Source organism: Neisseria sp. P0018.S001 (genome assembly GCF_051957355.1).
Classification (GTDB): domain Bacteria; phylum Pseudomonadota; class Gammaproteobacteria; order Burkholderiales; family Neisseriaceae; genus Neisseria; species Neisseria subflava_A.
In genome coordinates this window covers 1-57,671 of the sequence record NZ_JBQCWN010000013.1, presented here as the reverse complement: position 1 = coordinate 57,671, position 57,671 = coordinate 1, and the positions used below count along the sequence as shown (strand labels likewise).

General features: G+C 49.3%; 49 protein-coding genes and 2 pseudogenes (1 of these 51 running past the window's edge). 26 read left to right on the top strand and 25 right to left on the bottom strand.

Annotated elements, in window-relative coordinates:
- Positions 1-98, top strand: partial view of a glutamine-hydrolyzing GMP synthase gene (gene guaA / locus ACTHTJ_RS09150; RefSeq protein ID WP_003686344.1) — the 3' end only. 1,468 nt of this gene lie to the left of the window's left edge; only the last 98 of its 1,566 coding nucleotides appear in the window; its start codon lies off the left edge, out of view; it ends in the stop codon at positions 96-98.
- A gap of 71 nt (positions 99-169) precedes the next feature.
- Here the strand turns inward: guaA and gloB are convergent, their stop codons facing one another.
- The 8 genes from gloB to ACTHTJ_RS09110 form a co-directional block, all read right to left on the bottom strand.
- Positions 170-919, bottom strand: coding sequence for a hydroxyacylglutathione hydrolase (gene gloB, locus ACTHTJ_RS09145; RefSeq protein ID WP_070583951.1), 750 nt, complete (start codon positions 917-919; stop codon positions 170-172).
- A 23-nt stretch (positions 920-942) separates the two neighbouring features.
- On the bottom strand, positions 943-2,028 hold the full coding sequence (locus tag ACTHTJ_RS09140; protein ID WP_070583949.1) for a hypothetical protein: 1,086 nt from the start codon (positions 2,026-2,028) through the stop codon (positions 943-945).
- 184 nt (positions 2,029-2,212) lie between these two features.
- A complete protein-coding gene (locus ACTHTJ_RS09135) occupies positions 2,213-2,998 on the bottom strand; it encodes an HNH endonuclease (protein ID WP_083297181.1) in 786 nt (261 codons plus the stop codon).
- A 298-nt stretch (positions 2,999-3,296) separates the two neighbouring features.
- Positions 3,297-7,193 (bottom strand): phosphoribosylformylglycinamidine synthase, encoded by a 3,897-nt coding sequence (gene purL / locus ACTHTJ_RS09130; RefSeq protein WP_440360925.1) that lies wholly within the window; start codon positions 7,191-7,193, stop codon positions 3,297-3,299.
- A gap of 307 nt (positions 7,194-7,500) precedes the next feature.
- Positions 7,501-9,501 carry a DNA helicase Rep gene (rep, locus tag ACTHTJ_RS09125; RefSeq protein ID WP_070583946.1) on the bottom strand — a complete coding sequence of 667 codons (2,001 nt, stop codon included), beginning with the start codon at positions 9,499-9,501 and terminating at the stop codon, positions 7,501-7,503.
- A 90-nt stretch (positions 9,502-9,591) separates the two neighbouring features.
- Positions 9,592-10,527, bottom strand: a complete 936-nt coding sequence (locus ACTHTJ_RS09120; RefSeq protein WP_070583944.1) for a dihydroorotate oxidase — start codon at positions 10,525-10,527, stop codon at positions 9,592-9,594.
- Positions 10,528-10,754: 227 nt separating this feature from the next.
- Complete coding sequence (locus ACTHTJ_RS09115) at positions 10,755-11,936, bottom strand: aspartate aminotransferase family protein (RefSeq protein ID WP_070583942.1); 1,182 nt, start codon at positions 11,934-11,936, stop codon at positions 10,755-10,757.
- A 112-nt stretch (positions 11,937-12,048) separates the two neighbouring features.
- Complete coding sequence (locus ACTHTJ_RS09110) at positions 12,049-12,993, bottom strand: class I SAM-dependent methyltransferase (protein ID WP_070583941.1); 945 nt, start codon at positions 12,991-12,993, stop codon at positions 12,049-12,051.
- Between the two features lie 336 nt (positions 12,994-13,329).
- Between ACTHTJ_RS09110 and ACTHTJ_RS09105 the strand changes: the two genes are divergently transcribed.
- A complete protein-coding gene (locus ACTHTJ_RS09105) occupies positions 13,330-14,739 on the top strand; it encodes a DEAD/DEAH box helicase (protein ID WP_070583939.1) in 1,410 nt (469 codons plus the stop codon).
- 178 nt (positions 14,740-14,917) lie between these two features.
- Entirely contained in the window at positions 14,918-15,199 is a 282-nt protein-coding gene (locus ACTHTJ_RS09100; protein WP_070583937.1) for a hypothetical protein, read from the top strand.
- 58 nt (positions 15,200-15,257) lie between these two features.
- On the opposite strand, the gene leuB is transcribed toward ACTHTJ_RS09100, so the two are convergent.
- The 7 genes from leuB to leuC all read right to left on the bottom strand — a co-directional run bounded on the left by leuB (position 15,258) and on the right by leuC (position 20,767).
- On the bottom strand, positions 15,258-16,328 hold the full coding sequence (leuB, locus tag ACTHTJ_RS09095) for a 3-isopropylmalate dehydrogenase (RefSeq protein ID WP_070583936.1): 1,071 nt from the start codon (positions 16,326-16,328) through the stop codon (positions 15,258-15,260).
- Positions 16,329-16,394: 66 nt separating this feature from the next.
- A complete protein-coding gene (locus ACTHTJ_RS09090; protein WP_070583934.1) occupies positions 16,395-17,258 on the bottom strand; it encodes a DUF1444 family protein in 864 nt (287 codons plus the stop codon).
- Positions 17,259-17,296: 38 nt separating this feature from the next.
- Positions 17,297-17,758: a YhcH/YjgK/YiaL family protein gene (locus tag ACTHTJ_RS09085; RefSeq protein ID WP_049322093.1), complete on the bottom strand. Its 462-nt coding sequence runs from the start codon at positions 17,756-17,758 to the stop codon at positions 17,297-17,299.
- Positions 17,759-17,822: 64 nt separating this feature from the next.
- Complete coding sequence (gene leuD, locus ACTHTJ_RS09080; protein WP_003677355.1) at positions 17,823-18,464, bottom strand: 3-isopropylmalate dehydratase small subunit; 642 nt, start codon at positions 18,462-18,464, stop codon at positions 17,823-17,825.
- A gap of 45 nt (positions 18,465-18,509) precedes the next feature.
- Entirely contained in the window at positions 18,510-18,875 is a 366-nt protein-coding gene (locus ACTHTJ_RS09075; RefSeq protein WP_049331002.1) for a VOC family protein, read from the bottom strand.
- A 103-nt stretch (positions 18,876-18,978) separates the two neighbouring features.
- Positions 18,979-19,233, bottom strand: a complete 255-nt coding sequence (locus tag ACTHTJ_RS09070; protein ID WP_070608961.1) for a hypothetical protein — start codon at positions 19,231-19,233, stop codon at positions 18,979-18,981.
- Between the two features lie 124 nt (positions 19,234-19,357).
- Complete coding sequence (gene leuC / locus ACTHTJ_RS09065; protein WP_107848963.1) at positions 19,358-20,767, bottom strand: 3-isopropylmalate dehydratase large subunit; 1,410 nt, start codon at positions 20,765-20,767, stop codon at positions 19,358-19,360.
- 264 nt (positions 20,768-21,031) lie between these two features.
- Between leuC and gshA the strand changes: the two genes are divergently transcribed.
- The 7 genes from gshA to ACTHTJ_RS09030 all read left to right on the top strand — a co-directional run bounded on the left by gshA (position 21,032) and on the right by ACTHTJ_RS09030 (position 30,456).
- Positions 21,032-22,390, top strand: coding sequence for a glutamate--cysteine ligase (gshA, locus tag ACTHTJ_RS09060; protein WP_070583930.1), 1,359 nt, complete (start codon positions 21,032-21,034; stop codon positions 22,388-22,390).
- Between the two features lie 108 nt (positions 22,391-22,498).
- The gene (corA, locus tag ACTHTJ_RS09055) at positions 22,499-23,569 is read left to right on the top strand and encodes a magnesium/cobalt transporter CorA (protein WP_070583928.1); all 1,071 of its coding nucleotides are present in this window, start codon (positions 22,499-22,501) and stop codon (positions 23,567-23,569) included.
- 117 nt (positions 23,570-23,686) lie between these two features.
- On the top strand, positions 23,687-24,169 hold the full coding sequence (locus tag ACTHTJ_RS09050; RefSeq protein ID WP_128582619.1) for an acyl-CoA thioesterase: 483 nt from the start codon (positions 23,687-23,689) through the stop codon (positions 24,167-24,169).
- Between the two features lie 127 nt (positions 24,170-24,296).
- Positions 24,297-27,068 (top strand): DNA gyrase subunit A, encoded by a 2,772-nt coding sequence (gyrA, locus tag ACTHTJ_RS09045; RefSeq protein WP_049335215.1) that lies wholly within the window; start codon positions 24,297-24,299, stop codon positions 27,066-27,068.
- Positions 27,069-27,132: 64 nt separating this feature from the next.
- Complete coding sequence (uvrC, locus tag ACTHTJ_RS09040) at positions 27,133-28,974, top strand: excinuclease ABC subunit UvrC (RefSeq protein ID WP_070583924.1); 1,842 nt, start codon at positions 27,133-27,135, stop codon at positions 28,972-28,974.
- Positions 28,975-29,001: 27 nt separating this feature from the next.
- Positions 29,002-29,751 carry a type I 3-dehydroquinate dehydratase gene (aroD, locus tag ACTHTJ_RS09035; protein WP_070583922.1) on the top strand — a complete coding sequence of 250 codons (750 nt, stop codon included), beginning with the start codon at positions 29,002-29,004 and terminating at the stop codon, positions 29,749-29,751.
- A gap of 135 nt (positions 29,752-29,886) precedes the next feature.
- Positions 29,887-30,456 (top strand): acetate uptake transporter, encoded by a 570-nt coding sequence (locus ACTHTJ_RS09030; protein WP_004520357.1) that lies wholly within the window; start codon positions 29,887-29,889, stop codon positions 30,454-30,456.
- Between the two features lie 77 nt (positions 30,457-30,533).
- On the opposite strand, the gene yfaE is transcribed toward ACTHTJ_RS09030, so the two are convergent.
- The 3 genes from yfaE to nrdA all read right to left on the bottom strand — a co-directional run bounded on the left by yfaE (position 30,534) and on the right by nrdA (position 34,676).
- Complete coding sequence (gene yfaE, locus ACTHTJ_RS09025) at positions 30,534-30,833, bottom strand: class I ribonucleotide reductase maintenance protein YfaE (RefSeq protein WP_003686421.1); 300 nt, start codon at positions 30,831-30,833, stop codon at positions 30,534-30,536.
- Positions 30,834-30,938: 105 nt separating this feature from the next.
- The gene (gene nrdB, locus ACTHTJ_RS09020; RefSeq protein ID WP_039863698.1) at positions 30,939-32,072 is read right to left on the bottom strand and encodes a class Ia ribonucleoside-diphosphate reductase subunit beta; all 1,134 of its coding nucleotides are present in this window, start codon (positions 32,070-32,072) and stop codon (positions 30,939-30,941) included.
- A 324-nt stretch (positions 32,073-32,396) separates the two neighbouring features.
- Complete coding sequence (gene nrdA, locus ACTHTJ_RS09015; RefSeq protein WP_070583920.1) at positions 32,397-34,676, bottom strand: class 1a ribonucleoside-diphosphate reductase subunit alpha; 2,280 nt, start codon at positions 34,674-34,676, stop codon at positions 32,397-32,399.
- A gap of 404 nt (positions 34,677-35,080) precedes the next feature.
- Here nrdA and ACTHTJ_RS09010 point away from each other — a divergent pair, with 404 nt between their 5' ends.
- Positions 35,081-35,413 (top strand): stress response protein, encoded by a 333-nt coding sequence (locus ACTHTJ_RS09010; RefSeq protein WP_070583918.1) that lies wholly within the window; start codon positions 35,081-35,083, stop codon positions 35,411-35,413.
- Between the two features lie 51 nt (positions 35,414-35,464).
- Here ACTHTJ_RS09010 and ACTHTJ_RS09005 read toward each other — a convergent pair whose 3' ends face one another.
- Both ACTHTJ_RS09005 and ACTHTJ_RS09000 read right to left on the bottom strand, forming a co-directional pair.
- Positions 35,465-36,199, bottom strand: coding sequence for an epoxyqueuosine reductase QueH (locus tag ACTHTJ_RS09005; protein ID WP_070583916.1), 735 nt, complete (start codon positions 36,197-36,199; stop codon positions 35,465-35,467).
- A 112-nt stretch (positions 36,200-36,311) separates the two neighbouring features.
- The gene (locus ACTHTJ_RS09000; protein ID WP_070583915.1) at positions 36,312-37,748 is read right to left on the bottom strand and encodes a patatin-like phospholipase family protein; all 1,437 of its coding nucleotides are present in this window, start codon (positions 37,746-37,748) and stop codon (positions 36,312-36,314) included.
- Between the two features lie 140 nt (positions 37,749-37,888).
- Between ACTHTJ_RS09000 and recO the strand changes: the two genes are divergently transcribed.
- The 10 genes from recO to ACTHTJ_RS08950 all read left to right on the top strand — a co-directional run bounded on the left by recO (position 37,889) and on the right by ACTHTJ_RS08950 (position 49,867).
- Positions 37,889-38,632, top strand: coding sequence for a DNA repair protein RecO (gene recO / locus ACTHTJ_RS08995; RefSeq protein WP_107867332.1), 744 nt, complete (start codon positions 37,889-37,891; stop codon positions 38,630-38,632).
- Positions 38,633-38,700: 68 nt separating this feature from the next.
- A complete protein-coding gene (gene pdxJ, locus ACTHTJ_RS08990) occupies positions 38,701-39,429 on the top strand; it encodes a pyridoxine 5'-phosphate synthase (RefSeq protein WP_070583911.1) in 729 nt (242 codons plus the stop codon).
- A gap of 88 nt (positions 39,430-39,517) precedes the next feature.
- The gene (acpS, locus tag ACTHTJ_RS08985; protein WP_070583909.1) at positions 39,518-39,895 is read left to right on the top strand and encodes a holo-ACP synthase; all 378 of its coding nucleotides are present in this window, start codon (positions 39,518-39,520) and stop codon (positions 39,893-39,895) included.
- A gap of 142 nt (positions 39,896-40,037) precedes the next feature.
- Entirely contained in the window at positions 40,038-40,838 is an 801-nt protein-coding gene (locus tag ACTHTJ_RS08980; protein WP_283120567.1) for an NUDIX domain-containing protein, read from the top strand.
- Position 40,839: 1 nt separating this feature from the next.
- Positions 40,840-41,262 carry a hypothetical protein gene (locus ACTHTJ_RS08975; RefSeq protein WP_070583905.1) on the top strand — a complete coding sequence of 141 codons (423 nt, stop codon included), beginning with the start codon at positions 40,840-40,842 and terminating at the stop codon, positions 41,260-41,262.
- A 765-nt stretch (positions 41,263-42,027) separates the two neighbouring features.
- Complete coding sequence (prpB, locus tag ACTHTJ_RS08970; protein WP_070583903.1) at positions 42,028-42,903, top strand: methylisocitrate lyase; 876 nt, start codon at positions 42,028-42,030, stop codon at positions 42,901-42,903.
- 84 nt (positions 42,904-42,987) lie between these two features.
- The gene (gene prpC, locus ACTHTJ_RS08965; RefSeq protein ID WP_070583901.1) at positions 42,988-44,142 is read left to right on the top strand and encodes a bifunctional 2-methylcitrate synthase/citrate synthase; all 1,155 of its coding nucleotides are present in this window, start codon (positions 42,988-42,990) and stop codon (positions 44,140-44,142) included.
- 405 nt (positions 44,143-44,547) lie between these two features.
- Complete coding sequence (gene acnD, locus ACTHTJ_RS08960; protein WP_070583896.1) at positions 44,548-47,154, top strand: Fe/S-dependent 2-methylisocitrate dehydratase AcnD; 2,607 nt, start codon at positions 44,548-44,550, stop codon at positions 47,152-47,154.
- Between the two features lie 118 nt (positions 47,155-47,272).
- Complete coding sequence (gene prpF / locus ACTHTJ_RS08955) at positions 47,273-48,442, top strand: 2-methylaconitate cis-trans isomerase PrpF (RefSeq protein WP_070583894.1); 1,170 nt, start codon at positions 47,273-47,275, stop codon at positions 48,440-48,442.
- Positions 48,443-48,655: 213 nt separating this feature from the next.
- Complete coding sequence (locus ACTHTJ_RS08950; RefSeq protein WP_070583892.1) at positions 48,656-49,867, top strand: acetate kinase; 1,212 nt, start codon at positions 48,656-48,658, stop codon at positions 49,865-49,867.
- 57 nt (positions 49,868-49,924) lie between these two features.
- On the opposite strand, the gene purM is transcribed toward ACTHTJ_RS08950, so the two are convergent.
- Positions 49,925-50,959, bottom strand: coding sequence for a phosphoribosylformylglycinamidine cyclo-ligase (gene purM, locus ACTHTJ_RS08945; RefSeq protein ID WP_003686290.1), 1,035 nt, complete (start codon positions 50,957-50,959; stop codon positions 49,925-49,927).
- Between the two features lie 203 nt (positions 50,960-51,162).
- Between purM and ACTHTJ_RS08940 the strand changes: the two genes are divergently transcribed.
- Both ACTHTJ_RS08940 and ACTHTJ_RS08935 read left to right on the top strand, forming a co-directional pair.
- Positions 51,163-52,233 carry an AI-2E family transporter gene (locus ACTHTJ_RS08940; protein ID WP_070583890.1) on the top strand — a complete coding sequence of 357 codons (1,071 nt, stop codon included), beginning with the start codon at positions 51,163-51,165 and terminating at the stop codon, positions 52,231-52,233.
- 66 nt (positions 52,234-52,299) lie between these two features.
- Entirely contained in the window at positions 52,300-53,016 is a 717-nt protein-coding gene (locus ACTHTJ_RS08935) for an S-methyl-5'-thioinosine phosphorylase (protein WP_070583888.1), read from the top strand.
- Between the two features lie 46 nt (positions 53,017-53,062).
- Here the strand turns inward: ACTHTJ_RS08935 and ACTHTJ_RS08930 are convergent, their stop codons facing one another.
- The 3 genes from ACTHTJ_RS08930 to ACTHTJ_RS08920 form a co-directional block, all read right to left on the bottom strand.
- Positions 53,063-53,557, bottom strand: a complete 495-nt coding sequence (locus ACTHTJ_RS08930) for a hypothetical protein (protein WP_070461949.1) — start codon at positions 53,555-53,557, stop codon at positions 53,063-53,065.
- Positions 53,558-53,702: 145 nt separating this feature from the next.
- A complete protein-coding gene (locus ACTHTJ_RS08925) occupies positions 53,703-54,137 on the bottom strand; it encodes a hypothetical protein (RefSeq protein ID WP_070461930.1) in 435 nt (144 codons plus the stop codon).
- Positions 54,130-55,437, bottom strand: coding sequence for a homoserine dehydrogenase (locus tag ACTHTJ_RS08920; protein ID WP_070583886.1), 1,308 nt, complete (start codon positions 55,435-55,437; stop codon positions 54,130-54,132). The genes ACTHTJ_RS08925 and ACTHTJ_RS08920 overlap by 8 nt, the downstream gene beginning before the upstream one ends.
- A gap of 206 nt (positions 55,438-55,643) precedes the next feature.
- Between ACTHTJ_RS08920 and ACTHTJ_RS08915 the strand changes: the two genes are divergently transcribed.
- Together ACTHTJ_RS08915 and ACTHTJ_RS08910 are read left to right on the top strand one after the other, a co-directional pair.
- Entirely contained in the window at positions 55,644-56,018 is a 375-nt protein-coding gene (locus ACTHTJ_RS08915) for an Mth938-like domain-containing protein (RefSeq protein WP_070583885.1), read from the top strand.
- A 273-nt stretch (positions 56,019-56,291) separates the two neighbouring features.
- Positions 56,292-57,136 (top strand): annotated as a pseudogene (locus tag ACTHTJ_RS08910) (IS5 family transposase); the annotation flags it as partial.
- Positions 57,137-57,257: 121 nt separating this feature from the next.
- On the opposite strand, the gene ACTHTJ_RS08905 reads toward ACTHTJ_RS08910, so the two are convergent.
- Entirely contained in the window at positions 57,258-57,464 is a 207-nt protein-coding gene (locus ACTHTJ_RS08905) for a hypothetical protein (protein ID WP_234395980.1), read from the bottom strand.
- Between ACTHTJ_RS08905 and ACTHTJ_RS08900 the strand changes: the two are divergent.
- Positions 57,396-57,671: pseudogene (locus tag ACTHTJ_RS08900) on the top strand (hypothetical protein); the annotation flags it as partial. The gene ACTHTJ_RS08905 and the pseudogene ACTHTJ_RS08900 overlap by 69 nt on opposite strands.

Below are 57,671 nucleotides of genomic sequence, written 5' to 3'. Positions count from 1 at the left end.
GCCGTGTGTCCAACCGCATCATCAACGAAGTCAAAGGCATCAACCGCGTGGTTTACGATGTAAGCGGCAAACCGCCTGCCACGATTGAATGGGAATAATCCCTAAAAAATAAAGGCCGTCTGAACAGATATTGTTCAGACGGCCTTTATTTTTTAGGGACTAAGCCCAATTAAAATTGATTTTTCAATTCACGCAAAGCAGCGAAGACTTCGAGTTCGCTGTTTAATTTTCGTCCGCTCAATTCTTCGGCGCGTACCTGAACTTTGGGCAGGTGTATGCGGAAAAACGGGTTGACTTTGCGTTCGTGCGCCAGGCTGACAGGTAATGTCGGCGTGTGTTTGGCTGCGGTCAAGGCCGTCTGAATGTCGGCGTTGTCCGGCTCGATATGCAGGGCGAAGCGCAGATTGGAGGCTGTATATTCGTGCGCCGGATAAAACAGCGTTTCTTCGGGCAGCTGGTTGAATCGGTGGAAGCTGTCGTAAAGCTGCTCGATTGTGCCGGTAAATACGCGGCCGCAACCAGCGGAGAACAAGGTATCACCGCAGAAAACGTGCAGGCCGTCTGAGTTTTCCAGCAGATAGCTGATGTGGCGGTCGGTATGGCCGGGGGTTGCCCAAACGGTAACCAAGCCTTCGCCAAACGGGAACTGCGTACCTGCGGTGACGGTATGCGTTGCTACGTCGATGTCGCTTTCGCCATAGATTGGGGATTCCAAAAAGCCGTGGAACAGGCTTTTTGCGCCGCCGGTATGGTCGGGGTGCGGATGGGTAATCCATGTTTGCGCCAGCATCAGGCGGTTGTGGACGAGGAATTTCAAAACGGGCGTGGCATCGGACGGATCGACGCAGGCGGCATGGTTGCCTTCTTGAATCATCCAGATGTAGTTGTCGTTTAGGGCTTGGATTGGCGTGATTTTCATATGCTTTCTTCTGGTTGGGGGTTTCAGACGGCCTCTAAATAATCTTTGATATTCGGGCTTTGGCCGAACACAGCTTCATGGGCTTGATAGATGCACAGTCGGTTGAACAGCAATCTTTGGGTTTGGTCGCCGTCGATAATCCGCACTTGGCCTTGCAGTTTGGGCGCGTCGTGATGAAAGGTATTCTTAAACGCGTGCCAACGGTCGGTTTGCAGATGGACGACGGCAAACATATCGTGCGAGATATTAACGCCGACGCTGAATAGCTTGGCCGAGGCTTGCAGGCAGAAACTGCTGTCGCCAAACAGGCACAGCCCCGTGTTTTCCGGATAGCGGAACAATTCGATTTTCACGGCTTCGGGTTCGGCAAAGATGTTGCAAAACAGCCGTTCAAACAACGACGGCTGCGCCACGCCTTCGCTCAACATACCGTAAAGTCCGCCCAGCCAATCGACATAGCCGAGAAAAGTGAAACGGTAGTCCTGCATAATGGCTTCGATGCGCTTGGGGTCGCGTTTGCTGATCAAGCGGACAAATTCAAAACCGACTTCCGGCAGCCGCGCCCGCAGTGTTTGATGCAGTCGGTGGGCAAACAGGTTTTTATGGTTGTGCGGATTGCGCAGAATGCCGAGGAACTTCAGCCGCAATATCCGCCACAAGGCATCCGGTACTTTGACGGTATCGGCATTTGCCGTAGGTGTTTTCAGACGGCCTGCAGGCAGGGTGTGCAGGTGGTTGCAGGCCTCTTCGTAGCCGCTTTCATGACGGTTGAACCAGCTTTCCAGATTGTATTGGTTGGCGGAGTCTTCGACAAAGGTCAGCGTATAGAGGTTTTTCGCCGCCAAGTTGCCGATGATGTTGACGCTTATCGCTTCGCTGCGGTTTTGTTCTTTGCCACGGGCTTTTTCGCCAGTATGGAACATAGACAGCGGTAAGCGATAAACGTTTTGATTTTGCGGGCTGACCTGCGGATTATGCGAATGTTGCCGCTGCTCGGTTTGGGCGATGAAGTGGTGTTCCTTCGTCGGATTCGCGGTCAACAGGGCGTAAGGCTTTTCACCGCATTCGGAAAATTCGCAATCGCTGAGGATAAAGGCTTGTCGAGTCATAATGTCGGGAAAGGCCGTCTGAATATGTCGATTATAGTTTAAAAGTGGGAATTATACAGAATGACGGCGACGGGTTTGGTCTTTATACGCAAAAGGATGCAAAAAGGTCGTCTGAAAACAGATAGAGCGGGGTTCGCTAAATTATTTTCAGACAACCTTAAATAAACGGACTGTTTAACACTATCTATTCTTCTCTTTGGAAAACGTGGTTGCGGTGATACTCGAAATATTTTTGGCTTTCAGGTTCGATTTTTAATTTCATATCGGGAGAAATCCCAAGCCGCTTTTGATTTTCCAGATCGATTTTCGGACTGATTTTTATCGTACCGTCGGCATCAAACGTAATCAGTCCACTATCGAATAATGCGTCGATATTGGGGGCGAGCATCAGACCATTGAAGGGATCTAACCTCTCTTCATTATTGCACTTGCTCCAAGGTTTGATATGGCTGGCAATAAGTAAAGACCGAACATCTAGATCTGTCAGTGGGCAGCTCGAATACAGTTCGAGTAGTTTTTGCCGGAATCTGCCTTGCCCTTGACGGGCTTTTATTAAGGTTTCGATTTCGGTTCGTTTTTCTGGTTCAATTTCAGATGCTAATTGTTCTTTGAGTTTACCGAGATCTTGTTCCAAAGATTGGGTTGAGTTTATTTGAAAATTTGTTGGTTTGTATAATTCAAATATTCCTCCTTTTTTCCACCATAAAAAGTCTTGGTGCATTGATTCGTGATAATGCTTCCTTGAGTTTGAATTAACACTAAGTACATACAAAGAAGCACGTGTATCATCATTATAGTCAGGAGTAATCTGCCATTGGTTTTTTAGTTCTTCAATCTGTTCATCTACATCTTTTACCTTAAATTGTGTTTTGCCCATATCATGCAGATGTAAGACGATTCTTTTTATAATTTCTATTGTCCCATCAATATGTTCTCCATTGATCCGTGCGGAATATTTTGTTTTTGCCATTTAAGTCTTCCTACCAAAGTTAAGTTTTCTAATTTAATTATTTGGGGTAATGCATTGATTTTCCTATGACCGTCATTCCCGCGTAGGTGGGAATCCAGAAGCTTGAATTTACAGTAGTCTTTGAGTATTTCTGAAATGCAGGGGGCTGGATTTCCGCCTGCGCGGGAATGACGGCGGTTGGTTCGGTATTATGCGCAAAAGAACATATAAAGGTCGTCTGAAAATAGATATAGCAGAATCCGCTAAATCGTTTTCAGACGACCTTTCTCTTTAAAGCCTAATCAAATCAGCCTGTCGGTTAACCCAACGCCTTCCTCGCTCCGGCGAAGAGGCGGTACCAGCCGGACAGTTCCGTCCAGTCTTCCGGTTTCCAGCTCATTTGCACGGCACGGTATACGCGTTCCGGATGCGGCATCATGATGGTCACGCGGCCGTCGGTGTTGGTCACGCCGGCAATACCTTGCGGCGAGCCGTTAGGGTTGAGCGGATAAGTTTGGGTCACTTGGTTTTGACCGTCTACATATTGCAACGCAATACCCAAATCGGCAGAAATGTTGCCGCCGTGAAGCGCGAAGTCGGCGCGGCCTTCGCCGTGGCTGACCACGACAGGCAGGCTGGAACCTTGCATTTCGTTCAGAATCAGCGACGCGGATTTCGGAACATGAACCATGCTTAGGCGCGCTTCAAACTGTTCGCTCAAGTTGCGTCTGAACTTCGGCCATGCTTCTGCGCCCGGGATAATCTCGGCAAGGTTGCTGACCATTTGACAGCCGTTGCACACGCCCAATGTCAGCGTGTTCGGATCGGCAAAGAAGGCGGCAAATTGGTCGCGCAGAGCAGGGTGGAACAGAATCGATTTTGCCCAGCCTTCGCCCGCGCCGAGTACGTCGCCATAGCTGAAGCCGCCGCACGCCACCAGCATTTTGAAGTCGGCAAGGTGGACGCGGCCTGCCATCAGGTCGGACATATGCACGTCGTAAGCATCGAAACCGGGGCGGGTGAACGCGGCGGCCATTTCGATTTGTCCGTTTACGCCCTGTTCGCGCAGGATGGCGATTTTAGGTTTCGCGCCGCTGTTGATAAACGGCGCGGCGATGTCTTCGTTCACGTCGAATTTCACGTCGGCAAACAATGCGCTGCGTTCGTTGTCGTCAATCAGGGCGAACTCGCTGTCGGCGCAGGCAGGGTTGTCGCGCAGGCGTTGGATGGCGTGGCTGGTTTCCTGCCATGCGCGTTGCAGGTCGGCGCGGTTTTGTTCCAATACGATGCCTACCTGATTGCGGATAACGATTTTCTCGTCAGTACTGATGGCCGCAACGGTATGCAGTGCCAAATCAGCTTCTTTAAACAAGGCTTCTACTGCCGCGACATCTTGTTTGGCGATTTGGATCACTGCGCCCAGTTCTTCATTGAACAATACGCGGATACTGGCTTCGTTGACATCTGCTTGGTTGACAACCAGTGAAGTCAAATCCACATTCAAGCCGCAACGCCCCGCAAACGCCATCTCCGCCAGCGTCGCAAACAAGCCGCCGTCGCTGCGGTCGTGGTATGCCAAGAGTTTGTCTTCGGCGACAAGCTGCTGAATCACGCCGTAAAAGTCTTTCAGACGACCTGTATCGTCCAAGTCGGGCGCGTCGCCGCTCATATTGTTGTAGACCTGACCGAACGCGGAGCCACCCATACGCGCTTTGCCGAAGCCCAAATCGATAAACAGCAATACGCTGTCTTCGACGTTTTTCAATTCGGGCGTAACGGTTTTGCGTACGTCTTTCACAGGTGCGAACGCGGAGATAATCAGGCTCAACGGCGAAACGACAGATTTTTTCTCTTCGCCGTCCTGCCATACGGTTTTCATCGACAGGCTGTCTTTGCCCACGGGAATGCTCAAATCCAATGCTTGACAGGCTTTAGAAACCGCTTCGACAGTACGGTAGAGTTTTTCGTCTTCGCCTTCGTTGCCGCACGCAGCCATCCAGTTGGCGGAGAGTTTGATGTTGCCGATGTCACCAATGTTGACTGCCGCGATGTTGGTGATGGCTTCACCGACGCACATTCTGCCCGAGGCGGGCGCGTCAAACAGGGCGACGGTCGGTTTTTCGCCCATAGACATCGCTTCGCCGCGATAGGTATTGAAGCCCATCATGGTAACGGCGCAGTCGGCTACCGGGGTTTGATATTTGCCGACCATTTGGTCGCGGTGGGTCATGCCGCCGACGCTGCGGTCGCCGATGGTAATCAGGAAGTTTTTAGCAGCTACGGTAGGCAGACGCAGAACGCGGTAGGCGGCTTCGGTGATGTCGATATTGCCCGCGTTAAACGGTTTTTCAGACGGCGTAACTGTTTTGTCGGTGCGCGTGGTTTTGGGTGGTTTGCCAAGCAAAACGTTCAACGGCAAATCGACAGGGTTGTTGGAGAACAAGTCGTCGCGTACTTTCAAATGGCCGTCGTCGGTCGCCGTGCCGACTACGGCAAACGGGCAGCGTTCGCGTTCGCAGATGGCGCGGAAGGTGTCCAAATCTTTTTCCAAAATCGACAACACATAACGCTCTTGCGATTCGTTACACCAAATTTGCAACGGGTTGAGACCGTGTTCTTCCAGCGGCACTTCGCGCAGCTTGAATACCGCGCCGCGTCCGGCATCGTTGACGAGCTCGGGGAAGGCGTTGGACAGGCCGCCGGCGCCGACGTCGTGGATGGAGATAATCGGGTTTTGGTCGCCGAGCTGCCAGCAACGGTCGATGACTTCTTGCGCGCGGCGTTCGATTTCAGGGTTGCCGCGTTGTACGGAGTTGAAGTCCAAAGAGGCGTCGTTTGTTCCGGTGTTCATAGATGAAGCCGCGCCGCCGCCCAAGCCGATGAGCATACCCGGGCCGCCCAGTTGGATCAGTAACGCGCCTTCGGGGATTTCGTCTTTATGCGTCTGCTGCGCCTGAATGCTGCCCAAACCGCCGGCGATCATAATCGGTTTGTGATAGCCTCGGACCTGACCGTCAAATTTTTCTTCAAAGGTACGGAAGTAGCCCAAGAGATTTGGACGGCCGAATTCGTTGTTGAACGCTGCGCCGCCGATCGGGCCTTCAATCATGATGTCTAAAGGGGAAGCAATATGGCCGGGTTTGCCGTAGGCTTGTTCCCAAGGCTGCTCCAAGCCAGGGATATTCAGGTTGGAGACGGTAAAGCCGGTCAAGCCTGCTTTCGGACGTGAGCCTTTACCTGTCGCGCCTTCATCGCGGATTTCACCGCCAGCACCCGTTGCCGCACCGGCAAACGGAGCGATGGCGGTCGGGTGGTTGTGCGTTTCCACTTTCATGATGATATGGGTGTCTTCTTCGTGGAAACGGTAGCCTTGGTTTTCCGCCGCATTCGGATAGAAACGCTCGATTTTCGCGCCTTCGATCACGGACGAATTATCTTTATAGGCAACGACTGTGCCTTCGGGATGCGCATTGTGTGTATCGCGAATCATGCCGAAGAGCGATTTTGGCTGTTTTTCGCCGTTGAGGATGAAATCGGCGTTGAAGATTTTGTGGCGGCAGTGTTCGCTGTTTGCCTGAGCGAACATCATTAATTCAACATCGGACGGATTGCGGTTTAAAGCCTGATAGTTTTCAACCAGATAATCGATTTCGTCAGCTGAAAGCGCCAAGCCCATTTCGGTATTGGCTTTGACCAAAGCCTCTTTACCGCCGCCCAATACATCTACGCTGGAGAAGGTTTCTGATTGGATGTGGTGGAACAGTTGCACCGCTGCATCGATGTCGGTCAACACGCTTTCGGTCATGCGGTCGTGCAACAGGGCTGCCCATTGTTGTTTTTGCCCGTCGGTAAGCGCACCTTCCAACCATACGGCCATGCCGCGTTCGATACGTTCAATGCCTTCCAAACCGCAGTTTTCGGCGATATTGGTTGCTTTGGAAGCCCAAGGAGAAATGGTGCCCAAACGGGGCGTTACCAAAAATAAATGCAAGCCCTCGCGCGCTTTGGGCGTTTGTTCAACGCTTTGCGCTGCCAGTAAGGCTTGCAGTTTTTCGACTGTCGCGGCATCAAGTGCTTTTTCGCTACCGACAAAATACCAAAATTCGCTGCTTAATTTGACTTCGGGCAGGCCGAGGGCGGCTGCTTTTTGGAAGAGTTTTTCAACACGGAAATCGGAAAGGGCGGTTACACCGCGCAAGGGCAGAACAACAGACATGGATTCAGCTCACAAAATGCAGTTGGGGAATCCATTATTATACCTGAAAAATGCAATTTTGCTTGTGAATTTATACTTCAAGTGTTGACAATTTTTGCTTGTGAATTGAAGGGGAATAAGGCAATCGTGTCACCTGCTTTTTTATTTTTGCACCTGATTATTCGATTATTTTTGTTTTTTTTTGAAGAATCGGGAGGAATGGGGACGGATAGGCATAAAGGAATAAAGTAAAAATTATTTAATTGTTGTCTTTGATATTTTGCTGACAATAAGGCCGTCTGAAACCTTACTTTCAGACGGCCTTGCTTTATCCTTTTCTTTTGTTTCCCAACATGTCCAGCAATCCTGCCAGATTGCTTTTTCCTTCTTCCTTACTCACAATCGGCTCGCCGCCTTTGCGGCCTAGGATTTTGATGTCTTCCTGCGGCATTTCGTCTATGAAGCGGCTCGGCTCGGGGAACTGCCATGTGCCTTGCTTTTTGCGTTTGAGGCAGTGGGTCAGTATAAGCTGGCGTTTGGCACGGGTAATGCCGACGTACATCAGACGGCGTTCTTCTTCGACATTGTCTTCTTCTATGCTGTCGTTGTGCGGCAAGATGCCTTCTTCGCAACCGACAAGGAAAACGTAGGGGTATTCCAAACCTTTGGAAGCGTGCAGGGTTGAGAGTTTGACGGCATCGATTTCTTCTTCGCTTTTGCCCTCCAAAAGCGTCATCAGGGCGATGGTTTGGGCAAGCTCGATGATGTTTTTGCCGTCTTGCTCGCCTTTGCGTTCCAGCCAGCCGGTCAGGTCGGTAACGTTACGCCATTTGATTTCACCTGCTTTGCCTTCCTCATTGGCCAACAGGTGGTTTTCGTAGTCGATTTCTTTTAGCAGGTTATGAATAAGCTCGCCTGCTTCGCTGGTTTCGGCTTTGGTGCGGTAGTTTTCAATCATATCCATGAAGGCTTGCAGGTGTTGGCGGTTGGTATGGTTCAATAGGGCAAGCGCTTCTTCGGTTTGCGCGGCTTCATATAGGCTGCATTCGTGTTCGTGCGCGTAGGTGTTGAGCTTGCCCAATGTAACGTCGCCGATGCCGCGTTTAGGCGTGGTCACGGCGCGCAGGAAGGCGGGATCGTCGTTGGGGTTGGCAAGCAGGCGCAAATAGGACAAAACGTCTTTGATTTCGGCTTTGTCGAAAAAGCTTTGTCCTCCGGAGAGTTGGTAGGGAACACGCGCGCTGCGCAAGGATTCTTCAAAAATCCGCGCCTGATGGTTGCCGCGGTATAACACGGCGAAATCGGCGTATTGGGTTTTGTCGCCGCCGACCAGCTTCTGTTTGACGATTTGGCTGACGACCCAGTCGGCTTCGTGCTGCTCGCTTTGGCAGGCAACGACTTTGACGATTTCGCCTTCGCCGAACTGCGACCAAAGTTTTTTGGTAAAGAGTTTGGGGTTGTTTTCGATGACTTTGTTGGCGATTTTGAGAATCCGCGCGGTGGAGCGGTAGTTTTGCTCCAGCTTGATGACCTTCATCTGCGGATAGTCTTCCTGCATTTTACGCAGGTTTTCCATGTTTGCGCCGCGCCATGCGTAGATGGACTGGTCGTCGTCGCCGACGGCGGTAAACATGCCTTCCGCGCCGGTCAAGAGCTTCATCAGGGTAAATTGGCAGGTGTTGGTGTCCTGGCATTCGTCAACCAGCAGATAACGCAGCCGCCGCTGCCATTTGTTGCGCACTTCGCTGTTTTGCTGCAAGAGTACGGCTGGTAGGCGGATTAAGTCGTCGAAGTCCACTGCCTGATAGCTTTGCAGGGTTTCCTGATAACTCGCATAGACGTGCGCTGTTTGTTGTTCCCACACATTAGCGGCCGTCTGAACTACTTCTTCAGGCGTTTTTAAATCGTTTTTCCAAAGGGAAATTTGATGTTGCGCTTTGAATATGGCTTCTTTGCCCGTACCGCCCAAAAGCTCGCCGATTATTTTGGCGCTGTCGGTAGAGTCGAGGATGGAAAAGTTTTTTTTGTAACCGATTTGATCGGCTTCTTCGCGCAAAATCTTCATACCCAAAGAGTGGAAGGTGCAAATCGTCAGCCCGCGCGTTTGCGACTTAGGCAACATTTTGGAGACGCGCTCCTGCATTTCCGTAGCTGCTTTATTGGTAAAGGTAATCGCGGCGACGGTATGCGGCAGATAGCCGACATTGACAATCAAATGCTTGATTTTTTGCGTAATCACACCGGTTTTTCCGCTGCCTGCACCGGCAAGGACGAGCAGGGGGCCGCCTAGATATTTGACCGCGGCTTGCTGTTGGGGGTTGAGTTTCATTGAAGGGGAAGACGGGTAATGTGGGGAGCAATTATACAACAAGGCCGTCTGAAATTTTCAGACGGCCTTGGGCGTTTTTTAGAGTAAACCTTATGCAAAATATTTCAATTTGCCTTTGAAGTCTTCCAGCTTCTCATAGCCTTTTTGCACCATGATGGCTTTTAATTCAAGGGAAACCCGTTCAAAAATGTCTACGCCTTGCTGGTGTAGCGCCGTGCCGATCTGCACCATGCTTGCGCCGCACAAGATGTGTTCAAACGCATCACGGCCGCTGTAAACGCCGCCCGTTCCGATAACTTGGATAGACGGATCCAGTCTTTGATAGAACGCGTGGACATTGGCGAGCGCAGTCGGTTTGATGTATTGGCCGCCTATGCCGCCGAAGCCGTTTTTCGGGCGGATGACGACGGATTCGTCTTCGATATACATGCCGTTGCCGATGGAGTTGACGCAGTTGACGAATTTTAGGGGATAGCGGTTGAACACTTTCGCCGCTTGATCAAAATGGGCTATATCGAAATACGGCGGCAATTTGATGCCCAAGGGCTTGTCGAAGTAGGTAAACGTATTATCCAAAATCATCTCGGTTGTTTCAAAGTCGTAGGCAATTTGCGGTTTGCCGGCGACGTTTGGGCAGGATAGGTTGAGTTCGGTAATGCCGTTGAACCCGCTATTTTGCACCTTTTCCAACAGGATATGTGTTTCGCCGGGAGACAGACCGACCAGTGATAGGAAAAATGTCCGTTCCGGCTGAGACTCTTGAAGGGTAAGCAGGTAATCCAGATAGTAATCAATGCCTTGATTCGGTAAACCCATCGAATTGATGCTGCCGAGAGGGACATCGTGATAGCGCGGCTCGGGGTTGCCTTGACGAGGGGTAAGCGTTGCGGTCTTGGTAATGAAAGTGCCTGCCGAAGACTGTCTGACCGCTTCCAATTCCTCAACAGCCATACACGACACACCTGCTGCATTCATCAGGCAGTTGTCAAAAGAAAAACCGGCGATTTGGGTTTTCAATGATACCATCTCCTGCTCCTTTTCTTCGTAAAATCAAATTGTTTGCCAAGCGTAACACGAAGAAGCGGTACGATTTTTAACAAACATCAAATGACAAAGCATGTAGGCGAATGTTGTTTTTAATATTGAAAAAAGGCCGTCTGAAAAACTCAAAACAGTCTTTCAGACGGCCTTTACTATATGGCATCAATTAGGAATAAAAGCTGTCGGCTGATTTGGAGATTGGGTTTTAAAAATCAGGCCAACCATTCGGCCAAGGCCGCTTCAAAACGTTTCAAGCCTTCGGTCATGTCTTCATCGTTCAGCAGCAGGCTGGGGGCGAAGCGCACCACATTGGCGCCGGCAACCAGTACCATCAATCCGTGTTTCAAAGCGGCGGCGGTAATTTCCGATGCCTTGCCTTTGTATTCGTCTGCCAACACGCAGCCGAGCAGCAAGCCCATGCCGCGGACTTCTTTAAATACGCCGGTTTTTTTGCCCAATTTACGCAAGGCCGTCTGAAGTTTTTGGCCTTGTTGTTCAACGTGTACCAATGTTTCGGGCGCATTGATGATGTCAAATGCACGGCTGCCGACCGCGCACGCCATTGGATTGCCGCCAAAGGTCGAGCCATGTGTTCCGGGGCCGAAGGTTGGGGCGATTTTATCGGTTGTCAGAATTGCGCCAATCGGGAAGCCGCCGCCTAAGGCTTTGGCGGAGCTGAGGATATCGGGTGTTACGCCGTAATGCTCGTAGGCAAACAGTTTGCCCGTATGACCCATGCCGGTTTGTACTTCGTCCAAAATCAGCAAAGCGCCGTGTTTGTCGCATAAACGGCGTGCGGCTTGCAGATATTTTTGGGTGGCAGGCAGGATACCGCTTTCGCCTTGAATCGGCTCGATAATTACGGCGCAGGTTTTGTCGCCGACGGCCGCTTCCAATGCGTCAACATCATTGAAGGGAACGTGGGTAATGCCGGCCGGAAGCGGCGCGTAGTCTTTGCTGTATTTGGGCTGGCCGCCGACGGATACGGTAAACAGGGTGCGGCCGTGGAAGCTGTTGAGACAGGAGATGATTTCGGTTTTGTGTTCTCCAAAATGATCGCGGCCGTATTTGCGCGTCAGTTTCAGCGCGGCTTCATTGGCTTCCGCGCCGGAATTGCAGAAAAACACTTTGTCGGCAAAGGTATTTTCGACCAATTTTTTGGCCAATTCTTGCGCCGGTTGGGTGGTGTAGATATTAGAAATGTGCCAGAGTTTTTGCGATTGTTCGGCCAAGGCTGCGACCAAATCGGGATGACAATGGCCCAACGCGTTCACAGCAATACCGCCTGACAGGTCAATGTATTCTCGTCCTTCGGTATCCCAAACTCGGCTGCCGAGCGCGCGTTCCGGAATCATGGGGGCGAATGAGAAATTGGGTGTCAGGTAGTTTTGCATTTTCTTTTCCTTTTAATATTGTCAACAATTTTTTCAATTATGCGCCTATTGATTGAGAGATTCAATATGGCAATCAGGCCGTCTGAAAACTGGATTTCAGACGGCCTGAAGCTTATTTATGCTTGATTTCCCAGCATTGATGGATTTTTTTGTTGCGGAAATCGTCAGGAACGGACTGTTTGGAAATGTCTTTGATGGCGTATTTTTCCGCGACCGAATCGTCCAACACAAAACTGCGCAGGTTGTTGGAGAAATACAGAATGCCGTCTGAAGCGAGCAGGCTCATTGCGCCGTCAATCAGCTTTTTATGGTCGCGCTGGATGTCGAGGATGTCGAGCATCTTTTTGCTGTTGGAAAAGCTGGGCGGATCCATAATGATCAGGTCGAACTTTTTGCCTTCGTCTGCGGCGTTTTGCAGGTATTGGAACACATCGGCACGGACGATTTTGTGTTGTTCGGGGTCTATGCCGTTGAGCTCGAAATTGCGTTTTGCCCACTCGAGATAAGTGTTGGATAAATCGACGGTTTCGCTGGATACTGCACCGCCGGTTGCGGCATAGACGGTGAAGCTGCCTGTGTAGGAAAACAGGTTGAGGAAGCGTTTGCCCGCTGCGGTTTCGCCGACTTTTTTGCGCGTGTTGCGGTGGTCAAGGAAAAGGCCGGTATCGAGGTATTTGTCGAGATTGACCCAAAACTTGCGGCCATTTTCAGTGATGACGAAATCGTTGCCGGTTTTGCCGGTTTTCTCGTATTGCTGCAAACCTTTTTGACGTTCACGGCGTTTAAGGTGGATTTGTTCGGGTGCAAAACCGGTCACAAAACCAATAGCTTCCAATACATCGGCAAGCCATGCTTCGTATTCTTCGGGCTGCATCAGCCAGCCGGTATCGTATTCCTGAAGATGGATTTGGTCGCCGTAAACATCGACGGCAAAGGGAAATTGGGGAATATCGCGGTCGTAAATGCGCCAGGCTTCGATATTGTTGCGTTTGGCCCATTTCATAAGATGTTTGATGTTTTTGCCCAAGCGGTTGGCAAAGGGGGTAATATCGGTCATGGTTTCAGACGGCCTGAATAAGTATTGGGAAGGGGTTGGATTTTAACGCACTTGATGTCTTTTTGCTTGACTGTTATCCATAAAATCTATATTATCCGCCGTTCGCCTTTTGATACGAAGCCATCGTCATCCAACCTAAACCGCCGTTTCGGGCGTGTTTCTTTTATTGCTTGCATATTTGCAAAGCCTTTTCTGTGCAGGTTGTCGTCGATGTTAACCACAAGCAAGATGCTTGCGACAACCCTGTAACTTCACATTTCCCGTATCGTTACTTTCCTTTGCTTCAGGTCGTCTGAACTTGTTCAGGCGTGCGCGTTGTTGTCTCTTAGGATAGATATGTCTATTAAATTTGCCGATTTGAACCTTGATAAAAACATTTTGTCTGCCGTAAGCAGCGAGGGTTATGAAAGCCCGACCCCGATTCAGGCGCAAGCGATTCCGTTTGCTTTGGACGGCCGCGATATTATGGCTTCGGCACAAACCGGTTCAGGTAAAACCGCAGCCTTCCTGCTGCCGACTTTGCAAAAACTGACCAAGCGCAGCGAAAAACCGGGCAAAGGCCCACGCGCTTTGGTGTTGACTCCGACCCGCGAACTAGCGGCTCAGGTGGAAAAAAACGCGTTGGCGTATGCTAAAAATATGCGTTGGTTCCGTACTGTCAGCATTGTAGGCGGCGCATCTTTCGGCTACCAAACCCGTGCTTTGAGCAAACCGGTTGACCTGATTGTCGCCACTCCGGGTCGTCTGATGGATTTGATGCAGAGCGGTAAAGTTGATTTTGATCGTTTGGAAGTGCTGATTCTGGACGAAGCCGACCGTATGTTGGACATGGGCTTTATCGACGACATCGAAACCATCGTGGAAGCGACGCCGAGCGACCGTCAGACTTTGTTGTTCTCCGCCACTTGGGACGGCGCAGTGGGCAAACTGGCGCGCAAACTGACCAAAGACCCTGAAACCATCGAAGTTGAGCGCGTGGATGATCAAGGCAAAATCGAAGAGCAGCTGTTGTACTGCGACGATATGCGCCATAAAAACCGCCTGCTCGACCACATCTTGCGCGATGCCAATATCGACCAATGCGTGATTTTTACATCCACTAAAGCCATGACCGAAGTCATCGCGGATGAATTGTACGAAAAAGGTTTTGCCGCCAACTGCCTGCACGGTGATATGCCGCAAGGCTGGCGTAACCGCACGCTGATGGACTTGCGTAAAGGCCGCTGCAAAATTTTGGTTGCCACCGATGTTGCCGCACGCGGTATCGACGTACCAACCATTACCCACGTTATCAACTACGACTTGCCAAAACAGGCTGAAGACTACGTTCACCGCATCGGCCGTACCGGCCGCGCTGGCCGTACCGGTATTGCGATTACTTTTGCCGAAGTAAACGAATATGTCAAAGTACACAAAATTGAAAAATACATCGGCCGTAAATTACCTGAGCTGACCATCGAAGGCATGGAGCCGACACGCAAACGCAAATCTGCCAGTGGCAAACCGAAAGGCAAAGGCGGCTGGGGCGATCGCAAATCCGGCGGCTGGCGTGGCGATAAGAAACCGGCTAAAGAAGGCTTCGGCGGCAAATCACGCGGCGAAGGCCATAAAAAAGACGGTTTCAAAAAAGATGGCTTTAAGAAAGACGGTTTCAAGAAGTCTGACGGTTTCAAAAAGGGCGGCGAAGGCTTTAAAGGCAAGCGCAAGTCTAACGACAGCTTTGGCGGCAAACATAAAAGAGGTTAATTTTTTCAATCTTAAGGCCGTCTGAAATAAGACGAAAGGGCGTGTGAAAACACGCCCTTTTTTTATAAATAAAGAATTATAGATGATACGATTATGAAGAATATATGGCAAATTTTAAATACTGTGGCATAATTATATTACTTATTACTATTTACTATATTTTAAAAAGGATGAACAAATGAAGAAATTATTTTTGACTGCTTTTGTTTCTGTCTTATTAGCAGGATGTGCTGGTACTAATTTTAATTGGGATAATGCACGGCAAATTAAGCAGGGAATGAATGAAAAGGAAGCTATTGCATTAATGGGTACTCCAAGTGCAGTAAAGTCATCTCCTGAAGGACTAATTTATGTTTGGACACATGTTAATGGAATGACAGGATCTATTAAAACTCTGTCAATGGTTGTGAAAGATGGCGTTGTTGTTTCTGCACCAGTTGTACCTGATGGATATAAATAAAATAGATCAATAATAAAAAAGCGTGAGTTAAAACTCACGCTTTTTTTCAGACGGCCTCTTACAAAGTGGCCAATACGGCATCGCCCATTTCGGAGCAGGAAACCAGTTTGGTACCTTCTTCGTAAATGTCGCCGGTACGCAAGCCTTGTTGCAGTACTTTTTGTACGGCGTTTTCAACTTGTTGCGCGCGTGCTTCGTCGTTCAGGCTGTAACGCAGCAACATGGCGAGAGACAATACGGTCGCCAGCGGATTGGCTTTATTTTGACCGGCAATGTCAGGAGCAGAGCCGTGAGACGGTTCGTACAGGCCTTTGCCGTTTTCGTCCAAAGAAGCAGAAGGCAGCATACCGATGGAGCCGGTCAACATGGAGGCTTCGTCGGAGAGGATATCGCCGAAGATGTTGCCGGTGGCAATCACGTCAAATTGTTTGGGCGCGCGCACGAGCTGCATGGCGGCGTTGTCGACGTACATATGGGAGAGCTCGACATCAGGGTATTCTTTGCCGATTTCTTCAAAGATTTCGCGCCACAGTTCGGTGGTTTCCAAAACGTTGGCTTTGCCTACGGAGCAGACTTTTTTGCTGCGTTTTTGGGCGGACTGGAAGGCAACGTGGGCAATACGGCGGATTTCGCTTTCGCTGTATTTCATGGTGTTGTAGCCTTCGCGTTCGCCGTTTTCCAAAACACGGATGCCGCGCGGTTCGCCGAAGTAAATATCGCCGGTCAGTTCGCGTACGATAAGGATGTCGAGGCCGGCTACGATTTCCGGTTTCAGAGTGGAGGCATTGGCCAGCTCTTTATACAAAATGGCAGGGCGCAGGTTGGCAAACAGATTCAAGTCTTTACGGATGGCCAACAAGCCGCGCTCAGGGCGCAGCGGACGGTCGAGATTATCGTATTGTGGAGAACCGACTGCACCAAGCAGTACCGCATCGGCTTTACGGCAAAGGTTTTGCGTGAATTCTGGATAAGGATGGCCGTATTCGTCATAGGCTTCGCCGCCCAAAGGTGCGTATTCGTAGCTGACATCCAAACCTTGTTCGATAAGTTTGTCGAGTACACGGACGGTTTCTGCAACGATTTCAGGGCCGATGCCGTCGCCGCGCAAGATAGCGATATGTTTGGTCATTTCGGGTTTCCTTATGGGAAGGTTTTAGGTAAAGGGCAGGTCGTCTGTTTTTCAGACGGCCTTAAATCAATTTGCTCTGAAAACGCTGATTGTACCATTATGGTACTGGTAAAGCTGGGTAGAAATCGCGTAGGCAGAGTCTTCAAATGCCTGCAGGGCGATATTTGCCATTGCCTGCAAAGCCTCTTCATCGGACGGGCTGCAAACGAGCAGAGCGTTGCGTGCCGGGACTGCAAAAACGGGATTGGCCGGCAGCATAGGATCGTCTTTAAGTACTTCGTCCAAAAGCAAAATCAGGGAAGCATCATAGTCGTTGTCCAAATGGATTTGAGCCAATGACCAACCTTCGGCATGATGAATTTGAACACGTCCATTCATTCGTTGGCGCAGATTATCCATGGCGGTACGATACAAGGCGTCCTCATCTTCAATACCGGCCTCTTTCATATGCTCACGATTGAGCGTATGCATGGATTCTTCCGTATCCACCATATAAAGCAACATGATATCGCCGGCAATCGGTTTGTATACCAGGTAATCGTCAGGTTCGGCTTCGTCCGTATTTGTAATCAGTCTGGCATTTTCCAGATAAATCGTATTTTTAATCGTCGGAAGAATTTGTTGTGCTGAAACACTGGCATCAGTGTCTTGAATCTTATAGATAACCGCTAAATTGGCTGCAACAATCGCCTCCAAGGCCTCGGGATTTTGCAGATAACTTGTGTAATGGTTGCTCAAATATGTGCTGAACGATGCTTCATCGTCTTCGGAAAAATGGACAATGATAGGTGAAGACGCAATAGTTTCGCCCCAGTCGATTTTTGCCTCAAGATCCAATTCTTCTTGAATGCGACGGGCAAAGTATTCGACAAATTCCTGCCAAGTCATTAATTTAGGTTTGGAGCGGAACAACCTGCTGAAAAAAGACATATTGTGTCCTGAATAAGGGGATAAGGCCGTCTGAAAAATTATAGACGCTCGGTTTCAACACGGATTTTAAAAACAACTTTGCGTATGTTTGCCCTGTCGCCGACCAATGGGGCATGCGCATCATTCGGGAAAAATAGCGCAAATTCACCTGGCTCCAAGGTCAGCCAGGTTTCCGGCTCGCAGTCGAAAAACTCGATATCGCGCTTTTCGTTGTAGCCCAAACCGTTTTTCAGACGGCCTCTGTCTATCCAGCCATATGTTTCGCTGCCATCAATCGGCGTTTGAATATCAATGTGTTTTAAGTGCGCTTCAGGCTGGGCTTCTCCCTGCGTCCTCATCGGCTCGCTGCCGATAAAAATACGGATATTGGGATTCTCGCATGGCACTTGGCCGTCCGGCAGCTTGGCAAAATCCAAGGTCTGCAACAGATGGAAGGCCTCGGCAAAGTCGGGATGCAAGGCAGCGTAGCGGGTGGCATTGCTTATGGTGTCGGTAATCATGGTATATTTTTGTAGATTAAAGGCCGTCTGAAACACTTAAATTTTTCAGACGGCCTTTTGTATATCAACCGTTAAACAGCCAAGGCTGGCTTTGGCGGCGTTTTTCTTCAAAGGCGTGAATTTCGTCAGCATGTTGCAGGGTCAGGCCGATTTCGTCCAAGCCGTTTAAGAGGCAGTGTTTGCGGTGTTCGGTAATGTCGAATGTGAATGTTTCGCCGCTAGGGGTGGTCAGGGTTTGCTCGGCAAGGTCGATGGAGAGCTGATAACCTTCGTTGGCTTCAACTTCTTTGAAAAGCTGGTCAACCTGTTCTTCTGTCAAAACGATAGGTAAAAGGCCGTTTTTGTAGCAGTTGTTGAAGAAGATGTCGGCAAAGCTGGGGGCGATGACGGCGCGGAAGCCGTAGTCGTCCAATGCCCAAGGGGCATGTTCGCGTGAAGAGCCGCAACCAAAGTTTTTACGCGTCAACAGGATTTGTGCGCCTTGATAGCGTGGTTGGTTCAGGGAGAAATCCGGATTTAACGGGCGTTTGCTGTTGTCCATGCCAGGTTCGCCGTGGTCGAGGTAACGCCATTCATCAAAGGCATTGGGGCCGAAGCCGCTGCGTTTGATGGATTTCAGAAATTGTTTGGGGATGATGGCATCGGTGTCGACGTTGCTGCGGTCGAGCGGGGCGACGATGGCGGTAATTTTGGTAAAGGCTTTCATGTCAGATTCTTATAGTAATAATGGGAAATTTTATGGCTATTCGGGTTAGCGTGTGCTGTGCAAACCGATTCGGTTGCCTTCTGTGTCTTCGATAAATGCTGCAAAGCCGTTGGCAATGCGGAATTTTTCTTGTAACAGTTTGCCGCCTGCTGCAACGGCTTTTTCTGCTGTTTCGGCACAATCCGGGCAATTGAAGAAAATGGTTGTACCGCCGTGGCCGGGCTGGGCATTGCTGTCGTGCCAAATCATGCCGGCCGTACCGTGTTGGGTGTAATCGGCTGGGAAAATGATGAAACGGAATCCGTTGCCGCCAACGTCTTGCAGGGGCTTACCGAATACGGATTCGTAAAAGGCTTTGGCGCGATCCAAATCATGAGCGTGAATACCAAACCAGCTTGACGGATTACTCATTGTTTCTTCCTTTGCTTGGAATCGTGAAAATGTCTGAAAAATTAATAATGTATCAGGCCGTCTGAAACGGAGTCAGGAGCTTCAGACGGCCTGATTTACCGAATTATTCGGTAGCGGCTTCGATTTTTTCTCCAACATGGCTCATGCCGCGGCCTACTGCATTGCCGCCTTTTTTAACGGCTTCGCCGGTTTTTTCGGCAACGTGTTCCGCGGTTTCTTTGGTTTTATCGGCTACGCGCTCGGCAGTCTCTTTGGTTTTGTCCCAATTGCGGTTGGTATCGTTTTTTGCGCCGGACCAAGTGCTGGAACAAGCTGACAGGATGAGGGCTGCGGCAGCTAATGCAAACAGTTTTTTCATACTAGATTCCTTTCAAGTTATCAATGATTAAGAAGGTTTTCGGACGTTTTGCGCAATAGGAAAACTTACTTGAGCAAGGTATTGTTTCAGACGGCCTGATCAATAAAGGCCGTCTGAAAATACTTTAAGCCATAGTGCGGATGTCGGTAAAGTGGCCGGTAACCGCGGCTGCAGCTGCCATGGCAGGGCTGACGAGGTGGGTGCGTCCACCGTTGCCTTGACGGCCTTCAAAGTTACGGTTGGAGGTGGAGGCGCAACGTTGTCCTGGGGTCAGGCGGTCGGCATTCATGGCGAGGCACATAGAGCAGCCCGGCTCGCGCCATTCAAAACCGGCTTCGATAAATACTTCGTGCAAGCCTTCTTTTTCGGCCTGTTCTTTAACCAAACCGGAGCCTGGAACAATCAATACGCGTTGTACATTGTCCGCTTTTTTACGGCCTTTGGCGATAGCGGCGGCTTCGCGCAAGTCTTCGATACGGCTATTGGTGCAAGAGCCGATAAAGACGATATCGACAGGGATTTCGTTTAATGGCGTACCGGCTTCCAAGCCCATGTATTCGAGGGCGCGTTCCATGCCGCTGCGTTTGACCGGATCGGTTTCTTCGGCGGGATTAGGCACTTTACTGCTGATGTCCAAAACCATTTCAGGCGAGGTACCCCAAGTTACTTGAGGCTCGATGTCTTCGGCTTTGAAGTGGTATTCTTTATCGAATACGGCGCCTTCGTCAGATACCAGTGTGCGCCAGTACTCGACGGCTTTATCCCATGCTTCGCCTTTAGGTGCGAAAGGTTTGCCTTTTACATAGTCGATGGTGGTTTGGTCGACGGCAACCATGCCTGAGCGCGCACCGGCTTCAATCGCCATATTGCACAAGGTCATGCGGCCTTCCATAGAAAGGCTGCGGATGGCTTCGCCGCCAAATTCAATGGCGTAGCCTGTACCGCCGGCCGTACCGATTTGACCGATGATATAAAGTGCTACGTCTTTGGCAGTAACACCGGGTTTCAGACGGCCTTCAACGGAAATCAGCATGGATTTGGATTTTTTAGCGGTAATACATTGGGTCGCCATGGTGTGTTCGACTTCGGAAGTGCCGATACCGTGCGCCAATGCGCCGAATGCGCCGTGGGTAGAAGTGTGCGAGTCGCCGCAGACAACGGTCATGCCGGGCAGGGTTGCGCCTTGTTCCGGGCCCATAACGTGCACAATGCCTTGGCCTTTATCCATAAACGGGAAGTAGGCGAGTGCGCCAAACTCTTTAATGTTTTTGTCCAAAGTATCGACTTGCAGTTTGGAAATCGGATCTTGGATACCTTTGTCCCAGTCGCCGGTCGGGGTGTTGTGGTCGGCTGTGGAGACCACGCTGTCGATACGCCAGAGTTTGCGGCCGGCCATTTTCAAGCCTTCAAATGCTTGCGGGCTGGTTACTTCGTGAACTAGGTGTCGGTCGATGTAAAGCAGGACAGTGCCGTCTTCTTCTTCGCGGACGACGTGGCTGTTCCAAAGTTTATCGTAAAGGGTTTGTGCGCTCATGATGAGTATTCTTTGCTATTGGTAGGTATGAATGATGGTTTGCGTTTATGGGCGGATTTTAGGCTTTTTATAGGGGCTGTGCAATAGAAATTTGTCCAATTTCTAAAATTTGTCGCAAAGTTTCAAAAATATTTATTAAAAATTAGACAAATTGTAGAATTGTTGACAAAAAGATGCATCTTATCTGAAAGAATGCTTGTCGAAATGCACTAAAAAGTTCTATCATTCTCACTCAATATCCACATTTACCAAGAGGTATAGAGAATGAAATTACCGGTAATGGCTCCTGAGCATCTGACTCAATTACGGGAATTTGAGAAAAAAGTCCTTGCCAATCATGCCAAAATCGAAGCATGGTTCCGTTCGCATTGGAACGAACACCGTCCGCCATTTTATGGTTCGGTTGACATCCGTAATGCCGGTTACAAAATTTCATCTATCGATATGAACCTGTTTCCGGGCGGCTTCAATAATTTGAATCCCAACTTTATCCCGCTGGCGGCGGTTGCCGCGCAAGATGCGGTACAGCGCGCATGTGAAACGGCCAAATCCGTATTGATTATTCCTGAAAACCACACACGCAACACATTCTATCTGCAAAACGTTTACGCACTCAGCGAGATTTTGCGTTCGGCAGGATACGAAGTGCGCTTGGGCAGCTTGAATCCTGAAGTGACTGAGCCAACCGAGTTTGAAACCGCGTTGGGCGAAAAAATTTTGCTTGAGCCTTTATTGCGTACCCGTGAGCGTGTACATCTCGCAGACGGCTTCTCGCCTTGCGTTGTTTTGTTGAATAATGACTTGTCTGCGGGCATCCCTGAAATCCTTAAAGACATCAGCCAAACCGTATTGCCGCCATTGCACGGCGGTTGGACGACTCGCCGTAAAACCGAACACTTCGGCGCGTACAACCAAGTTGCTGCCGACTTTGCCAAGTTGATTGACATCGACGAATGGCAAATCAATCCTTATTTTGAAAAAATCAGCGGTTTGGATTTCCAAGAGCGTGAAGGCGAAGATGCGTTGGCAGGCGCGGTAGAACGCGTATTGGCGAAAATTCAAGCCAAATACGATGAATTGGGTATTACTGACCAGCCTTTCGTTATTGTGAAAGCCGACGCAGGCACTTACGGCATGGGCGTGATGAGCGTTAAATCTGCCGATGAAGTGCGCGGATTGAACCGTAAAAACCGCAATAAAATGGCAAAAGTCAAAGAAGGTTTGGAAGTCAGTGAAGTCATTGTCCAAGAAGGTATTTATACCTACGAAACCATGAACGGCGCCGTGTGCGAACCCGTCGTTTATATGATGGACCGTTTCGTTATCGGCGGCTTCTTCCGTGTACACGAAGGCCGTGGTGCAGACGAAAACCTCAATGCCGGCGGTATGGTGTTTGTTCCGCTGTCCAACAGCATCCCTACCGGTAACGGCGACAACTCCCAAGAAGCGCCTGAAGCCTGCAAACGCGTATTTGAACAATGGGATTCGCTCGGCATGCCGCGCTCCGAAAAAGACTGCGACGTGGACAATGAACACAACCGCCTCTACGTTTACGGCGTAATGGCGCGCCTGTCCTTGCTTGCTGCCGCATTGGAGTTGGAGAAAACCGCGCCTCAAGCCTAATAAAGCATAAAGCGTTGATCGATATTGTCAGGCCGTCTGAAAATTTGTTTTCAGACGGCCTTTTCTGTCTGTACAATTCATTCTAACTAAAAAACATGATTTATTTTTATGAGCAAACCAGCCAATCCAGTTGAGACAACCGACAATCTGCAAGACCAAACCATGCAGCGCAGCAATACCGACAATGCGCCGCGTTCTGCTATCCATCAAACCTTGTATTCCGCCGATACCTTTGCTCAGCATGATTATCTTGCCGGAAAAAACTTGCCCGATATTGCCCGCCCGCAAGAAGGTCAAATCAACTGGCTGCATTTTGTCGGCATCAATGATGTTGTCTTGCTCAAACACGCGCTTGAGCCTTACGGCATTCATGAGCTGGTTATTGAAGATATTCTCAGCCGCAAACAGCGTCCGAAAATTGAAGACTACGGCAGCTATGTTTTTACTGCCGCACAGGTTTACCACTATACCTCCACAGGCAAGCTCCATTCCGACCAAGTGTATGTGATTATCGGCAAAGATTTTGTGTTGTCTTTCCAACAAAAACCGTTGGGCTTGTTCAGCCATCTCCGCCGGCAGATGCACGAAAATCCACACAATATTTTGAACAAAAATACAGCGTTTCTTGCTTATTGCCTGCTTGACCGTATTGTAGATGACTATTTCATCGTTTTGGAGTCGTACAACAACCGTGTCGAAGTAATAGACAAGTCCCTGTTTAAAAATGAAAACAGCGATATTCTCAGTAAGATTCACCGCCTCAAGCGCGATGCCGTCCGTCTGCGGCGCACGCTTTTGCCATTGCGCGATGTGTTCTACCAACTGGCCGTACGCGGCGATTTTGCTATTTTCAAAGGCGAATCGACCGTCTATTTGCGCGACGTGTACGACCACAATATGCAGCTTATCGAATCGCTTGATGCCTCGCGTGATATGGTGTTGAGCATGATGGACATTTACCTTTCCTTCCAATCCAACCGCATGAACCAGCAAATGCGCGTGTTGACGGTTATCACCATCATCTTTATGCCGCTGACCGTCATCACCGGTATCTACGGCATGAACTTCGACAATATGCCCGAGCTGCATTGGCATTACGGCTATTTCATGGTTTTGGGTGTGATGCTGTGCATCATCATCGGACTGCTGATTTTCTTTTCGCGTAGAAAATGGTTATGATCAGGTGTGGTAGATTGAATTTTTCCACTCAAAAACGGTAGAATCAAAATTCCTACAAAACATGCCGTCTGAAATACTAGGCGGCCTTAAAAACAAACCACTTCAAGAGGCCAAACTATGGAACAAGCACGCCAACTTCCTTCTCACGAACTCATTATGTCCGAGCTGATGATGCCGGATACGGCAAATTTCAGCGGCAACGTCCACGGTGGCGAATTATTGCGCTTGCTCGACCAAGTCGCTTATTCCTGTGCCAGCCGATACAGCGGCAACTACTGCGTTACCTTGTCTGTCGATAAAGTATTGTTTAAAGAGCCTATCCATGTCGGCGAACTGGTAACCTTTTACGCCAGCATTAACTACACCGGCCGCACTTCTATGGAAGTCGGCATCCGTGTAGAAGCGCAAAACATCCGCACCGGTGAAGTGCGCCATACCAACAGCTGCTACTTCACCATGGTTGCCGTAGAAGACGGCAAGCCGGTTGCCGTGCCACCTTTGGAAATCAATACATCGCGCCAACGTTGCCGTTATGAAAAGGCTAAAAAGCGCAAAGCATTGAGCTTGCAGGCTTCCGATGAAGATTCTTGCAGCAACTAAATTGAATTTATTAAATAACGAAGGCCGTCTGAAATCCTGTTTCAGACGGCCTTCACGCAAAAGCCATAAACCGCTTGTTTTGTGGTAGAATCAACAAGATTTTTGCCATACGAAATTACAGATAATCATGACCGACGCAACCATCCGCAACGACCATAAATTTGCACTTGAAACCCTGCCTGTCAGCCTTGAAGACGAAATGCGCAAGAGCTACCTCGATTACGCCATGAGCGTGATTGTGGGCCGAGCCCTGCCGGATGTCCGCGACGGTCTCAAGCCGGTACACCGCCGCGTGTTGTACGCGATGCACGAGTTGAAAAACAACTGGAATTCCGCCTATAAAAAATCGGCGCGTATCGTCGGCGACGTTATTGGTAAATACCACCCCCACGGCGATACAGCCGTTTACGACACCATCGTCCGTATGGCGCAAGACTTCTCCATGCGTTATGTACTGATCGACGGTCAGGGCAACTTCGGTTCTGTCGACGGCTTGGCCGCAGCAGCCATGCGTTATACCGAAATCCGCATGGAAAAAATTTCCCATGAAATGCTGGCGGATATCGAGGAAGAAACCGTTAATTTCGGCCCCAACTATGACGGTAGCGAACATGAGCCGCTGGTATTGCCGACCCGTTTCCCTGCGCTGTTAGTCAATGGTTCGTCCGGTATTGCCGTCGGTATGGCAACCAATATCCCGCCGCACAATTTGGGCGATACCATCAATGCCTGCCTACGTTTGTTGGACGAGCCTGAAACTGAAATCGACGAGCTGATCAATATCATCCAAGCGCCCGATTTCCCAACAGGCGCAACTATTTACGGTTTGAGCGGCGTTCGCGAAGGCTATAAAACCGGCCGTGGCCGCGTGGTAATGCGCGGTAAAACCCATATTGAGCCTATTGGTAAAAATGGCGAACGCGAAGCCATCGTTATCGATGAAATCCCATATCAAGTAAACAAAGCCAAGCTGGTTGAGAAAATCGGCGAGTTGGTACGCGAAAAAACGCTGGAAGGCGTATCCGACCTGCGCGACGAGTCCGACAAATCCGGTATGCGTGTCGTAATCGAATTGAAACGCAATGAAAATGCCGAAGTCGTTTTGAACCAACTCTATAAACTGACCCAGCTGCAAGACAGCTTCGGTATCAACATGGTGGCCTTGGTTGACGGCCAGCCGCGTCTGCTGAACCTGAAACAAATCCTGTCCGAGTTCCTGCGCCACCGTCGCGAAGTCGTTACCCGTCGTACTTTATTCCGCCTGAAAAAAGCGCGTCATGAAGGCCATATTGCCGAAGGTAAAGCGGTGGCCTTGTCCAATATCGACGAAATCATTCGTCTGATCAAAGAATCTGCCAATGCGCCGGAAGCCAAAGAAAAACTGCTGTCCCGCCCATGGCGCAGCAGCTTGGTTGAAGACATGCTCAGCCGTACCGATTTAGACCTGCACATGATGCGCCCTGAAGGCTTGCCAGAGAATTTGGGTCTGCACAGTCAAGGCTATTATCTGAGCGAATTGCAAGCCGATGCCATCCTGCGCATGAGCCTGCGTAACCTGACCGGCCTCGATCAGGAAGAAATTGTCGGCGAATATAAAAACCTGATGAGTAAAATCATTGATTTCGTGGATATTCTTTCCAAACCAGAGCGCGTTACCCAAATCATCCGCGAAGAATTGGCAGACATCAAAGCCAACTTCGGCGATGAGCGTCGCAGCGAAATCAATCCGTTTGGCGGCGATATCGCCGATGAAGACCTGATTCCGCAACGCGAAATGGTCGTTACCCTGACTCATGGCGGCTACATCAAAACCCAGCCGACTACCGATTATCAGGCGCAACGTCGCGGCGGCCGCGGCAAACAGGCAGCGGCAACCAAAGACGAAGACTTTATCGAAACCCTGTTTGTTGCCAACACGCATGATTATTTGATGTGCTTCACCAACTTGGGCAAGTGCCATTGGATTAAAGTGTACAAACTGCCGGAAGGTGGCCGCAACAGCCGCGGACGTCCGATTAACAACGTTATCCAATTGGAAGAAGGCGAAAAAGTCAGCGCCATCTTGGCCGTCCGCGAGTTCCCGGAAGACCAATACGTCTTCTTCGCTACTGCACAAGGCATGGTGAAAAAAGTCCAGCTGTCTGCGTTTAAAAACGTCCGCAGCCAAGGCATCAAAGCCATCGCGCTTAAAGAAGGCGATTACTTGGTCGGCGCAGCGCAAACCGGCGGTGCGGACGACATTATGTTGTTCTCCAACTTGGGCAAAGCCATCCGCTTTAACGAATATTGGGAAAAATCCGGTAACGATGAAGCAGAAGATGCAGATATCGAAACCGAAAACGAAGATTCAGACGGCCTGGATGATGAAAATGCCGAAAACGCATTGCCAAGCGGCAAACACGGTGTCCGTCCGTCCGGTCGCGGCAGCGGCGGTTTGCGCGGTATGCGCCTGCCGGCCGATGGCAAGATTGTCAGCTTGATTACCTTCGCCCCCGAGGCCGAGCAAAGCGACTTGCAAGTATTGACTGCTACCGCCAACGGCTATGGCAAACGTACCCCGATTGCCGATTACAGCCGTAAAAACAAAGGTGGACAAGGCAATATCGCCATCAATACCGGCGAGCGTAACGGCGATTTGGTTGCCGCCACTTTGGTTAGCGAAACCGATGACCTGATGCTGATTACCAGCGGCGGCGTCCTGATTCGTACCAAAGTTGAGCAAATCCGCGAGACCGGTCGTGCTGCCGCAGGTGTCCGCCTGATTAATCTGGATGAAGGTGAAACCTTGGTCAGCTTGGAGCGTGTGGCCGAAGAGGCTGAAGATGAAGCTGCTCTGGAAAGCGATGCAGCTGAAAACCAAGTGGTAGAAGCTGAAGATACCCCGTCTCAAGAATCTTAAACCTCAATGAACAAGGCCGTCTGAAAAATTTTCAGACGGCCCGCTTATTCCAAAAGAAAATCCCGTGAGCGCAACCGAACCGTTCGATTTACCACTTTTTCTGAAAAATCTGCCTAATCTGCCGGGCGTGTACCGTTTTTTTGACGAAGACAACAATGTTTTGTATGTTGGCAAAGCGGTCAATCTCAAGCGGCGCGTTTCCAGCTATTTCCAAAAAAACGACCATTCGCCGCGCATCGCATTGATGGTAAAACAGGTTCACCACATCGAAACCACCATCACGCGTTCCGAAGCCGAAGCGCTGATTCTCGAAAACAACTTCATCAAAGCCCTGTCGCCGAAATACAATATCCTTTTCCGCGATGACAAAAGCTATCCTTATTTGATGCTCAGCGGCCATCAATATCCGCAAATGGCGTATTACCGCGGCACGCTAAAAAAGCCTAATCAATATTTCGGCCCGTATCCAAACAGCAACGCCGTGCGCGACAGCATTCAAGTGTTGCAAAAAGTCTTTATGCTGCGTACCTGCGAAGACAGTGTATTCGAGCATCGCGACCGTCCTTGTCTGCTGTACCAAATCAAACGCTGTACCGCGCCTTGTGTCGGCCACATCAGCGAAGAAGATTATCGTGACAGCGTGCGTGAAGCTGCGACTTTCCTTAATGGCAAAACCGACGAATTGACGCGCACCTTGCAACACAAAATGCAAACTGCCGCCGCGAATCTGCAATTTGAAGAAGCCGCCCGTTACCGCGATCAAATTCAAGCGCTCGGCATCATGCAGAGTAATCAGTTTATCGACAGTAAAAATCCGAACAATCCAAACGACATCGATTTGCTTGCGCTGGCAGTTTCAGACGGCCTGGTCTGCATACACTGGGTCAGCATCCGCGGTGGGCGGCACGTAGGCGACAAAAGCTTTTTCCCCGACACCAAAAACGATCCCGAGCCAAACGGACAAGATTACGCTGAAGCCTTCGTCGCCCAACACTATCTGGGCAAAAGCAAACCCGACATCATCATCAGTAACTTTCCCGTTCCCGATGCGCTGAAAGAGGCTTTGGAAGGCGAACACGGCAAGCAGATGCAATTTGTCACCAAGACCATAGGCGAACGCAAAGTCTGGTTGAAAATGGCGGAACAAAACGCACAAATGGCGATCGCCCAACGCCGCCTGCAACAAAGCAGCCAGCAACACCGTATTGACGAACTGGCAAAAATCCTCGGCATGGATTCAGACGGCCTCAACCGCCTTGAATGTTTCGATATCAGCCACACACAAGGCGAGGCCACTATTGCATCCTGCGTTGTGTACGATGAGCAAAGCATCCAGCCTTCGCAATACCGCCGCTACAACATTACGACTGCCAAACCCGGCGACGACTACGCCGCCATGCGCGAAGTGTTGACGCGCCGTTACGGCAAAATGCAGGAGGCCGAAGCCAACGGCGAAAGCGTCAAATGGCCGGATGTCGTGTTGATTGACGGCGGCAAAGGGCAAATCGGCGTAGCCGTATCAGTATGGGAAGAACTCGGGCTGCACATACCTTTGGTCGGTATCGCCAAAGGCCCTGAGCGCAAAGCCGGTATGGAAGAACTCATACTGCCTTTTACCGGCGAAGTCTTCCGCCTGTCGCCAAACAGCCCGGCCTTGCATTTATTGCAAACCGTACGCGATGAATCGCACCGCTTTGCGATTACAGGTCACCGCAAAAAACGCGACAAAGCACGCGTTACTTCCTCACTTAGCGAAATCCCCGGTATTGGCAGCAAACGCCGCCAAGCATTGCTTACCCGATTTGGCGGTTTACGCGGCGTGATTGCGGCCAGCCGTGAGGACTTGGAAAAAGTTGAAGGCATCAGCAAAGCCTTGGCAGAAACCATTTATGAGCATCTGCACTGATTGGCTTGAAGAGCAAAAAGGAACAATATGAAACCTGTCATCATCAAAAATATCGAGATCGGCAAAGGCCTGCCTAAAATTGCCGTACCGCTGGTGGCCGCCAATACGCAGGAATTGGAGCAGGCTTTGCACGTATTGAAAGAGACGGCTTTTGACATTATTGAATTTCGTGCGGATTTTTTTCAAGCTGCGCTTGATGCCGATTTTATTGCCGAGCAACTAGGTATTGCCCGACAGGCTTTTCCTGACAAGCCTTTACTGTTTACGTTTAGAAGGGCGCAAGAGGGTGGTAATACGCCTTGTTCTGACGACTATTATTTTGGATTATTGGAAAAAATTATCCGTTCCAAACAAGCCGATATGATCGACATCGAGCTTTTTGCCGAGGAAAGCGGCATAAAACAAACCATAGCTTTGGCGCATGAGTATCAAACTGCCGCCTTGCTTTGCAATCACGATTTCCAAGCCACTCCGTCTTTGGCAGACATTACAGGCCGTCTGAAAACAATGGCCGAGTGGGGCGCGGATATCTGCAAAATTGCCGTGATGCCGCAATCGCCGCAAGATGTATTGACCTTATTACAGGCAACATATGATGTTTCACAAATTATCAATCGCCCGATTATTACTATGTCTATGGGTAAAATCGGAGTCGTCAGTCGCTTGGCCGGCTCGACTTTCGGCTCGGCCATTACCTTTGGTGCGGCACAAAAAACGTCGGCCCCCGGCCAAATTGATGCCAAAGAATTAAGGAAAATCTTGGCAATTTTGGGATAGTTTAATTATTAATATTCAAGGCCGTCTGAAAAATATTTTTCATACGGCCTGATTTTTTTAAATTTATTTCTTTTAATTTTAAATAAAACCTGTAACAATGGGCTTCCTATTTCTAATAACTAGAGGAGAAATAAAATGACTACTACTAAAGAAAATTTGGCGAACCCTGGTCCTGTCGGCTTGTGCGGCTTTGCATTGACAACTTGGTTGCTCAGTCTGATTAACGGCGGCTTTTTTACTGCTCAAGAGGGTGTCGGCTTAGTTTTGGGCATGGCTCTCGCCTTTGGTGGTATCGCCCAAGTTATTGCCGGTATGTTTGAGTTCAAGAAAGGCAATACGTTTGGCTTTACCGCTTTTATCAGCTATGGCGCCTTCTGGTGGACATGGGCTTTGTTTACCATCTTTTTCAAAGGTGAAACAGCCCCGGCATTTATCGGTTGGTATCTCTGTGCATGGGGGATGTTTTCGCTAATGATGTTTGTGGCCACCTTGACCAAGCCTAAAGTATTGAGCGGTATTTTCTTTTGCTTGACACTGACTTTCTTTGCATTGGGTATTGGCGATGGCATGGAAAATCATAGCATCGTCCATATCGGCGGTTGCTTAGGCTTGGTAACTGCACTTGGTGCGTTCTACTTGGCAGCGGCAGAAGTCATCAACGAATCTTTCGGCAAGACAGTTTTACCAGTTGGCGAGCGTAAATAAGCTTAACCATACAAAATGCCGTCTGAACGGTGGAAATGTAATCAAAGATTTCGACCGCAATGGTCAGACGGCATTTTTTATTTGTCTTCAAATAAATCGACATCAAATAAATCCGGCTCTTTGATGCGCTCTCGACAATCGAGCTTGATGTCTTCAGTAACCCGACAGCAGCACGGCAAAATTTCTCCGGGCGCGACAAAAGCGAGCGGAAAATTATCATAAGAGACTTTCCCATCCAAGATTTTAACCCGGCATGAACCGCAATAACCGCTGCGACATTGGTATTCAACCTCATGTCCGGTGCGCTCCAAGCCCTCCAATAAGGTTTCGCCTTGTTGGAGTTGGAAGGTTTTGTCGTGTGTGCTGATGAGTGCCATATGATTTGTTTGGATTGGAAAGGCCGTCTGAAACGGTGTAAAGACGAAATCAAAGATTTCTGCCACACCGTTCAGACGGCCTTGATCATAAAACCGAATGTTCGATTACAGCTCGAAATCGCCTAAATCGTCGGCATTGACTTCCGAATCAATCTGACCAATCAGGTAAGAGGAAATTTCCACTTCCTGCGGCGCAACCTGTACATTGTCAGAAGACAGCCACGCGTTAATCCAAGGAATTGGATTTTGGGTCGCACCTTCAAATCCGGCAGGAAGGCCAACCGCCTGCATACGCAGATTAGTGATGTATTCAACGTATTGAGCCAAAATTTCTTTATTCAGGCCAATCATTGAGCCGTCTTTAAACAGATAAGCCGCCCATTCTTTTTCCTGCTCGGCTGCTTTTTTGAAGAGGTTGAAACACTCGTCCTGCAATTCATTTGCAATTTCAGCCATTTCAGGATCATCGGCACCGGCGCGCATCAGGTTGAGCATATGCTGGGTGCTGGTCAGGTGCAGGGCTTCGTCACGGGCAATCAGTTTGATGATTTTTGCGTTACCTTCCATCAATTCACGCTCGGCAAAGGCGAAAGAGCAGGCGAATGAAACGTAGAAGCGGATGGCTTCCAATACATTGACGCACATCAGGCAGAGATAGAGCTTTTTCTTCAACTCGCGTAAAGACACGGTAACAAGCTTGCCGCCGATATTGTGCGAACCTTCGCCCAACAGATTGTAATATTGGGTGTATTCAATCAAATCATCGTAATAGCAGGCAATGTCTTCAGCACGGGCGATGATGTATTTGTTTTGCACAATATCATCGAACACGACTGAAGGATCATTCACGATATTGCGGATGATATGAGTGTAGCTGCGCGAGTGGATGGTTTCGCTGAAGCTCCACGTTTCAATCCACGTTTCCAGCTCGGGAATCGACACCAAAGGCAAGAACGCAACATTCGGGCTGCGGCCTTGGATCGAATCGAGCAGGGTTTGGTATTTCAGATTGCTGATGAAAATATGTTTTTCGTGTTCGGGCAGATTGGCATAGTCGATACGGTCGCGCGACACGTCGATTTCTTCGGGACGCCAGAAGAAAGACAATTGTTTTTCGATCAGTTTTTCAAATACTTCGTATTTCTGCTGGTCATAACGGGCAACATTTACCGGCTGACCAAAAAACATTGGCTCTTTCAGCGCGTCGTTTTTGGTCTTGGAAAAGGTGCTGTATGACATAGTAAGATGTTCGCAGGACATAACGTCTCTCTTTTTAAAAATTAGTCGACTTTTCTATTAATTTTTAATTCACCATATGAAACATGTTGAATTTTATCAATAAATCGCCATGCTAAAATAGCGAAGACTGAAAGAACACTAATAAATATATAAAGTTTATATTCAGCTAAGAATGCCCAATGGTATCCATACTTTTCCTTTTCTGGAAAATAACAACTTAGCTTCATATAGTAGTAGGTTTTAATTAGGTTTTAATTTAAGAAAATCCTTAAAGCCTTCTACTATCTCTAGAAGCCTTGGATATATTTCAAAAATTAGCCTGCTTTAAATCTTACAAGCCCCACCTGCGCAGCCATCATCTTGAATGTCGGTCTGGGTATCGTCCGCGCCGTCGCGAGTGTTGTGGTAGTACAGGGTTTTGACGCCGTATTTATAGGCGGTCAGCAGGTCTTTCAGCATTTGTTTCATGGAAACTTTGCTGCCTTCAAATTTGTTCGGGTCGTAGGCGGTATTGGCGGAAATCGATTGATCGACGAATTTTTGCATTACGCCGACGAGTTTCAGATAGCCTTCGTTGCCGGGAAGCTGCCACAGGGTTTCGTAGGCATCTTTCAGGGTTTCAAATTCTGGTACGACTTGTTTCAAAATACCGTCTTTTGATGCTTTAACACTGACCAGGCCGCGTGGAGGCTCGATGCCGTTGGTGGCGTTGGCAATTTGCGAGCTGGTTTCAGACGGCATGAGTGCGGTCAGGGTAGAGTTGCGCAGGCCGTATTTGACGATGTCGGCGCGCAGGCTTTCCCAGTCGTAGTGCAAAGGCTCGTTGCACACGGCGTCCAAGTCTTTTTTGTAGGTGTCGATAGGCAGTTTGCCTTGCGAATAAACGGTTTGGTTGAACAGAGGGCATGCGCCGTATTCTTTGGCAAGGTTTACCGATGCTTTGAGCAGGTAATACTGCATGGCTTCAAAGGTACGGTGGGTCAGGCCGAGGGCGGAGTCGTCGCTGTAACGTACGCCGTTTTTTGCCAGATAGTAGGCGTAGTTGATAACGCCGATGCCAAGTGTGCGGCGGTTCATGGTCGCGGTGCGTGCGGCTGCAACCGGATAGTCTTGATAATCCAACAGGGCATCAAGTGCGCGTACGGTCAAATCAGCCAGCTCTTCCAGTTCGTCCAAGTTGTTCAATGCGCCCAAGTTGAAGGCGGACAGAGTACACAAGGCAATTTCGCCGTTCGGATCGTTGATGTTGTCCAAAGGTTTGGTCGGCAGGGCGATTTCCATGCACAAGTTGGACTGATGAACAGGCGCAACGCGCGGATCAAACGGGCTGTGCGTGTTGCAGTGGTCAACGTTTTGGATATAGATACGACCGGTACCGGCGCGCTCCTGCATCAGGGTGGAGAACAATTCTGTTGCCGGCAAAGTGCGTTTGCGGATGTTTGGATCTTGCTCGTATTGAGTATAGAGGCGCTCGAATTCGTCTTGGTCGGCGAAGAAGGCATCATATAAACCCGGAACTTCATTCGGCGAGAACAGGGTAATGTTACCGCCTTTGATCAAACGGGTGTACAGCAGGCGGTTGATTTGTACGCCGTAGTCCAGTTGGCGGATACGGTTGTCTTCTACGCCGCGGTTGTTTTTCAATACCAACAGGCTTTCGGCTTCGATGTGCCACAATGGGTAGAACAAGGTTGCCGCGCCGCCGCGTACGCCGCCTTGCGAGCAGGATTTAACCGCCGCTTGGAACATTTTGAAAAACGGAATGCAGCCGGTGTGTTGCGCTTCGCCGCCGCGAATTTCGCTGCCCAAGCCGCGGATGCGTCCGGCGTTGATGCCGATGCCCGCGCGTTGGGAAACGTATTTCACAATCGCGCTCGTGGTAGCATTGATGGAGTCGAGGCTGTCGTCACATTCAATCAATACGCAGCTTGAGAATTGACGAGTAGGCGTACGTACGCCGCTCATGATAGGTGTAGGCAGCGATACTTTGAATGTAGAAACGGCGTCGTAAAAGCGTTTGACGTAATCCAAACGGGTCTCTTTCGGATATTTGCTGAAGAGACACATGGCCACCAAAATGTATAAAAACTGCGGCGTTTCATAAATTTGGCGGGTAACGCGGTTTTGAACCAGATATTTGCCTTCGAGCTGTTTCACGGCAGCATAAGAGAAGGTCATATCGCGGCTGTGGTCGATATAGGCATTCAGCTCGTCGAATTCTTCGCGGCTGTAATCTGCGATGATGTGGCGGTCGTATTTGCCTGCTTCGGTCAGTTTTTTAACGTGATCGTAGAGGTGAGGCGGCTCGAATTCGCCATAAGCGATTTTTCGCAGATGGAAAATGGCGAGGCGGGCGGCCAGATATTGATAATCGGGCGTATCTTGTGAGATCAAGTCGGCCGCGGCCTTGATGATGGTCTCATGGATATCGTCGGTACGGATACCATTGTAAAACTGAATATGTGATTTGAGCTCAACTTGCGATACGGAGACGTTTTGTAAGCCTTCTGCCGCCCAAGTAACAACGCGGTGGATTTTGTCTAAATCGATATTTTCCAAGCGTCCGTCGCGTTTGGTTACTTTAATATTCGTTGCTGCATTCATTGTTCAGTCTTCCCATTAAAAAACACAAGATACGGTATGTGATTGCTTTGAACGGCACAATATAATGTATTTTTCTTTGTTTAACTAGACTTGACAATGCGCTTTTTTCGGGGGCTGATTAAGGAGAGGGAGGGCTCAGACTAGGATTCATGTGGCTTTGTGGCGATTTGGCATTATTTTGCATTTGCATCACATTTGGTTAGACATTGGCTAGAGGCTTATGAAATAAAGAAATTTATATTCAGCTTCTGTCTTCATGGACGGTATGTTAAATTTTGCAAAGCAAGAAGGATAGTGCTGTAATTGCTTAAACTCATTTATCATGAAACATATTGAGAAGTTTGTCGAGGTATCAGGCGAGGCATATAATGGGATGACTATCAAACCTAAACTGGGAGCGAATCATGTTGACACTGAAAACTTTAGGTTCCGCACTGGCGGCGGTTGCCGTATTGAGCTTGGGTGCTTATTCTGCCGAAGCGGCGGCCAAACCGCATGGCCATCATGTGAGCAAACACCAGCAGGCGAAGAAAAACAAATTGCATCCTGCTTGTAAGAGATACCTTGAGCGCCGTGCTGCTTGGTATCGTTATAAAGGCAACAAGGCTGAGTTGAGGGAAAACCGTAAAGCGGCAAAAGCGTTCCGCGGTTTGCCTTATGCCGAGCAAAAAATTCAATGCCAAGCTGCTTATCAGGCATTTGATGATTTTGATCACGGCAAATTCCGCCGCCGTTAATCATCTGATTTGAACAAAGGCCGTCTGAATATTTCAGACGGCCTTTGATATTTATTTCTCAACAAGGATTTTGTTTTCGGCTTGAGGCTCGTATTGGGTGGATTCATCACCGTAATACAATACGCCCAGCTTGATGGGGATGCGGCCTTGCGATTTGCGGTGGGCATTGGAATCGCGCAGGGAGTAGGCGCAACCGCAATATTCTTGTTGGTAGAAATGCTCGCGCTTGCTGATTTCAATCATGCGTGCGCTGCCGCCGCCTTTGCGCCAGTTGAAATCCCAATAAACCAAGTCATCGTACGGCTCGGCAGCGCGATGGCCGCAGCCGTTGATCTGTTTCATGTCTTTCCAGCGTGAAATGCCCAGTGAGCTGGTGAAAATATGGAAGCCGTTTTCATGGGCATATTGTGCCGCTTTTTCAAAACGCATATCGAAACACATGGTGCAGCGGATACCGCGTTCGGGTTCAAATTCCATGCCTTTGGCTTTGGCGAACCATTCTTTGCGGTCGTTTTCGTAGTCGTCGTCTTTATCGACAAAAGGGATGCCGAATTTGTCTGCAAAGCGCATGTTTTCTTCTTTGCGCAACATATATTCTTTGTGCGGATGGATATTGGGGTTGTAAAAATAAATGGTGTAGTCGATGCCGCTGGCAAGCATGGCTTCCATCACTTCGCCGGAACATGGGGCGCAGCAGGAATGCAGCAGGACTTTTTTATGGCCTCCGGGCGGAACGAGGATGGGGCGGTCAATGTCGGTAACGATGGGAGTGTTTAATTTGGTCATGGTTGGATTCTATTTATTGTTAAGTGTTTCAGACGGCCTTGGGTATTGAGGCCGTCTGAAATATAAAATGAAGCATATATTTTAACAGAGCCGCACTTTATGGAACAGTTTACTACTGCTTTTTCTTTTCGTTCAATGGTTTGAACTCTTGTGCATCCGGAGGCGGGGCTGCGAAGATGGTGTCTGGATTGGGGTGCGCTCCGAATTCTGCCAGCAGGTTGCGATAGTCCAGCGACTGTTTCATCAGCTCGGCGGCGGCGGTGCGCAGGTTGTCCACGTCTTCCGGCGGCAGATAGAAACTGGTCGGGATATTCAATACCTTGTCCCTCAGCCGGGATGGCGGAAGGTCTTTGAGATTCAGGCTGACGAAAGAGAAATAGATGTTTTCATTCTGCTTGTCTTTGTTCCATTGATCGACAAAGGCCCTGAAGCGGCGCAAAGACTCTTGCGAATGTTGGTCGATCGGGATATTCACGATGGCGGAAACAACATCGCGGAAGCCGGGTACGGCCGCGCTTTTATCCAAATTGCTGCTGACTTCGTTTTGGGCATTGACGTTGATGACGACAATATGGCGGATTTTGTTTTGTTTGATTTTATGCGTCAGAATTTTTTCCGGATACATTTCCGTCATATCCAAAAGGCTGCGCATGCCCAGATTGTCGGTTAAGCCGCCGTCTATCAGGTGGATGTAGGGGCGGTTTTTGCTGTTGCTGTATTTTTGGAAACGCTCAAAAAATTCTTTTCGGGTTTGCAGCTGTCTTTTACCGGCTTCGCTGTCGGAGACAAGTTGCAGCGGCGGCGTGTATTGGCAATGGCCGCCGTTGTTATTGAGCGTAATCGGTGCGAACACCATAGGCACGGAGCTTAAAGCGGCAACGGCGCGGGCAAGTCGCAAGTCGCCCAAGTCGATACACATCGGGTCGAAATATTCCTGTGTGAAATTGAAACGCTCGCCTATGCCCATATCGGTGGCGGAAATGATGGCAAACGGGCCTTTGGCATTTTTTTCCAAATCGCGGAAAGTGGTTTTACCGAAAAGGTAGTTTTCAAACTGCTCCTGCAACAGATCGCCGCGTCCGTATTCAGGCGAGGCCAGTCGGGGCAGATTGGACATGGAAAATGCTTGTTTGACGACTTGGCGTTGGAAGTTTTGGTGTAGGAAACGTTTATAAAACAAAGGAATGGTTTCTTCGCCCTTGAGTGCAAAATAAGCCGCTAAAACCGAGCCGCCGGATACGCCGACCACCACATCGACATTCGACATCAAAGACTGTTTTTTGCCGCCGATGGTAATCTGTTGCTTATGAAGCTGCTCCAACACGCCATAACCCAAGGCCGCCGCACGCGTACCGCCGCCGGAGAACATCAACACAACAAGCGTATCGTCTTCGTCGTTGCGCTGAAGCCGGCTGGTTTCAAAGCGGTAGCCGCGTTGCAGGTCGACCGTATCAATACCGGCGATAGGTTGATATTTTACCAGCGAGCAGGCGGATAATAGGGCTGCGGAGAGCAGGGAAAGGGCGGATTTAAAAGGGAATTTCGGCATAAACACAGGAAAGTCGGTTATTCATTCAAAACGGATTATAAAGGTTTTCAGACGGCCTTTATAGAAGGTAGACTTTCAGACGGCCTTTTTGCATCGATTTTCCGTTATAATCGACACAATCTTTATCTTTCCAAACCCTTATGGCGCAACCAAACCGCATCAACCACGAACCTATCTTTCTGCTTGCCTCCGCCCCGTGGCGCGAGAGCAGCTTGTGGGTGGAGGCTTTCAGCCGCCGTTATGGGCGGGTGGCTTTGTTGGCCAGAAGCGCACGCAAACGGCAGAGCGAGTTGCGCGGCGTGTTGGTGCCGTTTGTGCCGGTGAGCGCGTCTTGGTATGGCTCGCAAGAGTTGAAGACCCTGCATCGCGCCGAATGGATAGGCGGTTGGCCGCAGCCGCAGGGCAGGGCTTTGTTCAGCGGATTGTATGTGAACGAGTTGATGCTGAAATTGACCGTCCGCGAAGATCCGTTGCCCGAGCTTTACGATGTTTTGGCGGAAACCATGAAAACCATTTGTTGCGAGGCCAACCACATTGCCGCTTTGCGCCGTTTTGAATGGATGCTGTTGACACGCTTGGGCTTTGCCCCCGATTTGTTCCATGACGGCAACGGCAATGAAATCAATGGCGAAGAAACTTATTGGCTCACACCTGAAGAGGCTGTGGTTCCCCTGGCCGAGGCCGACCGTTTCTATGCGCTTAATAAGGGCGTTGCCGTATTGGGCGCGACGTTAATCGATTTGAGGGAAGGTAGTTTCGTTCATCAGGAAAGTCTGGGGCAGGCTTTGAAAGTAACGCGACTTTTGATTGACAACCTTCTCCCCGAGGGCATCAAATCAAGACAGGTTTTGCAGCAGTTGCAGCAGTTTGGTTTGGGCAGTTGAATTTTTTCAGACGGCCTTTGATAGGTAAAGGCTCAGGACGTCTGAAACCTTAATGAAAGGACATTATTATGTTGTTAGGCGTAAACATTGACCATATTGCCACCGTCCGCAATGCGCGCGGTACGATTTATCCCAGCCCTGTCGAGGCGGCGCTGATTGCGGAAACCCACGGCGCAGATTTGATTACCATGCACTTGCGTGAAGACCGCCGCCATATTAAAGATGCGGACGTGTTCGCCGTTAAAAACGCTATCCGCACGCGTCTGAATTTGGAAATGGCGCTGACGGAAGAAATGCTGGAAAACGCGCTCAACGTCATGCCGGAAGATGTGTGCATCGTTCCTGAAAAACGTCAAGAAGTGACCACCGAAGGCGGTTTGGACGTATTGGCGCAACAGGATAAAGTGGCCGAGTTCACCAAAATCCTGACTGACGCAGGCATCCGCGTGTCCTTATTTATCGATGCCGACAACGCGCAAATCCAAGCCGCTTATGATGTCGGCGCGCCCGTTATCGAGTTGCACACCGGTGCATATGCCGATGTGCACAGCCACGCCGAACAAATGAAACAATTCGAGCGCATTCAAAACGGCGCGCATTACGCCAGCGATTTGGGTTTGGTCGTTAACGCCGGACACGGCCTGACCATTCACAACGTTACGCCGATTGCCCAAATTCTCGCCATCCGTGAGTTGAACATCGGCCATTCGCTGATTTCCCAAGCACTCTTCCTCGGCCTGCCTGAAGCTGTCCGCCAAATGAAGGAAGTCATGTTCAGAGCCAGAATGCTGCCTTAACGGCATCAGCCATACAGGCTAAAGCGGTTTGCTTTGGCCTGTATTCACACTTTCAGACGGCCTGACTATTTAAACAAGGAGCAGACCCATGATTTATGGAATCGGTACAGACATTGTTTCCCTCAAACGCATTATCCGCCTGAACAAAAAATTCGGACTGGCATTTGCGCAACGCATTCTCAGCCCGGAAGAGCTGTTGGAATTTCCGCAGGCAGGCAAACCGGTCAACTATCTTGCCAAACGCTTTGCTGCCAAAGAGGCTTTTGCCAAAGCCGTCGGTATGGGCATACGCGGCGTGGTGTCTTTCCGCAATATCGGTGTCGGACATGACGCATTGGGCAAACCTGAATTGTTTTTTGCGCCGGCTTTGACCAAATGGCTGGAAGAGCAGGGTATCCGAAGTTGCCATCTCAGTATGAGCGATGAAGAAGATACCGTCATGGCTTTTGTCATTGCGGAAAAATAAGGCCGGATTTAGGTATTCTGAAATAGAGCATCCTAAAGGGTTAGGTATTTGTTGAAGGTCGGGCGTATAGGCCCGACATCGTTTTTTTTACGCATAAATCGGCAGGTGTCGCCGCCTGCCGTATATTAAGAATAATCTCATGATGACTGAAGACACACGTCCATTGGTGCAAGTGGTTGCCGGAATTATGCTCGACCAAAACGGCCGCTACTTGCTCAGTTCGCGCCCAGAGGGCAAGCCGTATGCTGGCTATTGGGAATTTGCCGGCGGCAAGGTTGAGGCAGGCGAAAGCGATTTTCAAGCTTTGCAACGCGAGTTTGAAGAAGAACTAGGCATCCGTATCCTTTCCGCTACGCCGTGGCTGACCAAAGTCCATTCCTACGAACACGCACATGTACGCCTGCATTTTTTATGGGTGGAAGCCGACCAATGGACGGGAGAAATCCAATCGAGGGAAGGGCAGAAATGGGCATGGCAAAAGGCAGGGGATTTTACCGTTGCGCCGATGTTGCCTGCCAATAGCGCATTATTACGTTCCCTCTCTATTCCGCGCCAGCTTCAAGGCCGTCTGAAAAGCGGCTTGAGCGGTCAAAACAGTATGGGCGAATATCATGTTGCGCCATATGGATTGGCTCATCAAACTGCATCGGCGGTATTACTGGAGTTTGTCGATTGGCAACAAGGCAAGCCGCAAGAAGCGTCCAGCGCGTGGCCAATCATTGAAAATGTCGAACAATGGCGGCAGGTGCAAAATGCAGATGCTGTCGTATGGAAAGTAGCGAATGAAGCGGCTGCCGGGCAAGTTATGGATATTTTGGCGCAAGGCGTGGCTATGCCGCTGATTGCGGCTGCTCCGGAAAGTATGGTTCCCATTTATCGCGAACAGTGGCAGAGCATGGGTGTGCATGCCGTTTTGACCGATAATGACATTGAGGCCGTCTGAAATGAGTAAAAATCAAAAGCTTTTGATTGCCGCTGTTTTACTGATTGCGTTTGCGGCGGCCAAACTGCTGCTCTTGGATTGGTGGCAGCAACAGCAATCAAAAACGAAAGTAGTCGAATGTAATTTAATACAAGGCTGCGTCCTGCCTGACGGTTCAAAAGTACGCGCAACATCCATCAATACGCACGAGCCGTTTGATATTGTGATAGAGAATGTTCCGCAAAATACGGGCGCGGTCAGTATCAGTTTCAGCATGAAAAACATGGACATGGGCTTCAACCGCTACAACCTGACGCAACAATCGCCGCAAAGTTGGCAGGCTGCGCAAATCCGCTTGCCATTTTGCGTCGAAGGCCGCCATGATTACACTACCAACATTACCATTGGCAAACAGACTTTTCAGACGGCATTTAGTGCAGAGTAGTCATCATGCAAAGGCCGTCTGAAAATTTAAAGGCAAAAATTTTAATTTTTTCAGAAGGCATATTTAAAAGTTCTTTATAAATGAATCAATTATAAATTATTTTTAGACAGATTGTTTACAATTATTCTGACTATCAGCCAAAAGTACAAAACGGACAGAAGCTAGGCCACACAAGGATTTGATGTGGTGCAACCTGTCCGTTTTTTACATTTGTTGCAAAAAAATCGTTTATTAATAACTGAATTTTTTATAATTTTTTTGAAAAAAGTGTTTGACAAGACCGGTTTTATTTTTTAAATTTGTTTCCATAAATAAAAACTACATCGCACTACAAAGGAACATCATCATGAATCTGTATCAAACCACTCTCTCTTGTTATAGATTTTCTCCCATCTCTGCCGCTCCCGTCGTCGCCAGCTTATTGGCAGTCCCGACGGTCTGAAGGCTCTCAACCCGAATCCAGTTTCCGTATTCCTACAAACGCTTCGGGTTTTAAAATATCTGTATCCCCAACAGCATTCATATACTGATTAATAAAAATTAAAAAACGTATACCTTCGCTTCAGCCTTATTGTATTTATTGTTTTTGATAACTATTTGTATTTATTGATTTTAAATTTTCAGATGGTTGATGATTGAAATTTTACAGGCCGTCTGAAAACAGTTTTTAGAACGATTGTTTCTTTTTAAACGGTTCGTTTCAAGTTGTGAAAAAACTGAGCCGTCCGATTAATACTGAAAAAAAGTCTATAAAGGAGAAATATGATGAGTCAACACTCTGCCGGAGCACGTTTCCGCCAAGCCGTGAAAGAATCAAACCCTCTTGCCGTAGTCGGTTGTGTCAATGCTTACTTTGCACGATTGGCCACCCAAAGCGGTTTCAAGGCGATTTATCTGTCCGGCGGCGGCGTGGCAGCCTGCTCTTGCGGTATCCCTGATTTGGGTATTACCACAATGGAAGACGTGCTGATCGACGCGCGACGCATTACAGACAACGTGGATACGCCTTTGCTGGTGGACATAGATGTGGGTTGGGGCGGTGCATTCAATATTGCCCGTACCATTCGTAACTTTGAACGCGCTGGTGTTGCAGCGGTTCACATCGAAGATCAGGTAGCACAAAAACGCTGCGGCCACCGTCCGAACAAAGCCATTGTTTCTAAAGATGAAATGGTTGACCGTATCAAAGCTGCCGTAGATGCCCGCGTTGATGAGAACTTCGTGATTATGGCGCGTACCGATGCGTTGGCGGTAGAAGGTTTGGATGTCGCTATCGAACGCGCTCAGGCTTGTGTCGAAGCCGGTGCAGACATGATTTTCCCTGAAGCCATGACCGATTTGAAAATGTACCGCCAATTTGCAGATGCAGTGAAAGTACCTGTATTGGCCAACATTACCGAATTTGGTTCCACTCCGCTTTATACCCAAAGCGAGCTGGCTGAAAACGGCGTGTCACTGGTGCTGTATCCACTGTCATCATTCCGCGCAGCAAGCAAAGCCGCTCTGAATGTTTATGAAGCGATTATGCGCGATGGCACTCAGGCCGCAGTGGTTGACAGTATGCAAACCCGTGCCGAGCTGTACGAGCATCTGAACTATCATGCCTTCGAGCAAAAACTGGATAAATTGTTTCAAAAATAAGTAACCGCTTTCAGACGGCCTTTCAACAAATCCGCATCGGCCGTCTGAAAAATAAAACCCATAAAAATACAAAGGAGAAATACCATGACTGAAACTACTCAAACCCCGACTTTCAAACCTAAAAAATCCGTTGCGCTTTCTGGCGTTGCGGCCGGTAATACCGAATTGTGTACCGTTGGCCGTACCGGTAACGATTTGAGCTATCGCGGTTACGACATCTTGGATTTGGCACAAAAATGCGAGTTTGAAGAAGTCGCCCACCTGCTGATTCACGGTCATCTGCCCAATAAATTCGAGCTGGCTGCTTATAAAACCAAGCTCAAATCCATGCGCGGCCTGCCTATCCGTGTGATTAAAGTTTTGGAAAGCCTGCCTGCACATACCCATCCGATGGACGTGATGCGTACCGGCGTATCCATGCTGGGCTGCGTTCATCCTGAACGTGAAAGCCATCCGGAAAGTGAAGCGCGCGACATTGCCGACAAACTGATCGCCAGCCTCGGCAGCATCCTGCTGTACTGGTATCAATATTCGCACAACGGCAAACGCATTGAAGTTGAAAGCGACGAAGAGACCATCGGCGGTCATTTCCTGCACCTGTTGCACGGCAAACGCCCAAGCGAATCACACATCAAAGCCATGCACGTTTCACTGATTCTGTATGCCGAACACGAGTTCAACGCTTCTACCTTCACTGCCCGCGTGATTGCCGGTACAGGCTCTGATATGTACTCCTGCATCACCGGCGCCATCGGCGCGTTGAAAGGTCCGAAACACGGCGGCGCGAACGAGGTGGCTTACGATATTCAAAAACGCTACCGCAATGCCGACGAAGCCGAAGCCGACATCCGCGAACGCATCGGCCGCAAAGAAATCGTGATCGGTTTCGGTCATCCGGTGTACACCATTTCCGACCCTCGCAACGTTGTTATTAAAGAAGTGGCACGCGGTTTGAGCAAAGAAACCGGCGATATGCGCCTCTTTGACATTGCCGAACGTTTGGAGAGCGTGATGTGGGAAGAGAAAAAAATGTTCCCGAATCTGGACTGGTTCTCCGCCGTTTCCTACCAAAAATTGGGCGTACCGACTGCTATGTTCACACCGCTGTTTGTGATTTCCCGTACAACCGGTTGGAGTGCACACGTTCTCGAGCAACGCAAAGACGGCAAAATCATCCGTCCGAGCGCAAACTACACAGGCCCTGAAGATTTGGCATTCGTGGAGATTGAAAACCGCTAATACGCGTAACAGCAGGGTGGGCTGCCAGCCCGCCCCATCTCGAAATGCCGTTTGAAAACAATGAATAAATGATGTTTTCGTTTTTCGACGGCCTAGTGCAGTATGCGAGAGAGAGAGAGAGCCGGCCGTTTGGAAAACATGCTGTTCTGCTGTCGTCATTCCCATACAGGCAGAAATTCAAAAGTTGAAATGTTCTGCTGTAAAGAGTGCTGAAAGATTTAAGTTTGGATTTCCGTCTATACGGGAATGATGGTAGCGGAGCAGCAATTTTTTTTCATACCGCGAATAGATTTCAGACAACAAGCAATAAAACAGAATTTATGGTTTCAGACGGCCTTAAGGTCCGAATCAACAGGCCGTCTGAAACCCCAAAACCAAAAAAAGAATAGATTTAGGAGAACCGACATGACTGCCAACCAACGCTACCGCAAAGCTTTGCCCGGTACGGATTTGGAATATTACGACGCGCGTCAGGCGTGTGAAGACATCAAACCAGGCTCTTACGACAAGCTGCCTTATACGAGCCGCATCTTGGCTGAGAACTTGGTTAACCGCGCAGACAAAGTCGACCTGCCTACGCTGCAAAGCTGGTTGGGCCAGTTGATTGAGGGAAAACAGGAAATCGACTTCCCCTGGTATCCGGCGCGCGTGGTGTGTCACGATATTCTGGGTCAGACAGCGTTGGTGGATTTGGCAGGCCTGCGCGATGCGATTGCCGAAAAAGGCGGCGATCCTTCCAAAGTGAATCCGGTGGTGCAAACACAGCTCATCGTCGACCATTCTCTGGCCGTTGAATGCGGCGGTTACGATCCCGATGCCTTCCGCAAAAACCGCGAAATCGAAGACAGACGTAACGAAGACCGTTTCCACTTCATCAACTGGACAAAAACCGCATTTGAAAATGTGGACGTGATTCCGGCGGGTAACGGCATTATGCACCAAATCAACTTGGAAAAAATGTCTCCGGTTGTCCAAGTCAAAAACGGCGTGGCATTTCCTGATACCTGCGTCGGTACAGACTCACATACGCCGCACGTCGATTCATTGGGCGTGATTTCCGTAGGCGTGGGTGGTTTGGAAGCCGAAACCGTGATGTTGGGCCGTGCCTCCATGATGCGTCTGCCTGATATTGTCGGCGTTGAGCTGACCGGCAAACGCCAGCCGGGCATTACTGCCACTGACATCGTGTTGGCACTGACCGAATTCTTGCGTAAAGAGCGCGTGGTTGGTGCATTTGTCGAATTCTTCGGCGAGGGTGCAAGAAGTCTGTCCATCGGCGACCGTGCCACTATTTCCAATATGACTCCTGAGTTCGGCGCAACTGCCGCGATGTTCGCTATTGATGAGCAGACCATTGATTATTTGAAACTGACCGGTCGCGACGATGCGCAAGTGAAGTTGGTAGAAACCTACGCCAAAACCGCAGGCTTGTGGGCAGATGCCTTGAAAACCGCCGTTTATCCTCGCGTATTGAAATTTGATTTGAGCAGCGTAACGCGCAATATGGCAGGCCCAAGTAACCCGCATGCCCGTTTTGCGACCGCCGATTTGGCCAGCAAAGGCTTGGCAAAACCTTACGAAGAGCCTTCAGACGGCCAAATGCCTGACGGTGCAGTGATTATTGCCGCGATTACTTCGTGTACCAATACTTCCAATCCGCGCAACGTTGTCGCCGCCGCACTGTTGGCACGCAATGCCAACCGTCTCGGCTTGAAACGCAAACCTTGGGTGAAATCTTCGTTTGCCCCTGGTTCAAAAGTAGCCGAAATCTATTTGAAAGAAGCAGGCCTGCTGCCTGAAATGGAAAAGCTCGGCTTCGGTATCGTTGCCTTTGCATGTACCACCTGTAACGGCATGAGCGGCGCGCTGGATCCGAAAATCCAAAAAGAAATCATCGACCGCGATTTGTACGCTACAGCCGTATTGTCCGGCAACCGCAACTTCGACGGCCGTATCCATCCGTATGCGAAACAAGCTTTCCTCGCTTCGCCTCCGTTGGTCGTTGCCTACGCGTTGGCAGGCAGCATCCGGTTCGATATTGAAAACGACGTACTCGGCGTTGCAGACGGCAAAGAAATCCGCCTGAAAGACATCTGGCCTACCGACGAAGAAATCGATGCCATCGTTGCCGAATATGTGAAACCGCAACAATTCCGCGAAGTTTATATTCCAATGTTCGACACCGGCACAGCACAAAAAGCACCAAGCCCGCTGTACGACTGGCGTCCAATGTCCACTTATATTCGCCGCCCACCTTATTGGGAAGGCGCACTGGCAGGGGAACGCACATTAAGAGGTATGCGTCCGCTGGCGATTTTGCCCGACAACATCACCACCGACCACCTTTCGCCATCCAATGCAATTTTGGCCAGCAGTGCCGCAGGCGAATATTTGGCGAAAATGGGTTTGCCTGAAGAAGACTTCAACTCTTACGCAACCCACCGCGGCGACCACTTGACCGCCCAACGCGCAACCTTCGCCAATCCAAAACTGTTTAACGAAATGGTGAGAAACGAAGACGGCAGCGTACGCCAAGGTTCGCTGGCACGCGTTGAACCAGAAGGTAAAACCATGCGCATGTGGGAAGCCATCGAAACCTATATGAACCGCAAACAGCCGCTCATTATCATTGCCGGTGCGGACTACGGTCAAGGCTCAAGCCGCGACTGGGCTGCAAAAGGCGTACGCCTAGCCGGCGTGGAAGCGATTGTTGCCGAAGGCTTCGAGCGTATCCACCGCACCAACTTGATCGGTATGGGCGTGTTGCCGCTGCAGTTCAAACCGGGTACCAACCGCCATACCCTGCAACTGGACGGTACGGAAACCTACGACGTTGTCGGCGAACGCACACCGCGGTGCGACCTGACCCTCGTGATTCACCGTAAAAACGGCGAAACCGTCGAAGTTCCGGTTACCTGCCGTCTCGATACCGCAGAAGAAGTATTGGTATATGAAGCCGGTGGCGTGTTGCAACGTTTCGCACAAGACTTCTTAGAAGGAAATGCAGCGTAAGGTAAATCGGGCATAGTCAAAATGCCCGGGCTACGCTAAAAAAGGTTTTCAGACGGCCTCGAATGTTTGAGGGGCCGTCTGAAAAAACCATACTAAAAAATACAAAGGAGAATCCGAAATGCCGCAAATTAAAATTCCAGCCGTTTACTACCGCGGCGGTACATCCAAAGGCATTTTCTTCAAACGTACCGATCTGCCGGCCGCTGCGCAGGAAGCCGGCGAAGCACGCGACAAAATCCTCTTGCGCGTACTCGGCAGCCCCGACCCTTACGGCAAACAGATTGACGGTTTAGGCAATGCCAGTTCGTCCACCAGCAAAGCCGTAATTTTGGACAAATCCGAACGCGCCGATCACGATGTCGATTACTTGTTCGGACAAGTTTCCATCGACAAACCTTTTGTCGATTGGAGCGGCAACTGCGGTAATCTGACCGCCGCCGTGGGCGCATTTGCCATCGAGCAAGGCTTGGTCGATAAATCCAAAATCCCTTCAGACGGTCTGTGTATCGTCAAAATCTGGCAGAAAAACATCGGCAAAACCATTATTGCCCATGTGCCGATGCAAAACGGCGCAGTTTTGGAAACAGGCGATTTTGAGCTTGACGGCGTAACGTTCCCAGCCGCTGAAGTACAAATCGAATTTCTTGATCCAGCCGACGGCGAAGGCAGTATGTTCCCAACCGGCAATTTGGTTGATGAAATTGATGTGCCGAATATAGGCCGTCTGAAAGCCACGCTTATCAATGCCGGTATTCCAACCATTTTCCTGAATGCCGCAGATTTGGGCTACACAGGCAAAGAGTTGCAAGACGACATCAACAACGATGCCGCGGCTTTGGAAAAATTTGAAACCATCCGCGCATATGGCGCGCTGAAAATGGGCTTGATCAGCGATGTATCCGAAGCCGCCACCCGCGCCCATACTCCGAAAGTCGCTTTTGTCGCCCCTGCGGCCGATTACACCGCTTCAAGCGGCAAAACCGTCAAAGCTGCCGACATCGACTTATTGGTACGCGCACTGAGCATGGGCAAATTGCACCACGCCATGATGGGTACTGCTTCAGTTGCCATCGCTACCGCCGCCGCCGTGCCCGGTACGCTGGTCAACCTTGCAGCCGGAGGCGGAGCGCGTAAAGAAGTCCGTTTCGGCCATCCGTCAGGCACACTGCGCGTTGGTGCAGCCGCCGAATGTCAGGACGGACAATGGACGGCCACCAAAGCAGTCATGAGCCGTAGCGCACGCGTGATTATGGAAGGACAAGTCCGAGTGCCGGAAGATTGCTTTTAAGTTTTCAGACGGCCACGCCATTAAACAAGGCCGTCTGAAAACCAAATAAGCAAATTTTAGTCAGGTAGAGATACCTGCAATGGAGATTAGGGTTGGGCATAAAGCCTGACTAAACACCAAACCAAAGGCAATCTGAAAAGCTCTCAAATGTTTTTGCTCTTTTCAGACGGCCTGAAGCCAAAAAAACAATCAAAAATTCAAAGGAGAAACACCATGTCCAACCAACTCATTCTTGTTTTGAACTGCGGCAGCTCTTCACTCAAAGGTGCCGTTATCGACCGTAAAAACGGCAAAGTTCTCTTAAGCTGTCTCGGCGAACGTTTGGGTACGCCCGAAGCAGTCATTACGTTCAGCAAAGACGGTAAAAAATGCCAAACAGCTTTGACCGGCCGTAACGATCATGCCGGTGCCGTAGGTATGCTGTTGAAAGAGCTTGAAAAACACGGCCTGCACGACCAAATTAAAGCCATTGGTCACCGTATTGCCCATGGCGGCGAAAAATACAGCGAATCTGTTTTGATCGACCAAGCAGTAATGGACGAACTCAATGCCTGCATTCCGCTCGCTCCGTTGCACAATCCTGCCAATATCAACGGCATTTTGGCTGCGCAAGAGCATTTCCCGGGCCTGCCCAATGTCGGCGTGATGGATACTTCGTTCCACCAAACCATGCCGGAGCGCGCCTACACTTATGCCGTTCCGCGCGAATTGCGTAAAAAATACGCTTTCCGCCGCTACGGTTTCCACGGTACCAGCATGCGTTACGTTGCCCCTGAAGCCGCACGTATCTTGGGCAAACCGTTAGAAGACATCCGTATGATTATTGCCCACTTAGGCAACGGCGCATCCATTACCGCCATTAAAAACGGCAAATCCGTTGACACCAGTATGGGCTTCACGCCGATTGAAGGTTTGGTAATGGGTACACGCTGCGGCGACATCGACCCGGGCGTATACAGCTATCTGACTTCACACGCCGGTTTGGATGTTGCCCAAGTTGATGAAATGCTGAACAAAAAATCAGGTTTGCTCGGTATTTCCGAACTTTCCAACGACTGCCGCTCTTTGGAAATCGCGGCGGACGAAGGTCATGAAGGCGCACGTTTGGCTCTGGAAGTCATGACCTACCGCCTTGCCAAATACATTGCGTCGATGGCTGTGGCTTGCGGCGGCGTAGATGCGCTTGTGTTTACCGGCGGTATCGGCGAAAACTCGCGCAACATCCGTGCCAAAACCGTTTCCTATCTTGATTTCTTAGGTCTGCACATCGACACCAAAGCCAATATGGAAAAACGCTACGGCAATTCAGGCATTATCAGTCCGACAGGTTCTTCTCCAGCTGTTTTGGTTGTGCCAACCAATGAAGAGCTGATGATTGCCCACGATACGGCGCAGTTGGCCGGCTTTTTGGAAGAAGTAGGCTAGGGCAGTGTAAACAAAAAGTGCGGATTCATCATCCGCACTTTTGCATTGCATCTCAAATCAAGCCACTTGGGTTTGATGCTCGTCGCCGTTGCGCTCACGAACTGCGCCCAAACGGTAAACGGTTTCGCCTTGTTCGCTCAAGAAAGCTTGTACTGCATCGGCATCTTCTTTGGCAATGATAACGACCATACCGATACCGCAGTTGAAAGTACGGTACATTTCTTGGGTTTCCACATTGCCTGCTTTTTGCAGCCATTGGAACAGTTTAGGCAATTCCCAAGCTTTGGCATCGATTTGTGCAACGGTATTTTCAGGCAAAACGCGAGGTACGTTTTCGGTAATGCCGCCGCCGGTAATGTGGGCCATACCTTTAATGGTGAATTTTTCCAAAGCGGCAAGGATAGGTTTCACATACAGGCGGGTAGGGGCGATGATGGCTTCGCGCAAGGTTTTACCGTTGTCGAATTCCGCATCCAAATCGGGATTGTCGCGCTCGATGATTTTGCGTACCAACGAATAGCCGTTGGAGTGTGCGCCGTTGGAAGCCAAGCCCAAAACAACGTCTCCGGCCTGAATGCTGCGGCCGTTGATGACGCGTTCTTTTTCAACCACGCCGACGGCAAAACCTGCCAAGTCGTATTCGCCTTCGGGATACATGCCCGGCATTTCGGCAGTTTCACCGCCAATCAAAGCGCAACCGGATTCTTCGCAACCTTGGGCAATACCTTTAATCACATCAGTTGCGCGGGCAACGTCCAGCTTGCCGCAAGCGAAATAGTCCAAGAAAAACAAAGGTTCTGCACCTTGAACCAAAATGTCGTTGACACTCATGGCAACCAAATCGATGCCGACGGTATCGTGTTTGTCCCAGTCGAATGCCAGTTTCAGCTTGGTGCCGACACCGTCCGTACCGGAAACCAATACCGGATTTTTGTATTTTTTACCGATTTCGACCAAAGCGCCGAAACCGCCCAAATCACCCAACACTTCAGGGCGCATAGTACGCTTGGCAAAAGGTTTGATGTTTTCGACCAGTTGATCGCCTGCGTCGATATCCACGCCTGCGTCACGATAGCTCAAAGAAGTGCTCATTGGATTTCCTTATTCGGGTATGGGTAGATTGTCGGAGCGTATTTTATCTTAAATTAGAGGATTCAGGCTGATTTTTTTAGCATTATTGTCAACAATTTTTATTTTATCTTAATAGCCGTCACGCGTTCAGACGGCCTTTGTGAATCTGTTATACTGCTTATTTATTTCGAAAACCTTAAACATCAATTGGGAAATACCTTTTTATGTATCAAAAGAAAGCGCGCAGTGTAAAACCGTGGATTATTATGGCTTGCGTTATCGCGGCCTTTATTTGGCTTTTATATGCCTTAGGCAATGTTTTGACGCCGTTTATTGTGGCTGCCGTTTTGGCCTATGTTTTGAATCCCTTGGTCGAATGGCTGCAATTGAAGCGTATCCGCCGCGCGCCGGCCTCCATGATTATTATGGCGTTTGCTTTGCTGATATTACTGGCGTTGATGCTGATTATTATACCTATGCTGTTAAATCAGTTTAATAATCTGGCCGAACGCCTGCCACAAATCGTGGGCTTCGTTCAAAACAAACTGCTACCATGGCTCAACAGCGTCAGCGGGGATTATATTCAAATCGATCAAGAATCAATCATCGCATGGTTGCAATCGCATACGGATGAGTTGAGCAATACGCTCAAAGAATGGATTCCGACCTTGATGCGTCAAAGCGGCAACGTGATCAGCGGCGTCAGCAATTTGGTGTTGTTGCCTTTGTTGCTGTATTACTTCTTGTTGGATTGGAAACGCTGGTCTTCCGGAATCAGTAAATTGGTTCCGCGCCGTTTTATCGAAACTTACACGCGTATCAGCGGCAATATGGACGAAGTTTTGGGCGAGTTTCTGCGTGGCCAGCTGATGGTTATGATGATTATGGGCTTGGTTTATGGATTGGGCTTGATGCTGGTCGGTTTGGATTCCGGCTTTGCCATCGGTATGATTGCCGGTATTTTGGTATTTATTCCGTATTTGGGTGCATTTACCGGCCTTTTGCTGGCGACAATCGCCGCGCTTTTGCAATATGGCTCATGGCAGGGCTTATTGATGGTCTGGGCTGTATTCGGTGTCGGACAATTCTTGGAAAGCTTTTTCATTACGCCTAAAATCGTCGGCGACCGCATTGGTTTGTCGCCTTTCTGGGTGATTTTCTCGTTGATGGCTTTCGGACAACTGATGGGTTTTGTCGGTATGCTTGCCGGCTTGCCGCTTGCCGCCGTGACGCTGGTTTTACTACGTGAAGGTGCATCTGCCTATTTCGGCAGCCATTTCTACAAACATAAATAAATCGATAATATTAAGGCCGTCTGAAATCCAAGTTTCAGACGGCCATTGATAACAAAGGAAGTCTATATGTTAGCCATTATCGGCGGCAGCGGTTTGACCAAACTGCCAGAACTCGAAATTACCGAACGAAAAATCATACGCACTCCATACGGCTTAACCAGCAGCCCTATTTTGTTCGGCAGGTTGGGGCGCTTGGATATTGTTTTTCTTGCCCGACACGGCTTCAGCCATACCATCGCGCCGCATGAAATCAACTACCGCGCCAATATTTGGGCGTTACATTCTTTAGGCGTTGAAAACATTATTGCCATTTCTTCAGTCGTCGGTATCAACCCCGATTTTGAAAATGGCAGTTTAGTGTTGCCGGACGATTTGATCGACTATACCTATGGCCGCAAAGATACTTTTTTTGAAGGCCAAGAATGCCCTGTCGTCCATACCGATTTTTTCAACCCTTATTGCGATGAATTGCGACAAGAATTATTGAATATCACGAAAGCGCACAATGTGCCGATTTACGATTCCGCTGTTTATGGCTGCCTGCAAGGCCCGCGCCGTCCAACCCGAGCTGAAATCGCCCGTTATCGCCGTGACGGGGTAGATGTACTCGGTATGACCGGTATGCCTGAAGCCGTTTTGGCCAGGGAGTTGAAAATGGCCTATACCCACTTTTGCAGCGTCAGCAGCATTGATTGCTTTGATAGCGGAGTAGGGACTGAGGGCTGTGATGAACAGACTTCTATTGCGATGACGAAAATCCGACAATTATTGAATGGTTTGTAACTGATAATGCCGTCTGAAATAATATTTTCAGACGGCATTGTTTTATTTAGGAAGCCGTTTCACGCGCCCAATGGGGCAGGGAGGCTTTTTGTTTGCGGAACGAGGCAAGTTGCATACCCCGACATTTTTCAAAAATCAATTCAACCCCGCTTTGCAGCTGTAAAATCAAATTGGTATGCGTTTCCGTTTTAATAAAATCGATATTGCGTTGTACCAAGCGTTGAATGACGGCATATACATCAAGGCAGCCATTTGCAAAAAACCACAGATTTAACTTTACCCAACGGCCGCCGCTTAATGCAGTATTAGGCTGAAAATCAGCACGAATCTGTGTCAGCCGATTATCGGAGAAATGCAGTTCAATATCGCCATAAAGCCAAATATTCCAGCCTTTTTGTACCAACAAGCCTTTAGGGACGCAATCAGGCGCAGGAAACATCTGCAAAATAGACTCTGCCGATTGTCCGATTTCCAGATAGTCAAACCGGCCGGTATACAAAAAATCATAAATATCAATGGCAATAGGAAAGTGGTAACGCATGGCAACAACCATAGAAAAGCAATTAACCAAGCTATCTTAAACTTAAAATATAATGAAATCAATTCTTATTACTATTTATCAATATAAGAAAGGCCGTCTGTTGTTCAGACGGCCTTGTAGCTTTGGCTTAAACCGATATTTTGGTTTACTCAGCCTTTAAATCAGCCACGCACTGCTTATCGCGTGCCTCAAAAGCTTCCGCGCCACCCAAGAGCTTGAGTTGCTCCATAGGGCTGATTTTACCGAAGTTTCGGATTTGCTCGTCAGAGAGTTTGCTTAAAGGCTGATCCCACATGCAGACACAATAGTCTTGAGCCAATTTCTCGTTTTGCGCATCCAAACCTTTTGCTTTCAAATCAGCTTGCCATTTTTCAGCAAAAGGAATGTTTTTCACGCAAGACTCCACCACATTTTGTTTCATCTGCGGCTTGTTCATGGCGCATTGTGAGAGCAGGGCGGTCAGAGCCAGCAAAGACAAAATAATCCATGCCCAAATGCGGATGGTGCGGATTTTTGCCTTGGCTTTTTTTCTGGCTGCCAGTTGCTCTTCAGACGGCCTTTCCGTTTGTTGCTCAGTCATGCAGGCTTTCCATGCGGATCATGGTGATCGGAGCATCCACGCAGCTCAATGCCTCAATCGCTGCGATAGCGCGTTTGACGTTGTGTTCCACTGTGGTGTGGGTCAGAATCACAATTTCAGCAGTGCTTTGATTAATCACGCCTTTTTGAATCAAAGCTTCGATAGAAACATTTTCTTTGGCCAAGAGTGCGGCAATTTGACCCAAAGTGCCCGGTTCGTCAGTTGCTTGAACGCGCAGATAGTAGCTGCTGGTGATTTCATCCATAGACAGAATATTTTGCGCTTGAACTTGCGAAGGCTGGAATGCCAAGTGAGGGACACGATGGTCAGTTTCCGCTTCAATCAGGCGGGCAATATCAATGATGTCGGCAACCACGGCAGAAGCAGTCGGCAATGCACCGGCGCCTGCACCATAATACAAGGTCTCACCAACCATATCGGCATTGACGCGGACAGCATTCATCACGCCGTTAACGTTAGCCAGCAGACGGCTTTCAGGAATCAGAGTAGGGTGTACACGCAACTCGATGCCTTTGTCGGTTTTACGGGTAATACCCAACAACTTGATACGATAGCCAAGTTCTTCAGCGTATTTGATATCGCGGCTGTCGAGTTTGCTGATGCCTTCCAAATAGCAGGCAGAAAAGTTCATTGGCGTACCAAATGCCAATGCGCTCATGATGGTGATTTTATGGCCGGCATCATGACCTTCGATATCAAAAGTAGGGTCAGCTTCTGCATAGCCCAAAGCCTGAGCTTCTTTCAATACGTCTGCAAATGCGCTGCCTTTTTCACGCATTTCAGTAAGAATGAAGTTGCTGGTACCATTAATAATACCGGCAATACTGCGGATTTGGTTCGCAGCCAAGCCTTCACGCAAAGCCTTGATAATAGGGATACCACCGGCAACAGCAGCTTCAAACTGCACCATGACATTTTTTTCTTCCGCCAAAGGGAATATTTCATTGCCGTATTCAGCCAGCAGTTTTTTATTGGCAGTAACAATGTGTTTGCCGTTTTCAATCGCTTTCAATACCGCATCTTTGGCAATACCAGTACCGCCAAACAATTCAACAACAACATCAACATCTTGCTGTTGAACCAGCTCAAACGGATCTTTGATAAAAGCAGCATTCGGGCAAATTTGTTTGGCTTTTTCTTCGCTCAAATCACAAACAGCAGAAATACGGACTTCACGTCCCAAGCGGCGGCTGATTTCCGCAGCGTTGTCCTGCAATACAGTGGCCGTACCGCCACCGACTGTACCCAAACCTAAAAGACCGATATTTACTGGCTTCATTGTGTCTCCTTTTGAGCCGATACTTTAAAATAATCACGAAAAACCAAGGCTTGTTATAATCGCTTGCAATCGTAAATTCAGAGCAAAGCATCAATGCACAAGGTCAAACGTTGAATCCTACCTGATATTGCTTGATTTTGCACCTTTTTTTGCAAGTTTCCCAAGGCCGTCTGAAAAATCGTTCTACCATAAAAACAGGAATTGCCATGAAAATAACAGAAAACCATATCGATGAAGCCACATCATTTTTTTCATCCTCACAAGGCATATTGCAAATCGGTGAACAAACATACTCAGAACCCATTTGTTGGCAAGATGGCAAAGTGAGCATCATTCCTCAAACAACCATCGAAGAATTAAACGAACAAATTTTTATATCAGCAATTAAAACAGCAGAAAACCGTCCAGAAGTCATTATCATAGGTACAGGAGCAAAACAAAAATTTCTGCATCCCAAAATTGCTGCAGTTTTATCAGCCTACGGCATCGGCTTCGAATGCATGAACACAGCTTCAGCTTGCCGAACTTTAGTTTTACTGCAAGGAGAAGGCCGAAGCACATGGGCTTGGTTGTGGCCATAATTTGTAGAAAAGACTTTTGCATCATACTAGTACAAATTCGCATAATTTATATTATGTTAAATTCATGATGCTAGTATTTTAATTTGCTAATTCCTGTTTTTCTCAGTAGTACAATCACTTACAATATTCAAAAACAAAAAAGGCCGTCTGAAAATTTCAGACGGCCTTTTTGTTTATATTCCTCAGCCTTTTTCTCAACAAATCCCTTGTGAGACCTTTGCAAAATTCCCCAAAATCCCCTAAATTCCCACCAAGACATTTAGGGGATTTTCCATGAGTACCTTCTTCCAGCAAACCGCCCAAGCCATGATTGCCAAACACATTGACCGTTTCCCACTGTTGAAGTTAGATCAGGTGATTGATTGGCAGCCGATCGAACAATACCTGAATCGTCAAAGAACCCGTTACCTTCGAGACCACCGTGGTCGTCCCGCCTACCCCTGTTATCCATGTTCAAAGCCGTCCTGCTCGGCCAATGGCACAGCCTCTCCGATCCCGAACTCAAACACAGTCTCATCACCCGCATCGATTTCAACCTGTTTTGCCGTTTTGACGAACTGAGCATCCCCGATTACAGCACCTTATGCCGCTACCGCAACTGGCTGGCGCAAGACGACACCCTGTCCGAATTGCTGGAACTGATTAACCGCCAACTGACCGAAAAAAACCTAAAAATAGAGAAAGCATCCGCCGCCGTCATTGACGCCACCATTATTCAGACCGCCGGCAGCAAACAGCGTCAGGCTATAGAAGTCGATGAAGAAGGACAAGTCAGCGGCCAAACCACACCGAGCAAAGACAAAGATGCTCGTTGGACAAAGAAAAACGGCCTCTACAGACTCGGTTACAAACAACATACCCGCACCGATGCGGAAGGCTATATCGAGAAACTGCATATTACCCCCGCCAATACCCATGAGTGCAAACACCTGTCTCCTTTGTTGGAAGGGATAGCCGAAGGTGAGACCGTCTATGCCAACAAAGGCTATGACAGTGAGGAAAACCAGAAACATCTGAAAGAGCATCAGTTACTGGACGGCATTATGCGCAAAGCCCACCGCAACCGTCCGCTGACGGAAGTGCAAACGAAGCGCAATCGACATCATGCCGCCGCCCGACTGGCCGGTGGTGTAGAGCCGTTTGCCGTCGATGGGTAACTTGGTTTTCAAGTGTTTGATTAGGTTGATAGTGGCATCGAGATAGTTGGACGCGGTGCTGGTATCGTCCATAATAATTTCGTCAAACTCGGGCGCAATCACAAAGCAGGGATGCTGCGCCTGAAATTCGGGTGACGCCCACGCAATCGCGCCGTTGCCCTGATACAGCGGTACTTTGCGCCACATAAACGCGCTCCACCGTGCGCCCCGCCACGCCGTATTGCGACGGCTCAAGCACGGCGGCAGACACATCGGCGCGGTACTTCACCGCCACCGCCACCAGCCGCATCCCGTCGCCAAACACGCAGGTTACGGCGGCGGCCGATTCGACGGCATTATCCAACGCGCCGCCCAACGCAGCGCAGCCGCATATGCTCGAACCCGATACGACTGGGGTGGTATAGGTGCAAGCACCGTCAAACAGTCGCAGATGGGCGCAGTTGCATTGCCGAAAGGGAAAGCACCTGTCGGGGAAAATTTTTCCCAAGCCCAACAA

Bases quoted from the DNA above. Each gene is read 5' to 3' on its own strand.
- gloB (WP_070583951.1), bottom strand. From the start codon at position 919: ATGAAAATCACGCCAATCCAAGCCCTAAACGACAACTACATCTGGATG.
- ACTHTJ_RS09140 (WP_070583949.1), bottom strand. From the start codon at position 2,028: ATGACTCGACAAGCCTTTATCCTCAGCGATTGCGAATTTTCCGAATGC.
- ACTHTJ_RS09135 (WP_083297181.1), bottom strand. From the start codon at position 2,998: ATGGCAAAAACAAAATATTCCGCACGGATCAATGGAGAACATATTGAT.
- purL (WP_440360925.1), bottom strand. From the start codon at position 7,193: ATGTCTGTTGTTCTGCCCTTGCGCGGTGTAACCGCCCTTTCCGATTTC.
- rep (WP_070583946.1), bottom strand. From the start codon at position 9,501: ATGAAACTCAACCCCCAACAGCAAGCCGCGGTCAAATATCTAGGCGGC.
- ACTHTJ_RS09120 (WP_070583944.1), bottom strand. From the start codon at position 10,527: ATGGTATCATTGAAAACCCAAATCGCCGGTTTTTCTTTTGACAACTGC.
- ACTHTJ_RS09115 (WP_070583942.1), bottom strand. From the start codon at position 11,936: ATGCAAAACTACCTGACACCCAATTTCTCATTCGCCCCCATGATTCCG.
- ACTHTJ_RS09110 (WP_070583941.1), bottom strand. From the start codon at position 12,993: ATGACCGATATTACCCCCTTTGCCAACCGCTTGGGCAAAAACATCAAA.
- ACTHTJ_RS09105 (WP_070583939.1), top strand. From the start codon at position 13,330: ATGTCTATTAAATTTGCCGATTTGAACCTTGATAAAAACATTTTGTCT.
- ACTHTJ_RS09100 (WP_070583937.1), top strand. From the start codon at position 14,918: ATGAAGAAATTATTTTTGACTGCTTTTGTTTCTGTCTTATTAGCAGGA.
- leuB (WP_070583936.1), bottom strand. From the start codon at position 16,328: ATGACCAAACATATCGCTATCTTGCGCGGCGACGGCATCGGCCCTGAA.
- ACTHTJ_RS09090 (WP_070583934.1), bottom strand. From the start codon at position 17,258: ATGTCTTTTTTCAGCAGGTTGTTCCGCTCCAAACCTAAATTAATGACT.
- ACTHTJ_RS09085 (WP_049322093.1), bottom strand. From the start codon at position 17,758: ATGATTACCGACACCATAAGCAATGCCACCCGCTACGCTGCCTTGCAT.
- leuD (WP_003677355.1), bottom strand. From the start codon at position 18,464: ATGAAAGCCTTTACCAAAATTACCGCCATCGTCGCCCCGCTCGACCGC.
- ACTHTJ_RS09075 (WP_049331002.1), bottom strand. From the start codon at position 18,875: ATGAGTAATCCGTCAAGCTGGTTTGGTATTCACGCTCATGATTTGGAT.
- ACTHTJ_RS09070 (WP_070608961.1), bottom strand. From the start codon at position 19,233: ATGAAAAAACTGTTTGCATTAGCTGCCGCAGCCCTCATCCTGTCAGCT.
- leuC (WP_107848963.1), bottom strand. From the start codon at position 20,767: ATGAGCGCACAAACCCTTTACGATAAACTTTGGAACAGCCACGTCGTC.
- gshA (WP_070583930.1), top strand. From the start codon at position 21,032: ATGAAATTACCGGTAATGGCTCCTGAGCATCTGACTCAATTACGGGAA.
- corA (WP_070583928.1), top strand. From the start codon at position 22,499: ATGAGCAAACCAGCCAATCCAGTTGAGACAACCGACAATCTGCAAGAC.
- ACTHTJ_RS09050 (WP_128582619.1), top strand. From the start codon at position 23,687: ATGGAACAAGCACGCCAACTTCCTTCTCACGAACTCATTATGTCCGAG.
- gyrA (WP_049335215.1), top strand. From the start codon at position 24,297: ATGACCGACGCAACCATCCGCAACGACCATAAATTTGCACTTGAAACC.
- aroD (WP_070583922.1), top strand. From the start codon at position 29,002: ATGAAACCTGTCATCATCAAAAATATCGAGATCGGCAAAGGCCTGCCT.
- ACTHTJ_RS09030 (WP_004520357.1), top strand. From the start codon at position 29,887: ATGACTACTACTAAAGAAAATTTGGCGAACCCTGGTCCTGTCGGCTTG.
- yfaE (WP_003686421.1), bottom strand. From the start codon at position 30,833: ATGGCACTCATCAGCACACACGACAAAACCTTCCAACTCCAACAAGGC.
- nrdB (WP_039863698.1), bottom strand. From the start codon at position 32,072: ATGTCATACAGCACCTTTTCCAAGACCAAAAACGACGCGCTGAAAGAG.
- nrdA (WP_070583920.1), bottom strand. From the start codon at position 34,676: ATGAATGCAGCAACGAATATTAAAGTAACCAAACGCGACGGACGCTTG.
- ACTHTJ_RS09010 (WP_070583918.1), top strand. From the start codon at position 35,081: ATGTTGACACTGAAAACTTTAGGTTCCGCACTGGCGGCGGTTGCCGTA.
- ACTHTJ_RS09005 (WP_070583916.1), bottom strand. From the start codon at position 36,199: ATGACCAAATTAAACACTCCCATCGTTACCGACATTGACCGCCCCATC.
- ACTHTJ_RS09000 (WP_070583915.1), bottom strand. From the start codon at position 37,748: ATGCCGAAATTCCCTTTTAAATCCGCCCTTTCCCTGCTCTCCGCAGCC.
- recO (WP_107867332.1), top strand. From the start codon at position 37,889: ATGGCGCAACCAAACCGCATCAACCACGAACCTATCTTTCTGCTTGCC.
- pdxJ (WP_070583911.1), top strand. From the start codon at position 38,701: ATGTTGTTAGGCGTAAACATTGACCATATTGCCACCGTCCGCAATGCG.
- acpS (WP_070583909.1), top strand. From the start codon at position 39,518: ATGATTTATGGAATCGGTACAGACATTGTTTCCCTCAAACGCATTATC.
- ACTHTJ_RS08980 (WP_283120567.1), top strand. From the start codon at position 40,038: ATGACTGAAGACACACGTCCATTGGTGCAAGTGGTTGCCGGAATTATG.
- ACTHTJ_RS08975 (WP_070583905.1), top strand. From the start codon at position 40,840: ATGAGTAAAAATCAAAAGCTTTTGATTGCCGCTGTTTTACTGATTGCG.
- prpB (WP_070583903.1), top strand. From the start codon at position 42,028: ATGAGTCAACACTCTGCCGGAGCACGTTTCCGCCAAGCCGTGAAAGAA.
- prpC (WP_070583901.1), top strand. From the start codon at position 42,988: ATGACTGAAACTACTCAAACCCCGACTTTCAAACCTAAAAAATCCGTT.
- acnD (WP_070583896.1), top strand. From the start codon at position 44,548: ATGACTGCCAACCAACGCTACCGCAAAGCTTTGCCCGGTACGGATTTG.
- prpF (WP_070583894.1), top strand. From the start codon at position 47,273: ATGCCGCAAATTAAAATTCCAGCCGTTTACTACCGCGGCGGTACATCC.
- ACTHTJ_RS08950 (WP_070583892.1), top strand. From the start codon at position 48,656: ATGTCCAACCAACTCATTCTTGTTTTGAACTGCGGCAGCTCTTCACTC.
- purM (WP_003686290.1), bottom strand. From the start codon at position 50,959: ATGAGCACTTCTTTGAGCTATCGTGACGCAGGCGTGGATATCGACGCA.
- ACTHTJ_RS08940 (WP_070583890.1), top strand. From the start codon at position 51,163: ATGTATCAAAAGAAAGCGCGCAGTGTAAAACCGTGGATTATTATGGCT.
- ACTHTJ_RS08935 (WP_070583888.1), top strand. From the start codon at position 52,300: ATGTTAGCCATTATCGGCGGCAGCGGTTTGACCAAACTGCCAGAACTC.
- ACTHTJ_RS08930 (WP_070461949.1), bottom strand. From the start codon at position 53,557: ATGCGTTACCACTTTCCTATTGCCATTGATATTTATGATTTTTTGTAT.
- ACTHTJ_RS08925 (WP_070461930.1), bottom strand. From the start codon at position 54,137: ATGACTGAGCAACAAACGGAAAGGCCGTCTGAAGAGCAACTGGCAGCC.
- ACTHTJ_RS08920 (WP_070583886.1), bottom strand. From the start codon at position 55,437: ATGAAGCCAGTAAATATCGGTCTTTTAGGTTTGGGTACAGTCGGTGGC.
- ACTHTJ_RS08915 (WP_070583885.1), top strand. From the start codon at position 55,644: ATGAAAATAACAGAAAACCATATCGATGAAGCCACATCATTTTTTTCA.
- ACTHTJ_RS08905 (WP_234395980.1), bottom strand. From the start codon at position 57,464: ATGCGGCTGGTGGCGGTGGCGGTGAAGTACCGCGCCGATGTGTCTGCC.